Source organism: Bradyrhizobium sp. BR 10289 (assembly GCF_019455385.1).
GTDB lineage: Bacteria > Pseudomonadota > Alphaproteobacteria > Rhizobiales > Xanthobacteraceae > Bradyrhizobium.
On sequence record NZ_JACOFR010000008.1, the window covers coordinates 1 to 53,970 of the forward strand.

A 53,970-nucleotide genomic window follows, 5' to 3' on the forward strand; every position below is an offset into this window, starting at 1 on the left:
GCTCTTGTGCCACGGGGGCCGTCCACATATGGGTCCCGGCTCTGCGCAGCAACGCTGCGCGCTGCGTCGCGTCCGGGACACGAGAGAAAACGCGTGCCGCTCCTCGGCACGCCATCCTTGCCAAGGTGGCGCTCGCAATGACTTGTCCGTGAGAGCGATCCCCCTCCCCAACCCTCTTGCATGCCCTTCCGCTCCCGTAACAAAACTGTCACATAGCAAAACTAAACGATTGCCGGGGGCCGCGGTCGGCGGCCAAGCCGTTCACGCCAAAGCCGGCTCACCGCTAGGAGATCTTGATGCGCCGTTCACTGGTGTTGCTGTCAGCCGGGCTGACTGTGTTGTCCACCGGACTTGCGTCCGCCGAGAACAACACGCCCCGCAACCTGATCCTGTTCATTCCGGACGGCCTGCGCGCGCTGAAGGTGACGCCGGAGACGGCCCCCGCGATGGCCGAGGTCCGCGACAAGGGCGTCAACTTCAAGAACCCGCATTCGCTGTTCCCGACCTTCACCATGGCCAACGGCTCGGCGATGTCGACCGGCCATTATCTCGGCGACACCGGCGTGTTCTCCAACACGATCTGGACCAACTACACCTCGGTCCCCGCCGGCGACACCGTGGTCCCCTTCATCGAGAACGACGCCGTGCTCGGCGACATCGACGAGCATTTTAAGGGCGACTATCTCAACGAGGAGACCATTCTCAAGATGGCCCGCGACAAGGGCTACAGTACCGCTGCGCTGGGCAAGCATGGTCCGACCTATCAGTTCGACCACACCGACAAGCCCGAAAAGCCCGGCCTGCATTCGGTCGTGTTCGACGACGCCACCGGCACCAAGAACGGCGTGGCGTTGTCCGAGGAGGTGAAGGCGGCGCTGACCAAGGCCGGCCTGCCCCTCGCCACGCCACCGCGCGGCGACAATTCCAAGGCGGGCGACGCCAAGACGCCGGGCACCATTGTCGCGAACGTCGCGCAGCAGGCCTATTTCGCCGACGTCGCCACCAAGGTGGTGCTGCCGATGTTCAAGGCGCGCAACAAGCCGTTCGTGCTGGTGTTCTGGTCGCGCGACCCTGACGGCACCCAGCACAACCAGGGCGACAGCCTCAACCAGATCAAGCCGGGCATCAACGGCCCGAGCACGATGGCGAGCATCAAGAACGCCGACAACAACCTCGCCCAGATCCGCAAGGCGCTGGACGAGCTCGGCCTTGCCGCCAACACCAACATCATGATCCAGGCCGACCACGGCTTCTCGACCATCTCCAAGGAGAGCAAGACCAGCCCCTCGGCGAAGCTCAGCTATGACGACACGCCGGCGGACTTCCTGCCCATGGGCTTCCTCGCGATCGACCTCGCCAAGGCGCTCGACCTGCCGCTGTTCGACCCCAACGACAAGAACGCCAAGGTCGAAGGCAACAAGCACCCCAAGGCCGGCAACGGTGTGCTCGGCGCGAATCCGGAGAAGCCCGATCTCGTCATTGCCACCAATGGCGGCTCGGACCTGATCTATTTGCCGAACAAGGACAAGAAGCTGGCCGCCAAGACCGTCAAGGCGCTGCTTGACCAGGACTACGTCTCCGGCCTGTTCGTCGACGACCAGCTCGGCCGCTTCCCCGGCACCCTGCCCCTGTCGAGCATCAATCTGCGCGGCAAGTCGGCAACGCCGACGCCGGCGATCGTGGTCAACTTCCGCTCCTATGCCAGCGATTGCGGCGAAGCGCCGACCAACTGCTCGGTGCAGGTGGCCGACACTGTGTTGCGCCAGGGCCAGGGCATGCATGGCAGCTTCAGCCGCGGCGACACCATGAACTTCATGGCCGCGATCGGTCCGGACTTCAAAACCGGCTATGTCAGCGAGATCCCGGTCAGCAACGCCGATGTCGGCATGACGGCCGCCCAGTTGCTCGGCCTGCGCGGTTCGCAGAACGGCGGCCTGGTCGGCCGCGTGATGTCGGAGGCGCTGCCCAACGGCATCGTGCCGAAGGCGTACAAGATGGTGGAGCGCTCGAAGAAGAAGTCCGAGAACGGCCTCGAGACCGTGCTCAACGTCCAGCGCGTCGGCAGCCAGCGCTATTTCGATGCCGCCGGCTTCCCCGGCCGCACGCTTGGCCTCGAAGTCGAGACCGAAAAACAAAAAACGGCGGGGAAGTAACCCCGCCGCTTCGGCTCGCGCCCCGCAAGGGCGCGACAATATCTCGATCAATTACATGCCGATGTCGAACACGTTCGGCAATTGGCCCGCCAGGGGCAGCGCGGTGGCGCCGAGGAAGGTCGCCACCATCGCCATCAGGCGGCGGTTGTTCTGGCGCTTGCCGCGCATCTGGCCGGCAATCCATTCCAGCATCTCGCTGTTGACTTTGGAGGCATAGGACGGCGCCCAGCTCTCGATGTCGGTGTCGGCCGAGAGCGCAACGCTGCGCGGCGGAACCTTGAGGCCCGAGGCGCTCGCAGCGTAGTGCGCGACGGCCTTGGCCAGGAGGTCATCGAACCGGCCGCCATCGGTACGCTCGGTCGCGGCTTCGTTGATCTCGAACAGGACTTCGGCCTCCGCGCGGCTGACCGGCTGGTCGTTGACGGCGGTGGCCGTGAGGATACGGGTGCACCAGGCGGTGTCATCGGCATCGAGCGAGCGGGAAAAATGGACGCGGCCCTTGGTGGTCGGGCCTTCGCCCGTAATCACGCCGTCGCGCACGATGGTCAGTGCATGGGCCGAGGTATCGCGGCAGGACGGTTCGAGGGACGGCGACTCAACAGACTTAGGCGCAGCGGCGGACATAGTTCACTTCCAGATTTCTTCTGATCGACCAGCATTTCCATGCGGGCGTAAAGGGGTGGTTAACGATTCGATACGGGGATCGTGACTTTTCTCAATGGTTGCCAATTGGTCGCTGTCAGGACCATTTCGGTTCCATCGAACGTTGGGCGAGCGTGATGCGGGTCATAAACGGCTTTATCGGGGCAATCGAGACCGTGAAGCCCCGGTGGAGATGTTTCGCCGCAGGTGCCCGCGCAACAAAAACGTGCTGTTAAATCAGCCCTTCAGAGGAAGAATTCACATTTTACTTCAAGCGGTTCAGTCGGCGTTCACTTAACGCCGGCAAGCCCTTATAATGGTTCCGACGGCTCGACACTATTTCTCAAGCAAATTCAATGAGATGAGGTCAAACCATGACACTTCCGATCGGCGCCACAGCCCCCGACTTCGAAGCCGAGACCACCGAAGGAAAGATCAAGTTCCACGACTGGATCGGCAACAGCTGGGCACTGTTATTTTCGCACCCCAAGGACTTCACGCCGGTTTGTACGACCGAACTTGGCGCGCTCGCCCGGTTGAAGCCGGAATTCGACAAGCGCGGCGTCAAGCTGATCGGCCTCTCGGTCGATCCGATCGACCGCCACGCCAAATGGGCCGAGGACATCAAGGAAACGCAAGGCGCGGCTCCGAACTATCCGTTGATCGGCGACACCGATTTCAACGTCTCCAAGCTTTACGAGATGCTGCCGGCCTCGACCTCGGGCGATCCCCTCGTCCGCACCGCCGCCGACAACCAGACCGTCCGCAACGTCTTCATCATCGGACCGGACAAGAAGATCAAGCTGGTGCTGGTCTATCCCATGACCACGGGCCGCAACTTCCAGGAAATCCTGCGCGTGATCGATTCGCTCCAGCTCACCGCCAAGCATCGCGTTGCGACGCCGGCCGACTGGTCGCAGGGCGAGGACGTGATCATCGCGGGCTCGGTCTCCAATGACGAGGCCAAGACGATCTATCCGCAGGGCTGGAAGGAACCGAAGCCCTACATCCGCATCGTGCCACAGCCGAAGTGACTTTCGGCGCTCCCATCAGCGCCGGCCAATCATCCATCCCGGGGAGCCAATCCCCGGGAAAACTGACCCGCAGATGAAACTCTGCTCCCGTGTCACGTATATGGGGCATCCGCTCAACGAGACACGTTCCTGAGCATGCCAAGCGCGCCACCCGTCATCGTCTGGTTTCGCGATGACCTCCGCCTGTCCGACCATCGCGCCCTTCATGCTGCCGCGAAGACCGGCGCGCCGGTGATCTGCCTTTACGTGCTTGATGACGCGGCCGGGCGTGCGCCGGGCGGCGCAGCGCGCTGGTGGTTGGCACACTCTCTGCGGGCGCACGAGGCCGAGATCGCCGCGCGTGGCGGGTCGCTGATCCTGCGCAAGGGGCCGGCGGCCCGGGTGATCGCTGATGTCGCGCGCGAAAGCGGCGCCACCGCCGTCTACTGGAACACGATCGATCAGGCGCCGCATCAGGCGGTGGAGAGGCAGCTCGGGGCCGCGCTGGCAAAGCTCGGCGTCGACACGCAAAGCTTCCCCGGCGACCTGCTGGTCCCGCCCTCCGCGATCCGCAACAAGGAAGGCCGCGGCCTGCGCGTGTTCACCCCGTTCTGGCGGCGGGTGCTGTCGCTTGGCGATCCGCCAAAGCCCCTGCCCGCCCCGAAGGAGCTGCGCGCGGCCCCGAAGCTCACGAGCGACAGGCTGGAGAGCTGGAAGCTCGAGCCGACCAAGCCTGATTGGGCCGGCGGCCTGCGCGAGCGCTGGACACCCGGCGAAGCCGCGGCCCGCACGCGCCTGCGCGACTTCCTCAGGCTCACCGTGCGCAGCTATGTCGGCGATCGCGACCGTCCGGACCGCGAAGGCACATCATACCTGTCACCGCATCTGCGGTTCGGCGAGCTCAGCCCGCGCCAGGTCTGGCACGCCGCGCGCTTTGCCGCGGAGGAGAACCCCGCCATCGGCCCCGGTATCGAAAAGTTCCTCAGCGAGCTCGGCTGGCGCGAGTTCTGCCGCCATCTGCTCCACGACCACCCCGGCCTCGCCACCGAAAACCTGCAAACCAGTTTCGACGACTTCCCCTGGAAGGCTGACAAGAAGACGCTCGCCGCCTGGCAGCGCGGGGCGACCGGCTATCCCATCGTCGATGCCGGCCTGCGCGAACTCTGGCACACTGGCGTGATGCACAACCGGGTTCGGATGGTGGTGGCGTCCTTCCTGGTCAAGCACCTCTTGATCGACTGGCGCTGCGGCGAGAGCTGGTTCTGGGACACGCTGGTCGACGCCGATGCCGGCAGCAATCCCGCCAACTGGCAGTGGGTCGCCGGCTGCGGCGCCGATGCCGCGCCCTACTTCCGCGTGTTCAATCCGATTCTCCAGGGCGAGAAGTTCGATCCCGATGGAACCTATGTCCGGCGCTGGGTGCCGGAGCTGAAAGACCTGCCGGCCAAGCTGATCCACCAGCCATGGCAGGCAACGCCGGTCGAGCTTGCGAGTGCGGGCATCACCCTCGGCAAGACCTATCCGCAACCGATCGTCGATCATGCCAGGGGACGCGAGCGCGCGCTCGCCGCTTACGCAAAAATCCGAAAAGGTTGAGCGCTGCTTTGACACATTTATGAAACCCGCTATCGTCATCACTCCATACAAACCGTGGGGGACGATATGGACGACGAGAAGCCGGTCACCGAGCAGGTGATGGAGACGATGACGACCGCCGTGGAAGCGACCAAGGATGCCGCAGTCGCCGCCGTCAAGACGGTGAAGAAAGCCGCCAAGAAGGTCGCGAAGAAAGTCGCACCGAAGAAGGCCAAGAAATCTTCCAAGAAGGCTGCCAAGACGTCGTCGAAGAAAGCGGCCAAGAAGAGCGTCAAGAAGAGCGCAAAGAAGGCCGTGAAGAAAACCGCGAAGAAGGCCGCCAAGACAAAAAAGAAGGCCAAGAAGTCGAACCGCTGATCGCAGCGCGCGAGCCAGGTCTCCGGGTGCAGGCGCGCCCGGAGACGGCTCCTGCAAGCCCTACCCCTGCTTTTTGGCCGCACGCCGGCCGGGGTGATGCACCCCGTGCGGATCGCGAAATTCGCTGCGATGACCGCGCCGGTCCTCCTTGTTGAAGCGCCGCCGCTTCGCCGGCGAGCCGAACGCCCTGATCACCTTCCTGCCGTTGACCTTCTTGATGACGTAACCGCCCTCGGTCATCGAGAACGGCTCCGTCAGCGTTCCCTTATGGTCGAACTTGGTGCCGCGGGGATGCTTGAACGGTTCGAACCAGGACGGATAGACGAAGTTCGACATCTCGAAGCCGGCGACGCGGAAGGAGTCTTCCTCCACGGCGTCGCAGACCTCGTAGGCGTATTGGGTGTTCCTGTTCTTGTCGGCCCAGAGGTTGGCCATGGGATCGAGCACCATCTCGAACAGCTCGTGCGAGGCCGCGACGCTGATGGGCTCATCGCCGAGCGCCTTGACGAAGATCTTCGAGATCGGCTGGCCCCGATGGGTCAGCTCGTGTCGCCCGAGCATGTTCTCGTGCAGGGCGTCGTCGAAATAGACCAGCTGCCAGTCCGTCCGCTTCGGCCTGTTCGTGACATAGAGGTCGACCGGATAGCCCCACACCGGCATGAAATGCTGGTCGTAGCATTTCTGGAGTGCCGCGGTGAGCCTGCTCATCATGCGGCCGCTGATCGTCTCCTGCGCGTAGTTGATGCAGGCAATCCGGACCGGCTTCAGGGACCTGCCGAGCAGTGCACGTCTCGCTTTCTTCATGGAAATCACCGTTGCGAAAAGGAAGCTGAAATGCGGCCAGCCTAACACGAGCGCGCGCGCACGTCAGGGATGTATTCCGACGCACCAGGACGCCTTCCTAGAAGCGCCGGTTGACCACGAACACCGCCGCCGCGCACATCGCCATGCCGGCGATCGCCAGCGCATCGAGCCTTTCGTCGAACAGGAGATAGGCCATCAGAGCGGTCACGGCCGGCACGAGGTAGAACAGGCTCGCCACCGAGGTCGCCGCGGCGTGGCGGATCAGCCAGTAGAGCAGCCCGATCGATCCGATCGAGAGCGCCACCGCGAGCCAGGCGAGCGCGAGCACGAACTCCCGCGTCCAGTGCACCACGCGGTCCTCGAACAGGAACGCGCCGATCGCGAAGAAGATAGTGACGGCCACATATTGCACGAAATTGCCGGCGCGCCAGTCGATGTGGCTGCAGTAGCGGCGCTGGTAGAGCGTGCCGAGCGTGATCGAGACCAGCGAAACCACGGAGGCGAGCCAGCCCAGCCCGGCCTCGCCGGTCATGGGGCGGCCGTGCAGGATCAGTACCACGCCGCCAAGGCCGAGCACGAGGCCCGCCCATTGCACCGGGGTCACCTTCTCGCCGAGCCAGCGGTTGGCGATGGTGGAGGTCAGGATCGGCTGCAGGCCCGGAATCAGCGCGGACAGCCCGGCGGGAATCGAATGCGCGATCGCGATCGCGGTGCCGCCGAGATAGAAGCCGTGGACGAGGATGCCGGCGACCGCGCTGTGCACGATGCCGATGCGGTCAGGCCATTTCGGCCGCGCGATGGCAGCGATGATCGCCATCAGGCCGACCACGATCGCCATGCGGATGGCGAGATAGGTCAAGGGATCGGCGTTGTGGATGATGTATTTGGTGCCGATGAACCCGGTGCTCCACAGCAGCACGAACAGGATCGGCGCGGCGCGGGCGGTCAGGGCTTCTTGATTATGGCTCATTGCCGCCCTCATTGCCCGAGGACGACCGGTGCGGCAATGCGAATTTCGGCAGGCTTGGCGATGCTGCGCTGCGACGAACTCAGCTCAGGCGCTCACCATTCTTCCGGACAGGGATCGATGATCTTCCAGAGATCAACGCCGTTCCTGATCTTCTTCATGTCGGTGGTGAGCCCGCCATTGCGGCGGATCCAGTCCTTCACCGTATCGGGATAGTAGGACATCAGGTCGGATGTCCCCTCCGCGCTGGTGACCTTGATGCCGAATGTAAAGGCCTTGTCGTAATAGGCCTGGTGGAAGCCGAGGCTTGCCTTCGGCGTCACGCAGATCTTGTTCATCGGCACGATGCCGAGGACGAGGGTGCAGGCGGAGTTGCAGATGCCGTCGATGATGACCCGCTCGCCCTTCTCGCGGACGCGCTTGTACTTGGCCTTGTACTCCTCGACATAGCCGCCATGGTCGCGGGTGATGTGCAGATCGGCGTGCGCCGACGTGGTGGCGGCGAGGCAGAGCAACAGCAGGCTCAGAAGCGTGATGCGCATGGCGAGGCGACGGTGAAACCTTGCAGGAATGGGCCGGCCTCGAAGAGCACCCCAAGCGGCCGGCAGGAATCTTTAAGCGAATTCTTCTTGGTCATACTTGTGTGGGGAATTCGTTAAGCATCCCGAAAAGGCCAAAAATGGGCAGGCCCGGCGGCGACGACCGGCAATTCTGTCACACCCACCTGGAAATCTACGGGATTGGCCCGGTTTTCGGGCCGCCGGACGGGTACCGGCAGCCCGAAACGGCTATAAAGGCGGAGCTATTCGTGCGGGTTCCGGAGAATCGAGATGAGCAAGTTGAAGCTTGTAGCCGCAGTTGCTGCCCTGTCGGCCGCAATCCTGTCCCCCAGCCTTGCCGAGGCCCGGGGACATCACCGTTACCACCGCTCCTACGCGAACCCGCTGCCCTACCCGATCAGCTACGTCCACAATTACGGCCCGGGCAGCACCCCCGGCACCTTTGCGTTCTACGACGGCCCGTCGACCAACCATTGCTACCAGAGTGCCGCCGCCTATGTCGGCCAGGACCGCCGCCGGCATCCCTGCTACTGAGGGCGCCGGCGCGTCCGCTGCGGCTCGTCGCTATCTCGCCGCGCCCGACCGCAGCAATTGCTTCTCGATCTCGTAGACCGGCATCTTGACGAGGTCTTTGCCGACCTCGTTCTGGAGTGCCTTGCGCACGCCGTCGGAATAATCGGCGCGGATCATGCCGAGCGCGCGCGGCGAGGCCACCATGGTCAGCGCCGAGGTCTCGCCCGCGCTGACGGCCGCATCAAGCCGGCCCGCGAGGCTCCGCAGGAAAGCTCGTTCGGCCTCATCGTGCCAATCGGTCTGCTCGACCGAACTGCGCGCACCGCCTGCGGCGGCGTGCAGCCGGCCCGGCGCATCGGTCCCTTGTGCGCTGGTTGCGGGATTGGGTTGCTCGTGCACCTCCCGGGTGTGGAGGTTCGGAAACATCTCGTCACCGAGGTTTTCCAGGATGAGCGCCTTGCGCCCGTCGCACACCACCAGCCAGTCACCCTTGTCCAGTCTCATCTTGTCCATTGCACAGCTCCAAGCATCTTGTGGGCCTGAACTTCGAATTGCTCGAAATGCGGGCCACGGCGACAAGACTAGGGACGAAGCGGCGCAGGCGAATTGCGCGGGATCAAGGATGGTGGCGATCTCGTGTGGGGCAGCAGCAACGCAAGCGCAGCATTGGTCATGCGCGCGAACCTGGGATAGTCTGGCGGCGTTAAGGATCAGGACTGCGGCGGCAGGCTGGCTGACGACTTGTTCATCAGCATTACATTTCGGTTCCGCCACAATTTGATCAGAACAACTTCGATATCCTGTATTGCGTAAGCGGAGGAAGACATCATGAAGCTTAAGATTGGCCTCGTCGCCGCATCCCTGTTCGGTGCCATCATGGCATCGCCGGCGGCGTCCGCCATGCCCATCGCGCCCGCACCTGTCGCCCCTGAGCTCTCCAACGTCGAGCAGGTCCGCATGGTCTGCAACGCCTGGGGACAGTGCTGGTGGCGCCCGAACTACTATGGATATTATGGGCCACGGCCGTATTACGGCCCCCGCTATTATGGACCGCCGCGTTATTACGGCCGCCCGTATGGGTATTACGGCTATCGCCGTTGGTGATATCGGAAGGGGCCCTCCGGGGCCCCTTCCCTTTTGCGAGATCCGGCGGCGGTGCGTTCTTCCAATCTGGACCGGCTCCAAAACTGATCTAGATCAAGGACGACGACCGCGATCCGGTCAATGCAGTCCTGATGGCGGATTTTATTGTTTTCCGATGCCCCCGGACGGGCATGAATGTGCAGACACATCTGGAAAAGCAGCAGAGAGCGGAAGGGCGCAGGTTCGAGTCCTTCGAGTGCCCCGCCTGCACGTACGTTCATTTCATCGACCTCGCCTCCGGCCAGCCCATAAGCCGAGACCGTTGAACGTGACATCGATCTGCTGCGCAGCGTGGCATGATGTCCGCAATACTACGGCCAGAAATCCAGTTTACTGAATCGTCCTATTTCGCCATTGATGGCGATGTACCGACGTTCATTTCATTGTCACATTTCAGCATCCGGCCAGACGCATGTTCTTCGACGCTCTCGCCCCCTCTTCTGCTCTCCAGTTGGTCCGATTCACCGATGTCGACGCGTTTCGACCGGCCGAACAGCTGGAGGATGCCCGAAGCATTCCACTCGACGTCGCCAATTTCGCAGCCGCGCGCGCGGTCGTGAATCTGCCGGGATGCCGGATCATCGTGGCGAGGTCGTTTGCACGGATCCTCGATACGGCCTATCGCGCACCGGGCGGCATGGTGATCCTGCCGATGACGGACGATCTGCGGGCCTCCTCGAGCGGGATCGATCTCGACTCGCGCATCTTCATAGCCTTGCGCGGCAATCATCACTGCCATTTCGTCGAGCACCAAACCAACTACCATGCGCTGATCATGTTCTCACCCGCATTGAAGGATCGCGGCTGGTTTGATCGCGCCGATGCATTGTGGGTTCGCATCGCAGACCCGGCAGCGCACCTTCACGCCCGACAGCTCGTGCTCGATATCTTGCGGACCGCGTCCGTCAACCCCTACATGTTCGAAACGCGAGAGGTCGCCGCGCACCTTCAGGAAGGCCTGCTGCTCGCCTTCGACGACCTGTTTCAGATTGACCCGATGTCGGAGCGCAGCGCCCTGAATGCGAGCGCGCGATCCGCCAAGCTCGTGCAGCAGATCGACGACTATGTCGCAGCCTATCCGACCTCACCAATCTATACCGCCGAGCTCGCCAATGAATTTGGCGTCTCGGTCAGGACGCTCAGCGGCGCAGTAGCCAAGGTGCGCGGCATGAGCCTGCATCAATATATCCGCCTGAAACGGCTGTGGGCGACGCGCACGCAGCTCCTCAGAAGCGGTGGCGCGTCGGTTGCGACCTGCGCACGCGCGCAGGGTTTTCATCATCTCGGCGAGTTCGCTGCGGCTTACCGCGCGACCTTCCACGAGGCGCCCTCGGACACGCTGGCACGGGCGCGGCAGACCGGTCCTCGGGCGGGCTGACCCAAAGCCACATCAGCGGCTGCCGTCACCTCATGGAACATATCTGGAACACCGGCGGGGACTGGCGCGCTCGGAAGGATTCGAACCTCCGACCCTCGGAATCGAAATCCGATGCTCTATCCAGCTGAGCTACGAGCGCCCCGGCCCGGCGAACGGGCTGTCACCGAACGCCACCTGACGGTGCTTGAGTGCCATCACCGGCCGACGTTCGGGTGCGTTCGAATTAGCAGACAGGCTGGGCAATAAAAAGCCCTTCCCGTCTCGATCTAGGCGGGGCAGAGATCCTGTCACCAGGTCGTGTTGAACAGGCCAAAATGCGGTTGCTGGGCCACCATCATCGGCCGGCCATATTGCGGGCCGCCGTACTGCGGTCCGTACTGACCGTACTGCGGCGCCGGATGCGCTCTCGCAACCTTACGCTTGGGCTGGGCCTGGACCGGAGCGGCCTGCGGAAGCTGCGCCTGAGCCTGCTGGACTTGAGCCTGGGGCTTCGCCTCGCCCTTCCTGGCTGAGGCAGTGTCGACCTTCAAATTGGGCGTAAACTGGGCGAACGTCTCGCGCACCCGCGCCTTGGCCGACATCTCGGCAAGGGCCGGCGACGCGGCGTCATGCGCCGGAGGCTGCGGCGCTGCGGCAGAAGCGGTCTTCAGCACTGGCGCGGCGATCGTTGGCTGGCTGGTGTCGAGCACGACCCGCTCAGGCAGATGCCGGTCGGACCGGATCCGGATGATCGGCTGATCGTTACTAGCGGTCGCAGCCGAAGGCGCGACGGGCGATGCCGGCACGACATAGTTGACCGCGAACAGCAGTGTGAGCAGCGCTCCACCGACAAAGACGAAATACCGAAAGATAGGCATTGGCCGCGCTCCGCCCCCCGCATCCCCGCGTGGGCTCTTCGCCTCAACAGGCGATACTCTGATTGGTTCCTGCACCCAGCCATTGGTTCAAATGGCAACGTCAAGTTTTTCGGCCAAGACCCCGGCACGGTCACTTTTCTGCTACCCGGACATGCCGCCGTCTACGCACGCCGGGCCGCGACCAGCGAACATTTCGCCTGATCCGCATTGACGTTGATGAAGCCGACAGGAACGCGCGCGAAGGTCTTGCGGCTCTTCATCGTGACCGTCTCGGCCAACACCCGACTGCGGTCGGTGAGATGACTGCCATCGCGTCGTGCGAATGCGCAAACGATCTCGACATCCTTTACGGCATAGTCGTTGTCATTTCGCAGCGTGAGCGTCACCAGCGCCTTCGAGCCGAGACCGCCGCGGCGCCAGGTCTGCGACGAAATCCTGAGGCGATCGAGCTCGGCGAGCATCGTCTGGGCTTGGGTGAGCTGCGGAGACGCGGCTCCCGCATCGCCGGGGGCAGCAGGTTCGACCGCTGCCAGCTCCGGCTTCACCGGCTCAGCGCCGTTGCCTTTGAAGAGGGGCAGCAGCATCGAGATGCCGCACCCGACGATGATCGCTGCCAGCAACCACAGCAGGCCGCGGCTAAACGAGACGCTTGCGATCGTCACAGCCCGCGCGAGGCGCTCGCCAATCCCTGCGAAGCGTCCCAACCCTGTCAGGTCAAGCTTGGCGTTCACGGCTGCATCACCAATGGTGGACCACGCCACTGCTTACTTTAATCCGGCAGACGAACTAAGGTTCCCGCGCTTCATGCGAGTCGGCAAGGGCAGTGGCGATCGCTGCCTGAGGCCGCTAACATGCGCCGCAACATCAAGCCCCGTTGGGAGAACAAGAAATGCCAGTCGCCGTCACTTGGGATCACGTCCATCTGCGCAGCCCCGATCCGGAGGCCACGGCAATCTGGCTGCAGGACATCCTCGGCGGCGAGGTCGTGCGCGCGCCGGGACGGATCGACGTCAATCTCGGCGGTGCTAAAATCTTCATCGCGCCAGTCGAGGGCGACAGCGCGGTCAACCCGCCGCCGCCGCATCCGCATCAGGGCCTCGACCATTTCGGTCTCACCGTAAAGGACATCGACGCTGTCGCCGCCGAGATCAAGGCCAAGGGCGTAACCTTCACGCGCGAGCCAACGACGATCCGCCCCGGCGTTCGCATCTGCTTCATCCGCGGCCCCGAGGGCATCTCGATCGAGCTGCTCGAGCGTGACAAGAAATACACCTGACGCGGCGCGAGCCGCATCGGGCGGTGATGGGACGCCGTGCGTGTTGCCGCCCGGCTAAGTCATGCTACCGGGCATAAAGCAGCGGATGGTGACTCCCATGTAGCCGTAGATCGGCCAGACCATGGTGCGTCCCACCCGGTTTGGCTCCGAGATCACGGCCTCCTCGGGCACGTCGACCCAGACCAGCTCCTGCTGCTGGCCGTCGAGTACAAAGCCCAAGCGCGGGACGCGGACACGATAATGCCCGTCCTTGCTCTCCCAATCGGTGTCCGAGAGCGCCGAGCCATCGGCGTCGGAGCAGCAGGGTCCCTTGCCGCTTCGCAGGCCATCGAACCAGGCCTTCAAATCGGCATTGGTGTTGACGAACTGGCCGCGATCGCGCGCGTGCCCGAAGGGGGCGGCGAGCGCAATCAGGGCAATGGCGCAAGCCAGCCTCGCCACGCTTCGCCAGCGTGTCGTGTGGCCTGTCCTCCATTTTTCGCTTTTGCAATTCGTGGAACGCACACTGTACAGACGCGGCTCATCGCCGCCGGAATCGATCCAGTTGCTCACGTTTGTCTTGCTCCAGCACCCCGCGGCTAGTGCAACTATGGTTATGCATGTTGCGGGCCAACTCTGATTCGCAACCGTCGGCCTCGCCCCATGATGAGACAGTCATAAGTGCGTCACAGACAAGCCGGGACAATTACGGTTTGACGAGTTGCCAACCGGCAAACTGCCACGTTGCGCCAGCGGATGCGCTTTGGCATAAAAGCAGGACCGGTTACGCCATTGGGCGATGGCGGCCGGCCTCGGGACGTTATGAAGAACGGCCTCTACTCGATTCACGTCAACCTGCTCGATGGTCGAACAGGCAAGGGCAGCGGCGTGATTCTTTTCCGCGACGGCAAGATCCTCGGTGGCGATGCCTACCTCTATTACACCGGCAGCTACGTCGTGAAGGACGACCATACCTTCAAGGGCGAGGTACTGGTGCAACGGCACACCACGCCGCGTGGCGATGACAATCCACTGTTCGGCGGTCCGGCCCCGGTCGGCATCGGCGTCAGCGGCACCTACACGGACACCCGCGCGGAGATGACGGGAACTGCGCTCGTCGGCAAGGCCAGCCTGATTTTCGGCGCGACGCTGCACAAGCTCGCAGAGGCAGATTAGGCCGCGCGGCTCTGCTGACATCCCGAGCAATAGCTCATATGCAGTGAGAATGCCTGGATCGTGGACATATCGCCCATGGGCACGCGACTCGGCGATTGAGCTGGGCCACCTCGCGGCGACGCAGGCTGCCGCGCTCGCGTATCATGTTCACCCTCCCCGGATGTTCAAGTCGCCGCCGTGACCGAGGGGTGGCGCATATACTTGACCACATTCGGAGAGTTATGCGCCACCCTCGGCGATATCGTCGTCATCCCCGCGGGCGAACCACATGCCTCGTATGGTGGCCCCAGCTCGATCGTCACCCATCTGTACGTGCCCAGCGGTCATGCAGCGGTGAGAGAGATCTCTAGGCCGCTCCGCATGCGCCACTCGCTGGCCACCTCGCCTGACGAGATACTCGATGCGATCGGCTCGCACGCCTCATGGCCGAGAGATCCCGTGTTGCCAGCCCGGCGTGCGGCGCTGACGAAGTTGGTTTCGTACGACGACCTCGACATCCGCGCGTTAGCGGCACGACAAGGCCGATCGACCGACGGCTTCATACGGCGGTTCAAGCGGGAGGTTGGAATGACCCCTGCCGCCTATCGTCTTGCGCTGCGACTAGCCTCGGCACGTTCGCTGTTGAAGCGCGGCGACACCGTCGCCGACGTGGCTTATGCCGGCTCGTTCTCCGATCAGAGTCACCTTGGTCGCCTGTTTCGGCGCGCTTACGGCACAACACCGGCCGCCTATCGTTCAGCTTTCGCGGATTGAGGCGGTCGATTTCATTCCAGACGTGGATCGGCCCGGACGTTAAGCTGGCTCCGCCTCTCCATTCATCGCGAGCCTCGCATGAACCTTCTGGCATCCTTCGTGGTCCTGCTTGCGGGCCTAAGCCTCGCCCTTCAGCAAGTGTTGAATGCTGGCCTTGGTAATGCCTTGCAATCAGCGAGGTGGGCGGCGTTCGTGAGTTATCTTGGCGGAACAATCGCATTGCTGCTGGTTCTGGTCGCGTTGCGCGAACCGATTCCCGCTACCGCGTTGACCGGGCGAACTCCCCTGATCGCATGGACCGGGGGAATTTTCGGCGCGGTCTTCATCGTGACCAGCATCTTCATGGTGCCGCGCCTCGGCGTGGCGACGGTGTTGACGTTGATCGTCTTGGGTCAGTTGCTCGGTTCGTTGGCGTTCGACCACATCGGTATGCTCGGCCTGCCGCAGCATCCGATCACGTTGACACGCGCGTTGGGCGCCGGCTGTCTCGTCCTCGGTGCAGCTCTCGTTCGTGGGTAAAGTCGGCCCGCAGCGCCCACTTGCTGCGCGTCAATGGGGCCGCTGGCTGCTCACTCCGCCGCCTGCTCCAGCGGCGCCGTGCGCGGCAGGATGATCTGGATGCGCGTCCCCTCGCCCGGCTCGGAATCGAGATCGAGCCGTCCCCCCAATCGATTGGTGACGATGCTGTAGACGATGTGTAGCCCAAGGCCCGTGCCGCCCTGGTCGCGTCTTGTCGTGAAAAACGGATCGAAGGCCCGGCGGCGGACGTCGAGCGACATGCCGCAGCCATTGTCGGAGAAGAGGATCTCGACATTGTCCTTGCCGGACTCGCGCACCTGGATGTCGATGATCCCGGGCCGGCCGTCCGGGAAGGCGTGCGCCACCGAGTTGAGGAACAGATTTGTCAGCACCTGGCCGTACGGTCCGGGATAGCTGTTCATGGTGAGGTTGGGCTGGCACTCGACGTTGAGCGTCAGATTGTGCTTGCGCAGGCCCGGCCGCAGACTCATCACGACCTGCTCGGTAAGGTCGCCGAGGTCGAAATTGCGCTGGTCCGAATAGTTGCGATCGGCGGCGACCTGCTTGAACGACTGGATCAGCTCGGCGGCGCGATTGAGATTGGAGACGAGCTGCGAAGACGCATCGCGGCTGGTGTTGAGGAAATCGTTGAGCGTGGAGCGCCGCAGCTCGCCGCGCTCGACCTCGGCGGTGAACATCGCGGTCTTGCGCTCCAGGGCGGAAGCGACCGTGAGGCTGATGCCGACGGGATTGTTGACCTCGTGCGCAACGCCGGCGACGAGCCGCCCCAGCGCGGCGAGCTTCTCGGCCTCGATCAGCGAGGCCTGGGTCTCGCGCAGATTGCGCAGCGCGGTCTCGGCGGCTTCCTTGGCCTTGCGCATCTCCTGCTCGCCGCGCTTGCGCTCGCCGATGTCGAGCGCCACAGTGACGATCCGCTCGATCTCGCCCTCGGCATCGAGCAGCGGCAGCTTGTTGACCAGCCATTGCCGCATGTTTCCAGAGGCGTCCTTGTATTCCTCCTCGTAGAAGCCGAGGCCCTTGCGGATGCTGAGCACGCGCTTGTCGTTCTCGTCCGTCTTGGCCGCACCGTAGCGCGACATCAGGTCGGCCGTGGTACGGCCGAGTGCATCGCCGGGCTCGATGCCGAAAATGCCGGCCATGTAGCGGTTCATCAGCACGTAGCGCAGGTTGCGGTCCTTGACGTTGATGACAGCGGGCACGGTGTCGATGACCTGCTGGAGCAGGCGCCTGCCTTCGGCGATGGCGTCTTCCGCCCGCTTCTGGTCGGTGATGTCACGAAGCGTGCCCTCGTAGCGGACGATCTTGCCCTGCTCGTCCCGCACCCCCGTCGCACTGTCGGAGAGCCACAGGATGTCGCCGCTGCGCTGGCGCACCTGGTACTCGAACTCGCGCACCATGCCGTCGCGGTGCATCAGCCGCTGATACTCCACACGCGCCTCCGGATGGACGTAGATGGTGTGGGCGATGTCGTTGATGCTGTCGATCAGGTGCTGCGGGCTGTCATAGCCCATCATCCGCGCTAGTGCCGGATTGGCGTTGAGGAGGTCGCCCGCGGGCGTCGTCACATAGATGCCGTCGACCGAGCCCTCGAACAGCTTTCGGTAGCTCTCTTCGGCGAGGCGCTGCTCCGTGAGCGCGCGCACCGCCGCCTCGCGCGCGGTGTCGGCCTCCTCCAGCGCGCGGCGGAAAACCTCGGCGGCGCGCGCGATGTCGCCAATCTCGTTGTCGAGGTCGGCGGACGGGATCGAGGTGTCCTTCTCGCCGGCCGCGAGCGCGCGGATCGACCTTGCGATCTTGGCCAGCGGCCGAACCGTCCGCCGCACCACGAAGGCGGCCGCGAGCATGCCGATCAGCACGCCGATGGTCCCGAACACGATGCTCTGCCAGCGCGCTTCCGTCAGCGTCCGGGCGAAATCGCGCGACAGCACGTGGCCGCGCCTGGCGCTCACTTCGCGCAGCAATTCGGTGACGCGGCCGATCAGCCGACCCTCGGTGCCCAGCACTTCGCGGTCGATGTCGGCGATCTGCCGCTCGCGGACGGCGACCGCGATGATCGCCTCGGCGTAGTCGTTCACGGCAGCCCTGAGCCTGGCGTCCGTGATGTCCATCGTGCGCATGTTCTGCGCGGCCTGCTCGGCCGCGGACGGATTGCGTGCAAGCAGGCCGAGCGCGATCCGGCTCTGCGCCTCCGACAGGCGGGAGGCGAGCTCACGGTCCGCGGTGGCCCCGACGGCCGCGTCGAACTGGTCGCGCAGCGGCGGCAGGCCGGCAAGCAGCTGGGCGCGACGGTCAATCAGGGTCGAGATCCGCTCGAGGCCGTTGCGATAGGTCGCAAGGCGCTCGGTTACGCCGTCGATCATGTCCTGCTGCTCGGGCGCAAGCTCGATGCGGGTCTTCTTCAGGATGTCGCTGAGGGTCGAGGCCGCCTCGCCCACCTGCTTGAACTGGATGCCGGCGCCGGGATCGGTGACGAAGTCGCGTGCCGCGAGCCGCAGTTCGTTCATGCGGCGATCGATGTCCTCGGCGAGGTCGCCGACGCTCTGGAGCCGCTGCAATTCGGCGAAGGTGGTGTCGATGTGCCGGATCGCGATTACGCTCGCGGTCGAGGTGACGATGATCACCGCCAGCACCAGCAGGAAGCCTCCGAACGTCAACTGGCCGATGGACAGCGAAAAGATTCGCTTTTTCTCGGGGGGCGGCGTCAATTCGGCGGACATTGGTGCGTTGAGAGACCGGGCTACGACTGGAAGCCCAATATACGACGTAATGCACGCCCGGGGGAACATGCCTCCCGCTGCCGAATATCCTTAATATCGCAGGCACTCGGCCTGCCCTCCCCGCCGGATTATGACGTTTTGACGCTCGCCTGCCGCCGGGCCGGGATCGTCATGGCGGCCACGCCGAGGACGACGCAAGCCAGGCCGATCCAGGCGGTGCGGCTCAGGGTCTCGCCGAGGAAGGCGACGCTGATGGCGACCCCGATGGGGACGCGCAAATAGGCCTGCGCGGTGGTTCCGACCGAGCCAAGGGTTTGGATCAGGCGGAAGTAGATCGCGAAGGCTGCCGCGGTCGAAAACGTCGCCAGGGCCAGCAGCGCCAGGACGGAAGCGAGCGATGGCGACAGCGTCCAGGGCTGCTCGAACAGCAGCGAGGCCGGGATCAGCGCGGCCGCCCCGGCCAGCAGCGAGCCGGCCGCGGGCGCCATCGGGTCGAGGCCTTTGAAGCTGCGGCCGAAGATCGCAGCGCAGGCGTAGCAGATGGTGGCGGCGACGATGGCGGCTTCCGCGACGAGGCCGCTACCGATGTCATGAAAGGCATCGACGCCGACGATCAGCAGGATGCCGGCCATGCCTGCGACCACGCCGAACAGTTTTCGCGGGGTCGTCGCCTCATGGCGAGTGACGATCGCTGTCAGCAGGAAGGTGAAGATGGGACCTGCCGAATTGAGGATGGTGGCGAGGGCCGCGTCGACATGGCGCTCGCCCCAGGCGATCAGCGTCCACGGGATGACGCTGTTGAGCACGGCCTGGAACGCGAAGCGCCGCCAGGTCACGGCGTCCGTGGGCATGCTGATGCCCCGCGCCCACATCACGACGAGCAGCAGCAGGCCCGCGATCGCGGTGCGCGCGGCGATCAGCGTTATCGGCGGGATGGTGGCGACGCCGAGCTTGATGAAGGCGTAGGAGCCGCCCCAGAGCGTTGCGAGCGCGACCAGCAGCGCCAGTTCGACGGCGATGCTGTTGTCCTGCCTGATATCCATCCGATGCGTCCCGTCCTTCACGATGGACGGAACCTAGCGCGTTCGCGCGCGCCAATAGTTCGCTGCGTATCGAAGTGTTCTAGCCGACCGCGCCGACCTCGAACACCTCGCCGTCATAGCCGGCCTCGCGGGGAATGCGGAGCTGACGGCCGGTTGCGGTCTTAGTCATCACAGGCATCACCGTGACGATGGACATGCCCTTGGCATCGTCGAGTGCGGACTTCACGCTGGGCTGCTTGGCGAGCCGGATCAGATTGCGCGTGGTCGGGAACGGCAGCTTGAAGCGGCCGCTCTCGCCGCCCTCCACCGCTTCGCGCGCCGACAGCCAGATCGAGTCGGTGGACTCGCGGCCATCATGCGCACCGAGCTGGTCGGCCGGTGCGGCCGCAAGGAAGAACCAGGTGTCGAACCGCTTCGGCATGCCCTCCGGTGTGATCCAGTGCGCGTAAGGCACCAGCGTGTCGAGTGCGAGCTGGAGGCCGTTGTCGTCGAGGATTTTCAGGAAGCTGATCTTGTGGTCGTTGAGCGCAACACGATGCTTGTCGGCGATCTCGCCGGCGCGCTTGGCATCGATTGGCGTGCCGGAATCTCTCGACCGCGCCAGCAAAATCCCGCTTTCCTCAAAGGTCTCGCGAATCGCGGCAATCCGAAAGCCGCGGTCCGCTTCGCTCAAGGCTTCGCCGCCCGAATAGAGATCGGCGCGGGCGACGATCTCCTTGTCGCCCGCATCGACGCTGCCGCCCGGAAACACCAGCGCGCCCGAGTTGAACTCGATCTGATGATGGCGGACCATCATGAAGATTTCGACTTCCTTCGCGCCATCGCGCAACAGGAGGATCGTCGAGGCCGGGCGTGATGCTGATGTCTCGGCCATTCAACTAGCCTGCGGCGCTGGATTGCGGGCCGAGATTGGCGCGCTTGTCGAAGCGGGCAACGCGCGACAGCAAATAGTCGACCTCGGCCTTCGCCGTCGCCGTCATGGTTGCGCCCGGCTTGCGCTGGGCGCTGGAGGCAATGATGCCGCGCTTCTGTAGCACGTATTTTCGCACCGTCAGGCCGACGCCGGGCTGCTGCTCGTAGCGGATCAGCGGCAGATGCGCATCGAAGATGTCATGCGCGGCATCGCGCTTGCCGGCCTTGGAGAGGTTCACGACGTCGATCAGCAGTTCGGGGAAGGCATAGCCGGTCATGGCGCCGTCGGCACCTCGCTCCATCTCGAAGTCGAGGAACGTGCCGCCATTGCCGCAGAGGATCGAGAGCGGGCGGAGCGAACCGTCCTTCTGAAAGCCGCGCAGGGTCGAGATCTTCTCGAGGCCCGGCCAATCCTCGTGCTTGAGCATGACGCAGTTCGGATTGTCCATGACGATCTTGCGGATCACCGCGGGGGTGAACACCACCGTGAGCGTCAGCGGATAGTCCTGGAGCACCCAGGGAATATCCGGGCCGATCGCTTCAGCGGCCTGCTTGAAATAGCCGACGATCTGGTCGTCGGTGCGAAGCGAGGGCGGCGGGGCGATCATCACGCCGGCCGCGCCGGCGTCCATCGAGGCCTTCGCCAGCGAGCGCATGGTCGCAAAGCCCGGCGCGGAGACGCCGACGATCACCTGCATCTTCTTGGCGCGCTTGACGTAGCGCACCGCCACCTGCTCGGCCTCGGCGGCATCGAGCTTGGGGGCTTCACCGAGGATGCCGAGCACGGTGACGCCGTCGCAGCCAACCTCCTCGTAGAAATCGGTCAGGCGATCGATCGAGCGCTCGTCGATCCTTCCGTCATCGTGGAACGGCGTCGGCGCGATTGCGAAGGTGCCCTTGGCGTCGGCAGTCAGTTTCATCAGTCTCTCTTTCCAGGTCATTCCGGGGCGTGCGAAGCACGAGCCCGGAATCCATTTGTCTGCTACGCGTGCTGTACCATGGATCCCGGGTTCACGCTTCGCGTGCCCCGGGATGACGGCAAGCTAAAACCGCCGCGCCCCCATCTTGATCTGCTCCTCGGAGAAAAAGATCTCCTTGGCGTGATCGACGATGTCCTGGGCGTTCCAGCCCGAGTGCGGCGGTTTCCAGCCTTCCATTTCCATCATCCGCATTTCGCGCACGCCGCGGGGCCCGGACACGCCCAGCACCTTGCCGGTCTGGTCGCCCGACAAGTCGCTGACCATGTATAGCACGGCCGGCGCGATGCCGTCCGGGCCCAGAGCCGCGCCGGGGTTCTCCTTATAGCGGGGCAGGTCTGCGGTCATGCGGGTCAGGGCGCCCGGGGCCAGCGTCCAGATCCGGATGTTGTATTTCCGGCCCTCGATCGCCAGCACGTTGGACAGGCCCCAGATGCCGCCCTTGGCAGCTCCATAGTTGGTCTGGCCGAAATTGCCGATCAAGCCCGATGTCGAGGAGGTGTTGACGATGACCCCGCCGCCGTTTTCCCGCATCCAGCGAAACACCGGCAAGGTGCAACAAAAGGTGCCCTTCAGGTGCACCTTGATGACCTTGTCCCAATCAGCCTCCGAGGCCTTGTGAAAGGTCTGGTCGCGCAAAATGCCGGCATTGTTGACAAGGATGTCGGCGCGGCCGAAATGCTTGATGGCGTCGTCGAACACCGACTGGCCGCCTTCCATGGTGGAGATATCGGCCCCATTGGCGACCGCCTTGCCGCCCTCGGCCTTGATCGCGTCCACCACCATTTGCGCCATCGACGTGTCGGCGCCGGAGCCGTCGCGAGGCCCGCCGAGATCGTTGACGACGACCGCCGCCCCTTCCCGCGCGAACAGTTTCGCGTAGGCCTCGCCGAGCCCGCCGCCCGCGCCGGTGATCAGCGCGACTTTGCCGTCGAGTAGTCCCATGGTGGCTTCTCCCTGGTTGTTTTTGTTCTCTCTTGTCCCGGACGCGATGCAGCGTGAAACGCTGCGTCGCAGAGCCGGGACCCAGTTCTTGCTTTGCCTGGGCTCTCTGGGCCCCGGCTCTGCAGCGCACCGCTAAGGAGCGCTGCGCTGCGTCCGGGGCACGAGAGCGCCCTAACCCAGCACCGTCTTGCCGTTCTTGATCACCGTCACCCCGCGCGACTTCACCTTGGCTTCGAACGAGATCGTGTTGCCGTCCTTCCAGAGGTCCATGGTCACGGTCTCGCCGGGATAGACCGGGGACGAGAATCGCGCGACGTGCTGGCGAAAGGCGGACACGTCGTAGTCGGCGTAGGTCTGGAGCACGCCGCGGCAGGTGATGCCGTAGGTGCACATGCCGTGCAGGATCGGGCGCGGGAAGCCGGCTTTCTTCGCAAACTCGGGATCGCTGTGCAGCGGGTTGCGGTCGCCGCAGAGGCGGTAGACCAGCGCCTGGTCGGGGCGCGTGGTGATGTCGATGGTCCTGTCGGGCGAACGCGAGGGGATCTTGTGCGGATCGGGCTGGGTCAGGCTCGGCCCGCCAAAGCCGCCATCGCCGCGGGCGAAGCGCGAGGCGACGAGCGTTGCGAGCTTCTCACCCTTCTCGTTCTTCAGCACGGTCTGGTGTACGATGACGACGCCCTTGTCCTTGCCTTTGTCGTAGACCTCGAGCACGGACGAATCGGCAGTGATGTTGGCGGCGACCGGCAACGGCTGATGGAAGGTGATGTCGCGCTCGCCGTCGACGACCATGACGCGGTTGAGGTTCATCTCGCCGGGCCCCGCGCCCCACGCCGCGACGGATGCGAAGGTCGGCACCACCTTCAGCGGCCGCGGCGTGAACGTGCCCTCGTTGACGAAGGCGAGCTCGTTCTCGTCCATGGGATCGGCGCCGAGGCCAATGCCGTAGGCGTAGAGCATGACCTCGCGATCAGTGTAGGCGTATTTCTGGCCGAGGTTTTTGAGGGCTTTGAGTTCTTCGTATCTGGCGGACATTTTTGTTTCCTCCCGGCATTCGTCTCAGCGAGCAGCGGCGCCTATCGTGCCACCCTCTCCCACAAGGGGAGAGGGTTACATCTCGCTTCGCCTCAGGCCACCGTGAAGAACGGCAGCGGCGCCCCATCCGTCGGCTTGAACACCACTTTCACCTTCTGGCCAATCTTCAGCTTCTCTAGATCGCAGTCGACGAAATTGGTCTGCACCGACGGCCCCTCCTTCAGCGTGACGTAGCCGATCGCGTAGGGACCGGTCGGCGACTTCCGCATCAGGCTGTAGGTGTAGATCGTGCCCTCGCCTGACGCCTCCTCCCACACCGTCTTGTCGGAGTAGCAGAACGGGCAGATCGAGCGCGGGAAGTAGTGCGCTTCGCCGCAGGCGGTGCAGCGCTTGATCATGAACTTGCCCTCTTTCGCGGCGTCCCAGAACGCCGCGGTCTCGGGATTGGTCACCGGGGCCGGGTACTTCTTCACTTCACTCATCACACGCGCTCCAGAATGGCGGTCGAGGCGGCGTGGCGAACACCCAAGAGGCCGCCGGTGCCGTGGGCGATGGCGAGATCGCAATTCTTGACCTGCACCTTCGGATGCGCCTCGCCGCGCAGCTGGCGCACGGCCTCGAGGATCTTGGTCATGCCGCCGCGGTTGACCGGATGGTTGCTGCAGAGGCCGCCGCCATCGGTATTGAACGGCAGCTTGCCGACGCCCGAGATCAGATTGCCGTCGGCGACGAACTTGCCGCCCTCGCCCTTCTTGCAGAAGCCGAGGTCCTCGAGCTGCATCAAGACGGTGATGGTGAAGCTGTCATAGATCGAGGCGTATTTGATGTCCTGCGGCGTGATGCCGGCCTCCTCGAAGGCACGCGGGCCCGACCAGATGCCGGCCGAGTATGTGAGATCGAGATCCTTGCCGCCGCGCGGGCCCTTCATCGCCTCGCCATGGCCGATCAGCCTGACCAGCGGCTTCTTCAGGCTCTTCGCGATCTCAGGCGTCGTCACGATCAGCGCGCCGCCACCGTCGGAGACGACGCAGCAATCCATGCGGTGCAGCGGATCGGAGATCATCGGCGAGTTCAGCACGTCCTCGACGGTGACGACGTCCTTGAGCATCGCATGCGGATTGTATTGCGCGTGATGCGAAGCCGCGACCTTGATCCAGGCGAGTTGCTCGCTGGTGGTGCCATAGTCGTGCATGTGGCGCATGGCACACATGCCATAGGCATTGTGGGTGGTGGCGCCGTATGCGGATTCGAAATCGGCTTCCGCGCCGGCCGCGCGCGGCGGCATCGCGCCGGTGCGCGGCTTGCCGGCGAGCGTGATCAGCGCGATCGAACACTTGCCCGCCGCGATCGCTTCCGCGGCATGGCCGAGATGGATGATGTAGGAACAGCCGCCGGTCTCGGTGGAATCGACGTGGCGGAGCTTCTTGGTGTTGAGGCCGAGATAATCGACCATCGGCCAGGCGCCGCCGGGCGCATCGCCTGCGCAGAAATAGCCGTCGACATCGTCCTTGCTGATCCCGGCATCCTCGATCGCCCCCTTGGCGACCTCGGCGTGCAGCTGGGCGGTGGATTTGTCCGGCGCATGCCGGGTCGGGTGCTCGTAGATCCCGGCAATGTAGGCCTTGCCCTTGATGGTCAAAACAGAGGTCTCCGCTCGCGTTTCTTATGGCCCCGTTTTTCTGAACCGCAGATGCCCGGTTGGCAAGCGCGGAAATATTCCGTCGGGCGAGAGGGCGATGGGTTGACGCAAGTGGGGCGATGCTCTCGTGTCCCGGACGCGCTGCAGCGTGCAACGCTGCTGCGCAGAGCCCTAGGCCACCGCATGCTCGTTGCGAGATGGGCCCCGGCTCAGCAGCGCTCCGCTAAGAGGCGCTGCGCTGCGTCCGGGGCACGAGACCTTACCTCGCAGACGCAGCTTCGCATTCTCGCGGCGCATTTTGCCCGAGCTTTGCGTCCGTCTTGCCCCCTCAAAACAGAGGGCGCAGGGAAGACCGAGTGCCGGCTTGGCACCCGCGATCCACTGTGCGGGAATTGCGCTACAAATAGCTGCACAGCGGCATACAGGTGCGGCCAAACATCCGGCCTTCCCTGCGCAGTGGCCTTACGGCTTATGTCGCGCTCTCCCCGGGGAGCGTTGCACTATTGCCCCCGTCGCCCTGCGAGTGACCGCAGGACTTGACGCCAGCCTGCGGGCGTCAGGACCACACGATTTTGCCGTACGCAAGACCACGCCCGTCGTGCACGAGACAATCGCCCCGCGCGACGCAGCCCGCGTCCACCGCCGCTCACCCCGCGTTTCGTGACGATCGCGATACGCCCCTCTGAGAGGGATGAGGTGACAGATGGATACGACAATTCCGAATTTCGGTAAAGTGGAATATTTTTGCGAGTGCCGATTGACCCACCGCATGGGTGTTTTGCCCGACAGGCAACGCAACGGATGGTGCCGTAGGGTGGGCAAAGCGATTTGTCCGCCATAGCTCGAAGAGCGACGTCGGAAGCGTGCCCACGTCTTCTTCGTCATCATTGGCAAGTCGTGGGCACGGCGCGCTGCGCCTTTGCCCACCCTATGAGAGCGCCCTACTCCGCTGCGATCTGCCTCGGTGCTGGTGGCGGGTTAGCGAGGTCCGCGGCGAGCTGGGCGTAGCGGACCTTGGCGTCGGCCACCGCCTTCTCCTTCACCGGGCCGTAGCCGCGGATGCGGTCGGGGAGCGAGAGCAGTTCGACCGCGGTGTCGATGGTCACCGGCGACAACAGGCCGAGCACGGTGGCGACGTCCTTCTCGTAGCCAATGATCAGGTCGCGCTCGAGCTTGCGGTCCGCGCTGCGACCAAAAATGTCGAGCGCCGTGCCGCGCAGGAACTTGAACTTCGCCAGCACGCGGAACGCGGAGAGCATCCAGGGTCCGAAGGCGCGCTTCTTCGGGCGGCCGAGAGCGTCGAGACCGCCACCGAGGATCGGCGGTGCCAGATTGAAGTTGAACTTGAAGTCGCCCTCGAACTGGTCGCGGAGCTGCTTTTCGAAGGCGCCGTCGCTGAACAGCCGCGCGACTTCGTACTCGTCCTTGTAGGCGAGCAGTTTTGCGTAGTTGATCGCGACCGCACGCGGCAGCGCCTCGCCGTAGCCGCCCTGCTTGGCGGCATCGCGAACCTGATCGACCAGCTTGCGATAACGTTTTGCCAACCGGCCGTTCTGGTAGGCGGTCAGATGCTTGGCGCGGTGCTCGATGATTTCGTCGAGCGTCATGGCCTCCAGCGTCTTGGGCGCGACCGCCTCATCCGTTCCCTTCAGCATCTCGGCGAGGCGCTGGGGATCGGCGACTGCGAGACGGCCAAGGCGGAAAGCTTCCTTGTTCATCTTGATCGAGACGCCGTTGACCTCGATCGCCTGCTCGATCGCTTCCGCCGACAGCGGGAACAGCCCCTTCTGATAGGCATAGCCCATCATCATCATGTTGGTGGCGATGCTGTCGCCGAGCAGCTGCTCGGCCGGCTTGGTGAAGTCGAAGAACACGGAGTCCTTGTGCAGCGCCGTCTCCAGCACCGCGTTGAGCTTGCGGGTCTGGAAGTTGAAGTCGCGGTTGAGGACGAAGTCGGCGGTCGGAATGACGTGGCTGTTGATGATGCCGCGGGTGCGGCTGGTGTCGCACAGCGAGATGGTGTCCTTGGCGACCGCGACCACCTCGTCGGCGGCCAGCACGACGTCGGCGGTGCCGGTGACGATGCGCGAGCAGGTCACCTCGGCCGGATGGTCCGATAGCCGCACGTGGCTGAGCACAGCGCCGCCCTTCTGTGCGAGGCCGGACATGTCGAGGATCATCGAGGCCTTGCCCTCGATATGGGCGGCCATGCCGAGCAGCGCGCCGATGGTGAGCACGCCGGTGCCGCCGACACCGCCGACCGCGATGTTGTAGGGTTTTTCAAGTGTCGGCCGCGATGCCGGCTCGGGGATCGCACCGATATCGCCGAGATCGGCCGGTGCACGGTGACGCGGCTTGCCGCCGTCCACCGTGACGAAGGACGGGCAGAAGCCCTTCAAGCAGGAATAGTCCTTGTTGCAGGCCGACTGGTTGATCGCGCGCTTGCGGCCGAACTCGGTCTCCAGCGGCTCGACCGAGATGCAGTTCGACTGCACCGAGCAGTCGCCGCAGCCTTCGCAGACGGCCGGGTTGATCATGACGCGGCGCGCCGGATCCTCCATCAGGCCGCGCTTGCGGCGGCGGCGCTTTTCGGCGGCGCAGGTCTGGACGAAGACGATGGCCGACGTGCCCTTGTACTCCCTGCACATCTTCATGACGTCCTGCAGATCGTCACGATGGTGCAGCTTCACGCCGGGCGCGATGGTGCTGGCCGGATAGGAGTCCGGGTTCTCCGAGACCAGATAGATCTCGCGGATGCCTTCGGCGTGGAGCTGGAAGGTGATCTGCTGCGGCGAGAGATCGCCGTCGTGGCGCTGACCGCCGGTCATGGCGACCGCGTCGTTGTAGAGGATCTTGTAGGTGATGTTGGTCTTGGAGGCGACCGCCTGGCGGATGGCGAGAAGGCCCGAGTGGAAATAGGTGCCGTCACCGAGATTGGCGAAGATGTGGTTCTCGTTGGTGAAGGGCGCGATGCCGACCCACGGCACACCCTCGCCGCCCATATGCGTGAAGGTTTCGGTGGAGCGGTCCATCCACAGCGCCATGAAGTGACAGCCGATGCCTGCCATGGCGCGGCTGCCTTCGGGGACCTTTGTCGAGGTGTTGTGGGGGCAGCCGGAGCAGAAATAGGGGGTGCGGGAAACAGGCGCCGTGGGGATCATCTGGGACGCCTGCCGGCCGTTGAACCAGTCGGCCTTGGCGCGGAGCATCTCGGCGATCTCGGGGTTGAGATCGAGCTTGAGAAGTCGCTCGGTGAGCGAAGTCGCAAGCGAGGCGACGCTGAGCTCGGCGGCGAAGGTCAGGAAACGCTTGTCATGCTCGTCCATCTTGCCGACGATGCGCGGGCGCACGTCGTCGCGCCAGTTGAACAGCACCTGCTTGACCTGATTCTCGACGATCTCGCGACGCTCCTCGACGATGAAGATCTCTTCGAGGCCGACGGCGAATTCATGCACGCCTTCCGGCTCCAGCGGCCAGGGCATGCCGATCTTGTAGAGGCGAAGGCCGATCTTGGCGGCGACCTCTTCGGTGACGCCGAGCTCGCGTAGCGCCTGGCGGACGTCCTCATAGCTCTTGCCCGAGGCCATGATGCCGAAGCGCGCGTTCGGCGAATCCATGGTGACGCGGTTGACCTTGTTGGCACGCGCAAAGGCGATCGCGGCAAAGCCCTTGTAGTCCTGCAGCCGCCGGTCCTGCTCGAAACGGTCGTCGGGCCAGCGCAGATTGAGCCCGCCGGGCGGCAGCTCGAAATCCGGGGGGATAATGAAGGGCTTCATCTCGTCGCTGAGGTCGATCTCGGCGGTGGTCTCCACCGTCTCGGTGATCACCTTCATGCCGACCCAGCAGCCGGAGTAGCGTGACATCGCGATGCCGAGCAGGCCCATCTCGATCATCTCGTGGATGCTCGAGGGATAGAGATAGGGCATCAGCGCCGACATGAAGGCGTGGTCGGACTGATGCGGCACGGTGGAAGACTTGGCGCCGTGGTCGTCGCCGGCAAGGCACAGCACGCCGCCGTTCTTGGCCGAGCCGGCGGCATTGCCGTGGCGAAAGACGTCGCCGCAGCGGTCGACGCCGGGGCCCTTGCCGTACCAGATGCCGACGACGCCATCGTATTTGGCGCCGGGCGAGAGGTTGAGCTGCTGCGAACCCCAGACCGCGGTCGCCGCGAGGTCCTCGTTCACGCCGGGCTGGAACTTGATGTTGTACTGCTCGAGATGTTTTCGCGCGGCGAACAGCTGCTGGTCATAGCCGCCGAGCGGCGAGCCGCGATAGCCGGAGATGAAGCCTGCGGTGTTCAGCCCCGCGGCGCGGTCGCGGCGAATCTGGGCCATGGGCAGGCGAACCAGCGCCTGGATGCCGGTCGTGAAAATATGGCCGGTGCTTTGCGTGTATTTTTGATCGAGACTGATCGGACCCTGGTTGATGCCCATTCTTGTCCTCTTCCGCCTTTTTAAGCGCCTGGCTGCTTAAGCCGTTGCCTGCCCATTGTTTTTAGCTAGGGCGCGCCGACCACCTGCGCCACTCTATGTCGGATGTTTCACGCTCCGCATCACAAATCTGGACCAAAGCCGGCGCCGGGTAAAAATCGCAATTTCGTGGCCTGTTGCACACCGGGTATTTTCAATTTGTGTCACCATACCCCCGCTGTCGCGCAATGAATGGACGTCATCTCCCATGCGGGACGGCGTCGATGGGTCGCAGGAAAGGCTTTCGATGCGGACGATTCTGGCCGGTCTCGCGTTGTGCAGTGCGATTGCGAGCACGGCTACAAGTCTAGCCCTCGCCGCCGAGCCCTCGCCGGAGCTGATCGCCTACGGCAAGACCCTGGTCGAGGCCGGCGACTGCGCGGGCTGCCACACCGCCGACCCGGCGAAGCCCTTTGCCGGCGGCAAGCGCATCGACACGCCGTTCGGCGCGATCTATGCGCCCAACCTGACGCCCGACCGCGACACGGGGATCGGCGCCTGGACGGATGCCGATTTCACCCGTGCATTGCGCACCGGCATTGCGCCCGACGGCTCGAACTATTACCCGGCCTTCCCCTACCCTTACTTCACGAAGATGACCAAGGACGATACGCTGGCGATCCGGGCCTATCTCGGCACGCTCGCGCCGGTCGTGAGCCGCAACAAGCCGCCCGAGCTGCGCTGGCCGTTCGGTTATCGCCGCCTGATGCGGGTCTGGAACGCCTTGTTCTTCAAACCCGGCCTGTTCGAGCCGGACCAGAGCCAGAGCGCGGCGTGGAACAGGGGCGGCTATCTCGTCACCGGGCTTGGCCATTGCGGCGCCTGCCATACGCCGAAGAACTATTTTGGCGCCGATAAAACCGCGCAGGCGTTCTCGGGCGGCGAGGTCGGCGGCTGGTATGCGCCGCGGCTCGACGGCGCCGCACGCACCGGGCTGAAATCATGGAGCGTCGAGGACATCACTGAATATCTGCAGAGCGGGCGCAACGCCAAGAGCCATGCCGGCGGGCTGATGGCGGAGGTGGTCGTCAACTCGACGGCGAAGATGAGCGATGCCGATGTGCGTGCGATCGCGATCTATTTGAAGAGCCTGCCGCCGTCGCGGCGCGAGACGATCGTGACGCCGCCTGACGAGGCCGAGATGAAGGCCGGCCAGGCCGTCTATGCGAAGCTTTGCATCGCCTGCCATGAGGCCGACGGCTCGGGCGCGCCGCGGATCTATCCGCCATTGCCGGGCAATGCGCTGCTGCAATCGGTCAACCCGTCCTCGACCTTGCGCATCATCCTCGACGGCGCCCACACCGTGACGACGCCGCGCGCGCCGAACACAGGCGAGATGCCGGGCTATGCCAAGCAACTCTCCGACGACGAGATCGCGGCGGTGAGCAACTACATCCGCAATTCCTGGGGCAATGCGGCGCCGCTGGTGACAGCGGCGCAGGTGGCGAAGGCGCGCGGGCAGTAAACATAGTGGTCGTCATGCCCGGGCTTGTCCCGGGCATCCACGTTCGTCGGGCCGCGCGAAAGGTCGTGGATGGCCGGGACAAGCCCGGCCATGACGCCGTGGAGAGAGCGCAGGCTCCAAACTCCGACGGAGCCCTACTTCTCCTCGTCGCCGGTGAACACGAATTTCGGCATCTCCCATTTGTAGCGCACCGCCAGCAGGCGGAAGCCGAGGCCGAGCACGAAGGTCAGGACGGTCCAGAGCTCGGCGTTGAGATTGAGGCCGAAGGCCGTTGCATAAAATAGCCCGGTCACGACCGAGACGCTGGCGTAGAGCTCGGAACGAAACAGCAGCGGCACGTCATTGCAGAGCACGTCGCGCAGCACGCCGCCGGCGCAGCCCGTCACCATGCCCGAGACGATCACGATCGGCAGCGATGCATCCATCTGCCAGGCGACGTCGCAGCCGATCATGGTGAAGACGACGAGGCCGATGGCATCCAGCACGATAAAGGCGAGGTGCAGCCGGTGCACGAGCCCCGCGATCACGATCGTCAGCAGTGCCGCGCCGCCCGGCAGCGCGAGATAGATCGGGTTCGCGACCCAGACCAGCGGATAGTGTCCGAGAAACAGGTCGCGCAATGTGCCGCCGCCAAGCGCGGTGATGCAGGCGAGAAGGCACACGCCGACATAGTCCATGCTGCGCCGCCCGGCGGCCAGTGCCGCCGTCATGCCCTCCGCCGTGAGGGCAACGTAGGCGAGATAGTGCAGCACCGTGTCGGTCGGCGGCAGGCTCCACATCAGCTGATTCCCCGGCTTGTTCCCTTGTCGCGGCCATGGAACTCACGTCCAGCTCCGGAACGAACAGGTTCCCGATTCCCTCCGCCGGAGCAACATGCGACGAAAGCACTGGAGCGGGCGGAACAGAATCTCGCAGCTGAGGGTTGTCTCCCTGCAATCAACGAGGAGACCCAATCGATGGCTGACGAGCGTTTTCCCAACGATCCGTATCGCCCGAACCTCAGCGACGACGAGTATCTGCGCATGGCACGTCGCCAGGATGCGAATCTCCAGGCCGACCCTGAGCTCGGCGAAGGCCCCGCCTCCAGCGGCAAGGTCGCGCTGTTCGCCGTGGCCGTCGCCCTGGTGCTGGGCGCCGTATTCTATGGCCTGAACAACTCCAGCACCGGCAACCAGGCCAGCAACGCGCCGGCAACGCAGACCGCCCAGCAGGCGCCTGCGACCAATCCGGCGGCACCTCCCGGTATGCGTGACGTGACGCCGCGCAACAACACCGAGCCGGGCATGACCACGGGCGCCGCGCCGAGCAAGCCGGCACCCGACATGCAGACGCCGTCTGACGGCGCCAAGTAACCCGCACGAGCTAGCAGTCACAGTGTAGCTGTCATCGCCCGCGCAGGCGGGCGATCCAGTACTCCGAGGCGGTCATGATTGATCGAGAGGCTGCGGTGTACTGGATTCCCCGCCTTCGCGGGGAATGACACCGAGAGGATGAGAGAGCGGCGGGACACAACATCCCGCCGCTCTTCGTTTAACTGAACATCTTGTTGAGCTCGCCGCCGGAATAGCCGTTGCCGAGCTCGGTGAACGTCCCTTTCTCCGCCATCTCCTGTGCCGCGCGCATGAACCCGCCCCAGGCGGCGCGGGCGAGCGAGCCGCCGACGCTGATGCGGCGCACGCCGAGATCTTCGGCTTCCTTCAATGACAGTCCGGAGCCGCCGATCAACAGGTTGAACGGCTTTGGTGCGACGGCCTTCACCACCGCAGAGATGTCCTCGCGCGTTTTGAGGCCCGGCGCATAGAGACAGTCGGCGCCGGCATCGGCGTAGGCGGTGAGCCGGTCGATGACGAGCTTGAGGTCGGTGACGCCCCATAAGTAAGCTTCGCAGCGGCCAACCAGCAGCGTGTTGCTGTCGCCGATCGCCTTGCGCGAGGCCTTGATGCGCTCGACCGCGAGCGCACGCTCATAGATCGGGTTGTTCTTGTCGCCGGTGGAATCCTCGATCGAGAGGCCGGCGACGCCGGTGCGCACGCAGCGCTCGACATTGTCGGCGACCTTGTCGGGCTCAACTGCGAAGCCGCCCTCGAAATCGGCGTTGACGGGGATCTCGACGGCCGAGCTCAATGCTGCCAGATGCTGACATACGTCCTCGACGGTGACGTGGTTGTCGGCCTTGCCGATGGTCCAGGCAAAGCCGGCGCTCGACGAGGCCAGCGCCTTGAAACCGAGATGCTGCAAGGCTTTCGCGCCCCCGACGTCGACCGGATTGGGCAGGATGAAGCAGCCGCTCTCGTGCATCGTCTTGAACGCCGCGCGCTTGTCAGCGGTTGTCACATGCATGTTTCTCTCCCTTGTTGGCCGCGCAGACATAGGCAGATGCGGCCGCCGGCGCTAGTGCACGTCGTGCACCGCGCGGCTGTCCTTCGGCGCCTGCTCGCGATCGGTCATGCTGTAGTCCCTGACGACGCTGGCGATGCGCAAATGATAATCGGCGAAGATCTTGGCCCTGCCCTTGGCCTGGGTGCGGCGATGCTCCATGGTGTTGCGCCAGGCCTGGACGGCGGCCTCGTCGCGCCAGAACGACACCGACAGGATCTTGCCTTTCTCGGTCAGGCTTTCGAACCGCTCGACCGAGATGAAGCCGTCGATGGTCTGCAGGATCGGCTTCAGCTCGGCCGCGAGATCGAAATAGTCCTGGCGATGTTCCGGCTTGGGCCAGACTTCGAAAATCACGGCGATCATGGACGTCTCCTTCACGTTGGTGGCTTACAATACCACCTTGCGCAAAAACGTGCGCTCTTCGGCGAGGATGAATTTGTTTTCCTCGGCAAAGTTGAAGTTCGCCATGCCCTCCGCATCCTGCCGCAGCCGCCCGCGATAGGCTTCGTAGGCAGCGAGGCTCTCGAAGCTGATCAGCGCGAAGGCGATGTTGTTGGTACCCTCGTGCGGCATGAAATAGCCGATCAGGTCGCCGCCGCATTTCGGAATGATGGTGAGCCAGCGCTTCGAGTAGTCCTCGAACTGCGCGCGCTTGAAGGGATCGAGTTGGTAGCGGATGAAGACGGTGACGGACATGATGGGACTCCCGATTCTCCTTGCGAGACGCACGAGCGACACCGTCGCCGCGGAAGCACTGGATTGCTTCGCTTCGCTCGCAATGACGTGTTTGCAGCAGCACGCTACACCCTTGCCCGACCACAATGCTTCGGCTACCATCGAAGCATGAAATCAGGTCCTGATATCGCCATGGTCGCCTCGCTGGTCGGCGATCCCGCCCGCGCCAACATGCTCACGGCGCTGATGAACGGCCGCGCGCTCACTGCGAGCGAGCTGGCGCAGGAAGCCGGCATCACGCCGCAGACCGCGAGCTCGCATCTTTCCAAGCTCGAGGCTGGCGGGCTGGTCGAGCCGGAGAAGCAAGGCCGCCATCGCTACTACCGCCTCACCGACGACGACGTCGCCGGCGTGCTCGAGGGACTTGCCGGCCTTGCCGCCCGCACCGGCCACATGCGCGTACGCACCGGGCCGAAGGATCCGGCGCTGCGGCGCGCGCGGATCTGCTATGACCATCTCGCCGGCGATCTCGGCGTGCAGATGCTCGACACCATGCGCGAGCGCAATCTTGTCCGGCAGAAGAAGCAGGACATCGAGCTGACGAGCGAAGGCGAGCGCTTCCTCGCAAAGCACTTGCAGATCTCGGCCGAGATGCTGGCCCATCCGCGCCGACCGGTGTGCAAGGCCTGCCTCGACTGGAGCGAGCGGCGCCATCACCTTGCCGGCACCCTGGGCGCAGCCATGATGCAGCGATTTGCCGAGCTGAAATGGGCCGCGCGCGACGCCACACCGGGCAGCCGCGTGGTGAACTTCACCCGCACCGGCGAGAGGCAGTTTGCGGCGCTGTTCGGGAACGGGAAGGACTGACCGCGCCAGTGGCGTGACGGCACAAATTCGCGTGTGATCGGGCGATATCGTCATGGCCGGGCTTGACCCGGCCATCCACGTCTTTATTGCGGCAGGCACGTGGATGCCCGGGACAAGCCCGGGCATGACGAAAACTGCATCCTCCAGAGTTTTCTTATGAACCGCCTCCTGTCCGCCGCGCTTGCGGCCGCCCTCCTCGCTTCTCCACTCACCGCCCGCGCCGCGGAGACCGCCCCGCGCGAGCCCTATGGCATCGCGCTCGAAGGCTTTGCCTATCCCTATCCCGTGCATCTGCTTCCTGTCGTGAACGACGGCGAGCAGCTCGGGATGGCCTATATGGACGTCGCGCCTGCGCAGCCGAACGGCCGCACCGTGGTGCTGCTGCACGGGCGCAATTTTCCGTCGAGCTATTGGGCGCCCGTCATCAAGATGCTGAGCGAAGCCGGCTTCCGCGTCGTCGTGCCGGACCAGATCGGCTTCGGCAAATCGTCCAAGCCGAAAGGCGAGCTGCATTTCGACAATCTGGCGCGCAACACCATTGCGCTGCTCGACCACCTCAAGATCGACAAGGCCGAGGTCGTCGCGCATTCACTCGGCGGCATGCTGGGCGTGCGCATCTCCCGCGCCTATCCGGACCGCGTCGCCCACCTCGTTCTGACGGCGCCGATCGGCCTCGAAGATTACCGCCTCTACGTGCCGCCGACGCCGACCGAGAAGATCATCGAGAGCGAGGACAAGCTCACCGCCGACGGTTATCGCAAGCAGCTTCAGACCAATTACGCGATCAAGCTGCCGCCGGAAGCCATCACGCCGTTCATCGACGCCCGCTTCAACATCAAAAACAGCCCCGATTATCCGCGCTGGCTGCGCGCCTTCGTCTCGTCCGGCCAGATGATCTATCGCGAGCCGGTCGCGCACGAGATCGCGCTGATCACGGAGCCGACGCTGTTCATCATGGGCGCCGACGACCACAACGCACCGGGCCGGCCCCTCGCGCCGGAGGCGCTGCGCGCCAAGATGGGGCAGAACGCCGAGCTGGCGAAGCAGCTCGCCGCGAAGATGCCGAATGCGCGGGCCGAGGTGATCCCCGACACCGGGCATCTCGTCTTCCTGGAAGCGCCGGAGAAATACAAGGAGCTGGTGCTGGGCTTTCTCGGTCGCTAGCGACGCTGACGTGTCGCTTCAGGCAGGATGTGGGCAGCGTTCACGCCGCATTCAGGTCATGATTGGCAGATTTGGATCGTGACGTGTCGACATGTCGCAAAATTTAACATGTCGAATCGTGTCTTTTGATTCATTGTGCGCCGCAAGGCGCTGCCCCCAGGATCCTGCCCAAGAATCTGCCCCCAAGGACGAGAAGGAAGATCAAATGAAGTACCTGTTCGCCGCTGTCATGCTCGCCAGCGCGGTCGTCGGTTTCAGCGAAGCGGCCAGCGCCGCCGGCGGCTGCGGCCCCGGCTGGTATCGCGGCCCCTATGGCGGCTGCCGTCCGATGGCCGGTCGTCCGCCGGTCGTCGTGGTGGCGCCGGCTCCTGCGCCTGTCGTCGTGGTGCGTCCGCGCGTGTGCCCCTATGGCTTCCGTTGGTGGGGTGGCCGCTGCCGCCCGATCTGATCTGATCTGACCTCTTCGCACTGCAAATGGCCGCGCGGCATTAGCCTGCGCGGCCATTTTCTTTTGAGGATCCCATATCGCACCGGCTGACCCGGAATCAAAACGGGGACCGCAACGGCGGCCCCCGTTCGAGCTTGGCTTGTGCGAAGCTTACCAGTGGCGGCGATGCCAACGCCGCCGGCGCCAGCCCCAATGACGGTGACGCCAGCCCCAGTGACGGCCGTGCCAGTGGACCTGCTCGGGCTTGAGCTGCGCGGCCTCGTCGGGGGTGGTGACGGCGGGATGAGCGTCGGGATTGGCTTCCGGCATGCGCGCCGGACCGCCGAGCGTCTGCGGCGACAGCGGCGCGGCCTGCGCGGTCGCTGCGAAGGCTGCGGCGCCCGCGGTCATCCCCAATGCAAGTTTCAAAAAGTTCCGACGCTCCATGAGTGTTCTCTCCGCTATTGCTCAAGTGATGCAGGGCGAGTGTCGCGGTGGCGATATGAACTGCGGCTGAATCGCGCGTTCAGCTTCATTGCAACGATGACAGGAGGCTACTCCCCGAACGTCTGCGCCAGCACCAGCGTCTCGCGCGAGCGCTTCACGTCGGGCCAGTCGCGTTCGAAATCGGCAACGAGCTTGGTCAACGCCTCGCCCTTCAGCATCGCGGCGAGTTTTGCTTCGTCATCGAACTGATACATCGCCTGATGCAGCGAAGGATCGTCCAGGCTCCAGAACCGCCAGGCTTTGCTCGCGCCGAACGCCTTTACGGCATCGGGCACGTGTTCCGTCTCGTACCATCTGTCGAAGGCGGCGCGCTTGCTCGCGTCGGTGACGATAGCACGGACGACGAAGTAGGCAGCGGGCATTGGGTTTCCTCCTGTTGTTTGGCCGCAGCATAGAAGATTATAGTGGAGCCAACAAAAAGCCCGCGCGACGGACAATCCCGTCGCGCTCACAAGGGAAGGAACCGCCATGCGCAGGATCATTACCGGCCTCGTTGCGATCGCATGCCTGTGGCCGGCCGCCTCGTTCGCCGAGATCGTCCGCTTCGACATCACCGAGCGTGTGCCCGCCTTTGCGGGACGAAGCTTCGGCGCCGTCGGTACCTATGAGCGCATCACCGCGCGGGCGACCTTTGCGCTGAACCCGGCCGACGATCGCAACGCCGTCATCACCGATCTTGCGCTCGCGCCGCGCAATGCGAACGGCAAGGTGGAAGCCACCGCCGACATCGTAATCCTCAGGCCCAGCGATCCCACCCACGGCAACGGCACGCTCCTGCTGGAGGTGCCCAATCGCGGCAGGAAACTCGCGCCGCAACTGTTCGACGATTCCGCCCCGCCTGGCGCCAACAATGCCGAGAAGGCCGAGGATGCCGGCATCGGCTTCCTGCACCGCCAGGGCTTTACGATGGTCTGGGTCGGCTGGCAGGGCGACATCGCCTCAAAACCGGGCCAGATGGCGCTTGCCTCGCCGGCGCTGAACAACGTCACCGGCCCTGCGCGCGAAGAATTCGTGTTCGACAACACGACCAATCCGGCGCGCGCGACACTGACCTGGCCAGCGGCTGAAGCTGCCAACCTCACCGTGACCGTGCGCGCGGCCTGGGCCGATCCGCGGCAGACGCCGTCAGGGCTCGCGGCGAAGCTGATCGACCCCAACACGGTGGAGATCACCCGTCCAGACGGCTTTGACGCCGGCGCGCTCTACGAGATCACCTACACTGCGCGTGATCCGGTGCCGCTCGGCATGGGCTATGCAGCCGTCCGCGATGTCGTCAGCTTCCTCCGTCACGACGAGACGCAGGCCAATCCGCTGCTCGATGGCCTGCACCCCTCCGTCAGCCGGGCGATCGGCTTTGGCGTCTCGCAATCCGGCCGCTTCCTGCGCGACTTCCTCTATCTCGGCTTCAACGAGGACCTCCAGGGCCGCACCGTGTTCGAGGGCCTGATGCCGCATGTGGCGGGCACGCGGCGGATGGCGACCAATGTCCGCTTTGGCCAGCCCGGCCGCAACCCGCGCCATATCCAGGATCCGGCGTGGCAGGCCGATCTGTTCCCGTTCACCTATGCGAGCCTCAGCGATCCCTATTCCGGCAAAACCGATGGCCTGCTCCGCCGCTGCGCGCTCTCGGCCACCTGCCCGAAGGTGATGCAGACCGACACCGAGCACGAATGGTGGGCCTCGCACGCCTCACTGCTCGTCACCGATCTCGCCGGCAACCACCTCGACCTCCCCGACAATGTCCGCGCCTACATGATCACAGGCACGCCGCATTTTGCCGACCCCACCGACGTGATGAAGAAGGGTTTGCCGGCGATGTCACTGCCGCAGAATCCGATGCACGCGGGCATGCCGATGCGCGCGCTGCTCACCGACCTCAACGCCTGGATCAGCGACGGTACAAAACCGCCCGCAAGCCGCGTCCCCATGCGCGCCCACGGCACACTTGTGCCTGCGCAGGGCGCGGTGCCGACGGATATCCCCGCCCTGCCCTATGCCGGCATTCACACCCTCGCCGCCTTCTCCGATCAGAGCGTGGTGCCGCCCAAGGAGATCGGGCGCTATCCGGTGTTCGTGCCGAAGGCGGACAATGACGGCATGGCCATCGCGGGCGTACGCCAGCTTGCGCTGGCGGTGCCACGCGCGACCTACACCGCCTGGAATCCGCGCGCGCAGGGTTTTGGCCCGACGGCGCTTTATCCCCTGCAGGGCGCAGTTGTGCCGTTCGCACCGACCGAAGCCGCACGAAAGGAAGTGCATGATCCGCGCTTGTCGATCGCGGAGCGATATGCCGATGACGGGGCGTATGTCGCCGCAGTGAAGCGCGAGGCAGCGCGACAGGTCGCGGAGCGGTTGCTGCTGCCGGAGGATGCGGAACGCGCGATCGAAGCGGCAAGGCGGCGCACGTTGGAAAAGCTCGGGCCCACCTGACACGCGCTGGCCGGCGCATCACATCAGCTTGAGCGACGCGTCGGCCTTGCGGTTCCTGTGTACGCGGCGTAGCTTGCCACCGCAGGTAGCGCCTTCGAAGGGGCTCGGCCTAGCGGGAGAGAGCGATGGTGGACCAGGTCTCATCTCAGGTCTCGTCTCAAGTGTCCTGGACTCTGTCCGGTGACTATTTCGAGAACTGCAGTTGCAACGTCGTGTGTCCGTGCTTGGTGTCGGCGGGTCCCCCGCTGACCGCGCGGCCGACCGAAGGTTTTTGCAACGTGCCGCTGGTCTTCCACATCGAGAGCGGCCGCTACGGCGACATCGCGCTCGACGGCCTCAACGTTTTCGTCGTGCTCCATTCGCCCGGAATCATGGCCGATGGCAACTGGTCGCAGGCGACCTATGTCGACGAGCGTGCGGACGATCGGCAAACGGAGGCGCTGGCCGCGATCTTCGGCGGCACAGCCGGAGGACCCATGGCCGCGTTTGGCCCGCTGATCAGCAAGACCCTCGGGGTGAAGAAGGCGCCGATCACCTTCCGGATCGAGGGCAAGACGCGATCGGCGGAGATCCCGGGCATCTTGCACATGTCCGTCGATCCGCTGCCGACCATGCATCCGAGCGGAGAAATGTGGGCGAACATCGGCCATCCCGTCAGCCCCGACAGGATGGTGATGGCGGTCGGCGCCGCCGGCAACACCTACAGCGACCACGGCATGCGCTGGGACAATTCGGGCAGGAACGGTCTCTATGCCCCGATCCAGTGGTCGAACCAGGCCTGACGCGGCCGCTCATGTGACGGGCGGCGACGCGCATCGCACATGACCGACAACGCCATCGAAACCGTGCTGCGGCGCGACCGCTGGATCGTCGGCGGCGCGATCGCGATCATCGTCGCGCTGGCATGGGCCTATGTGGTCTGGCTCGCCGACGACATGAACATGGGCGGCATGGACATGACCGGTTACCGCATGATCCCAGCCGGGATCGGAATCATGCTGCCGGCCGACGAGCCGTGGCGGGCGATCGAGTTCGCCTGGGTGTTCCTGATGTGGACGGTGATGATGATCGGCATGATGACGCCGTCGGCCGCGCCCATGATCCTGATGTACGCCCGCGTCGGCCGGCAATGGCAGGCGCACGGTCGGCCGTTTGCGGCGACCGGCTGGTTTGCGGCCGGCTATCTCCTCGCCTGGACCGGGTTTTCGCTTGTCGCGACCTGTCTGCAATGGCTGGTCGAACGGGCGGCGCTGCTGGACTCGCGGATGACGCTCGCGAGCAATTTGATCGGCGCGCTGGTGCTGATCGCGGCCGGCATCTATCAGTGGACGCCGTTCAAGGACATCTGCCTCGTCCAGTGCCAGTCGCCGCTGATGTTCCTGATGCGCCACGGCGGCTTTCGCGACAATGCGCGCGGTAGCCTCATGCTGGGGTTTCGGCACGGCGGCTATTGCGTCGGCTGCTGCTGGCTGCTGATGGCGCTGCTGTTCATCGGTGGCGTGATGAACGTGCTCTGGATCGCGCTGCTGGCCCTGCTCGTCCTCCTCGAGAAGCTGACGCCAGTGGGACGATGGGTCGCGCGGGCGGCCGGCCTCGCATCCGGCGTCGCGGGCGCTTCGCTACTGGTGTCGTCGCTGCCGTGACCGCTGCGGCGACAAAAGCCGATGACCGTTGTCGGAACGCCCGCCCCTCATCCGTCCTAGGCCTGAGACAGCACGGAGACGCCGCATGCCCGACCTTACCTTGACCACCTATGACTGGGTTCCCCCGCCACCGCGCGGCTATGTGCGCGACCTCAGGGTGCGATGGGCGCTTGAAGAGGCTGCCTTGCCCTATCGCGTCGCCAGCACGCCGTTCGACGACCGCGGGCCTGCGCATCTGGCGCACCAGCCGTTCGGCCAGGTGCCGTGGCTGACCGACGGCGACACCTCGATCTTCGAAAGCGGCGCGATCCTGCTGCATCTCGGCGGCCTCAGCACGAAGCTGATGCCATCAGATCCGCGCGGCCGCAACGAGGCGACTGAATGGGTGTTCGCGGCGCTAAATTCGGTGGAGATGGCGAGCCTGCCCTGGGGAATGTCGCAGTTCATGGGCCATCCCACCGATACGGCGGCGTGGAAATTCGTCGACGACTTCCTCAAGCTGCGCCTCAAGCGTCTCGAGCCGGTGCTGGCCGACCGCGAATGGCTGGCGGGGTCTTTCTCCGTCGCCGACATCCTGATGTCGGACGTGCTGCGCGTCGTCGATGGTTTTGACGGGCTTGCGGAGAGTCCCGCCTGCCGCGCCTACGTTGCACGGGCCACGGGTCGCCCGGCTTTTGCAAAGGCCCACGCCGACCAGATCGCGCATTTCGCCGCGGCGGATAAGACGCGCGCGTGACCCGCCGCACACAATTAACCTGGTGTTAGCCATGTGCCCACCAGCGCCGGAACGAAGCAATTTGCTTCAAATTATTCCGACGGGAGGTGTCACATGGCCCGCATCGATTATCTCAAAGAGCAAGTTGCCCGCGCCGAGCGTCTGGCAAAGACGATCCTCGACCAGGAAACGGTCGAGCGACTGCAAACCTTCGCCGCCGAATGCCGCGCGGAGCTGGTGGTCCTGACATTACGTGCTGCCGCGTGAAGCAGCACCTCACACCAGCTTCATCGGTGTGTCGGCGACCACGCGCAGATCGATCGTTCCAATCAAAGCAGCGCGCCGTGCTTCCGCAGTGCTGATCGCCTCGTCCGTCTGCCGCAACGTGCTGATGTTCGAACCGAGCGAGACGATGCCGCCGAGCACCAGCGCGATCGAGCCGAGTGCGGCGGTCTGACCAAGTCCAAATATCCCGAGGATGGTGACCAACAGCAGCGCTGCCCCGCCGCCGATCGCGATTTTTGAGGCCAGGATATACTTCCGGCAGCGCTCAGCGACCTCGGCTAGCCGCTCGATCCGGTCTTCAATGTCGGAGATTTCGTCGGTAGGATCGTCTTCGGTCATGGGATCGCGATGCCAGATCCAAGTGTAGGGCGGATTACGCTTCGCTAATCCGCCCTACATTCTCTCTACAACGGCAAATTGTCGTGCTTCTTCGCCGGCATTTCCACCTTCTTGTCCTTCAGCATCGCCAGCGCCCGCGCGATCCGCTTGCGGGTCGAGTGCGGCATGATAACGTCGTCGATGTAGCCGCGCTCGGCGGCGATGAACGGTGACAGGAAACGGTCTTCGTATTCCTTCGTTCGCGCGGCGATCTTGTCGGGGTCGCCGATGTCGCTGCGGAAGATGATCTCGACCGCGCCCTTGGCGCCCATCACGGCGATCTGGGCGGTCGGCCAGGCGTAGTTCATGTCGGCGCCGATTTCCTTGGAGGCCATGACGTCGAAGGCGCCGCCATAGGCCTTGCGGGTGATGATGGTGACCAGCGGCACGGTGCATTGCGAATAGGCGAACAGCAGTTTTGCGCCGTGCTTGATCAGGCCGCCATATTCCTGCGCGGTTCCGGGCAGGAAGCCCGGCACATCGACGAAGGTGACGATCGGGATGTTGAAGGCATCGCAGAAGCGGACGAAGCGCGCGGCCTTGCGCGAGGCGTCACTGTCGAGCACACCGGCCAGCACCATCGGCTGGTTGGCGACGAAGCCGACGGTGCGCCCCGCGATGCGGCCGAAGCCGGTGACGATGTTCTTGGCGAACATGTCGGCGATCTCGAAGAAATCGCCCTCGTCCACGACCTTCAGGATCAGCTCCTTCATGTCGTAGGGCTTGTTCGGATTGTCGGGGATCAGCGTGTCCAAAGACATGTCGACGCGGCCGATGTCGTCGAAGCTCGGCCATTCCGGCACGCCGTCGGTGTTGTTGGACGGCAGGAAGTCGATCAGGCGCCGCATCTGCAGGAGCGTCTCGACGTCGTTCTCGAAGGCGCCGTCGGCGATCGAGGAGCGCGTGGCGTGCACCGAGGCACCGCCGAGCTCCTCGGCGGTGACGACCTCGTTGGTGACTGTCTTCACGACGTCAGGACCGGTGACGAACATGTAGCTGGTGTTCTTCACCATGAAGATGAAGTCGGTCATGGCGGGCGAATAGACGTCGCCGCCGGCGCAGGGGCCCATGATGACGGAGATCTGCGGGATCACGCCCGAGGCGAGCACGTTGCGGCGGAACACGTAGGAATAGCCGGCGAGCGCGGCGACTCCTTCCTGGATGCGGGCGCCGCCCGCGTCATAGAGGCCGATGATGGGCGCCCTCGCCTTCATCGCCATGTCCTGCAGCTTCGTGATCTTCAGTGCGTGCGTTTCCGACAGCGAGCCGCCGAACACCGTGAAGTCCTTGGCAAAGACGAACGTCTTGCGGCCGTTCACGGTGCCCCAGCCGGTGACGACGCCGTCGCCGGGGATCTTGTTCTTCTCCATGCCGAACTCGGTGGAGCGATGCTCGACGAACATGTCGAACTCCTCGAACGATCCCTTGTCGAGCAGAAGCTCGATGCGCTCGCGGGCGGTCAGCTTGCCGCGGGCGTGCTGCGCCTCGATGCGCTTCTCCCCGCCGCCGAGCTTTGCGCCGGCACGACGATCTTCAAGGGCGTCCAGGATGTTCTTCATTTGCTCCCGCCAGTTCTCAAGCCAAATGCGATTGGCGGGGGTTCTAACACGGCATTTTGCGGGCCGGGAAGCCGCTTTCGGCGCCGCAGGGCTGCCTTGACGCAGCGTGAAAGCGCAAGGAATTACAAAGTTTTGCCCGGGAGGCGACGATGGACGAGCGAGCGACCGAAACAGGGGCTGCCACAGGCGGTGTCAACATCCTGCTCCGCCTGGAGGGCCTGACCCTGTTCGCGGGCATGGTGATGCTCTACTGGGCCTGGGACGGCTCCTGGCTGGTGTTCGCCCTCCTGTTCTTCGTGCCCGACCTGAGCTTCCTGGCCTATCTCGCCGACGCCAAATTCGGCGCGCTGGTCTATAACGCCGCGCACAGCTACATGGCACCGGTCGCACTGCTAACGCTGGGTTTCGGCCTCGCCTCGCCGCTCACTTTGTCCATCGCCTTGATCTGGCTCGCCCATATCGGCATCGACCGGGCGCTCGGCTACGGCCTGAAATATTCGGCCGGCTTCGGCTTCACTCATCTCGGACGTATCGGGCGGCAGAGGGACGCCTGATCCCGGTTGACCGGGCCGGCCGATTCAGGCTTGCTTCAAGCCCAGCGATCAGGCGCCGAATGTTGCGTGAGCCCAGTCGGTACGGCGGCGGTCATCTTGCCCTGGCTCCAGCGTCACCCTCATGGCCGCGACGGTCGTCCCACTGCCGCCGAACTCCTCGTCCGAGACCACCGACTTCCTGCGGCGCATGGCCAGCATGGTGTCGGAGCGGAACGGCGAGATGCTGCTGCGCGCAGCAAGCCTCATCGAGTCCCTGGCGCAGCGGGCGATGTCGGCCGAGCGGCTCTATCACGAGACGCAGGAGGAGAGCACGCGCCACGTCGAGCTGCGCGAGGCCGCCGAGCTCGCTTCCGATGCCATGGTCAGTCAGATCGAGACGTTGCGGGCGCAGCTGGCCGAGGTGACCGCGGCCGCCGCGGCCGAGCGCGCGGCGTTCGATGCCGAACGAGGCAAGCTGTTCGGCCTGATGCAGCACGCGGAGAGCCATATCGGCAAGCTTACCAGCGAGCTCGATGCCTTGCGCGCCTCCGTCGACAGTTTCAACGAGACCGTGGTTTCCGTGCCGATCGAAGTGCTGCGGCTGGCGCGCACCCAGTTCGATGTCCTCGCCGCCGGCTTTGCCCGCGAGGGTGACGTGATCTCGCAGGCCATGAGCGAGATCGGCGGCTTTGCCATCGACCGGGCGCTGACGGCAAAGAAGACGGCCGACAAGGCCTGAGACGCGGCGTCGGCGCCCCACATTCCGTCATTGCGAGCGCAGCGAAGCAATCCAAGCTGCCTGTATGAAAGACTCTGGATTGCTCGATCGCAAAAGCTCCTCGCAACGACGCGGTGAGAGCAGCGCTCGCAAGCACGATGACGAGCGCTTTACGGCTCGCCCGGCTTGAACGGCTCCTGCTTGTCGGGCGGCACCGTCTCCTCGGCCATTGCCAGCAGCATCGCCACCATCACGTAATTGCCCGAGACGGCAGTCAGGTCGACGATCTGCTGATCATTGAACACCTTCTTCGCCCGCGCATAGGTTTCGTCAGAAACCTTCTTCGTCGTGGTGAGCTCGGTGACGAAGTCGTAGACAACCGCTTCGTCCTCGGCCATTTTCAACGGCCGCTTGTTGGCCTTCAGCTCGGCGATGATATCGGGCGACAGTCCAGCCTTCGCCGCCAGCGGCGCATGTGCGAACCATTCCACCTGCGAGCGCCACTGCCGCCCGATGATCAGGATCGCGAACTCGTTGAGCCTGGTCGGGACCGAGGTCTCCCAGCGCAGATAATAGAACAGGTCGAACAGGCGCTGGCCGAGCACGGGACTACGGATCATGGGATTGTAGGGACCGCCGATGCCGACGCTCGACACCTTCATGATCTGCTCGCCGAGCGGCTTCTGCTTGGCGTCCAGCTGATCCATGGTGAGTTGGGGAAACCGCGGCTCCTTGCTGGTCGCAGGTGCAGCAAACATCGTGGCGGCGAGCCAGCCGCCGGTGGCAGCCAATGTGAGCGATGACAGCCAGAGTGGCGTTGAGTTCATTGTGATCCTCCCGACCTTTGTTTTTGCTTGGCCGGAAGAATGCTAAAGGAGCCGCAACGCGCGCGCCAGTCAGACCGCGCCGATCTCGGCAAGGCAGGCTTGCGTCAGTGGCATGCGCTCGCCAACGAGCCGCGGCTCGGTGCAGTCCATGTTGAGCGCGAACACCGTGTGGGCCTCGCCCTTCTCGGCCCAGCCGACCATCCACCCCAGCGACGGCTCGCCGCGCTCTGCCCCGAGCAGTCCGGACTTGGCGCGAATGATGCTGTCGCCGACCTTGGTCACCGGCAGGATGTCTGCGACGAGATCCTGGCTACGCTTGCTGACCGGCAGCGCGCGGCGGCGCAGCCGGTCGACGAAATCGATCTGCTCGACCGGATCGATGCGCAAGGCACCAGTGAGCCAGAACTGGTCGATGCCACCGCCGATGTCGCGGTTGCCGTAGTCGAACAGGTCGACGTATTTCTGCATGCGCTCCTGCCCGATCCGCCGGGCGATCTCCTGATAGACCGGCACCGCACTCACCGCGATCGCACTGCGGAGCGTATGGTCCTTGTTCCAGGCCTCGATCGGACGCTTCACGCCGTCCCAGGCGAACAGGTCCTTGTCGGGGTCGGCGACGACGCCGGTCTCCAGCGCAATCAGCGAGTTCGGGATCTTGAAGGTCGAGGCCGGCAGCTTGGCTTCGCCCGAGCGCTCCTTGTCGCTGGCGACGATCAGATAGTCCTCGACCTTGTAGCCGACGAAGGTGCCCGAGGTGCCGAGATCGGTGAAGCGCTTTGCGAGGCTGCCACGGAACTCGTTGCGCGGCGGCGCGACATGGGCGAGCGCACGCTGCGGCAGGATCGTAGCTGAGGCGAGAAGGCCGAGGGTGGAACGGCGGGTGAGCAAGCGCGGCGTCCTGAATTGAGAAAGGCGGCGAGACCATGCGGCCACTATCATGGTCAAACGATGACAGCGTTCAGCGCCGCCCCGACAGCCGCAGCACGAACACCAGCACCTCGGCGACCGCCTTGTAGAGCTCGGGCGGGATCTCCTCGCCGAGCTCGACCTTGGAGAGCGCACCGGCCAGAATCTCGTTCTCCTCGATCGGGATGTCGTTGGCCCTCGCGATCTCGACGATCTTTTCACCGATCGAGCCCTTGCCCTTGGCGACGACGACGGGCGCGCCCGAGCCCTTCTCGTAATGCAGCGCGATTGCAAGCTTGGATGGATCGCTCATGTGGCGCGATCCAGGAAATGGCCGGCGCGGGCCGGCGCCGGCTGTGGCGGCGTGCCGTCGCGCACCAGGATGTCGCCGGGCTTGAGCTCGGCGCGGGTCAGCGCCTGATTGAGCTCACCGATCCCGGCTCGGAGCTGCTGCGCGGTCGCCGGCCGCTCCGCCCACATGCGCACGAAGGTCTTTTCGCCGTTCAGCGTGATCAGCGCGTGCACGGGGCCGGCCGGCTCGACATTGAGCGTGAAGCGCGCGCGCCAGGCGCGCTGGGCGGGATCGGCGGACTCATGGCCGCCATCGCGCGAGATCTCGAACTGCGCCATCGCGGTGCCCTGCGGGGTTGCGAAGGGGATCTCGAAATTCCACTGCGGCACGGTCGGATCGATGCGATGACCGGTGGCATCGGTACGGTCCGGGAGCGAAGCGACCTGCAGCAGCGTCTGCCGCGCGATCGCGGCATCGGTGTCGTCGAGCAGGCGATGCACGGTCGCCGCGAGCGGCGCATCGGGCGCGAGCGATGGCGCTGCGACAGCCTGCGGCGCCGGCAGCGCACCGCGGAACGGCGGCGGCGTTGTGCGCGCGGCAGCCTCGAAGAGGTGGCCGTCGGGCACGGCCTTGTTGGAGCCGGGCACATTGCCGGTCAGCCGCGGGAGGTCTTGCGCGACCTCTTGCAGCAGGCGCGCGGCAAGACCTGCGGACACCGTTCGCGGCACCGCTGCCTGCGAGGCATTGCCTGCGTTATCGGCCAGCACTGCGGCGAGCGCCGCGCCGCGTGGCAATTGCGCGGGTTGGGCGATCTCCGCATCGGTCGGCGGCAGCACCGCCTGTGCGGCGTCGCCTGCCACCTGAAGTGCGGACGCTGCGGTCTGGGGCGGGGCAGCAGTGCTCGTCGGCAGCGCAACGCCTTCCGCGGGTGCCGGCGGCAAACGGGTTTCGAGTGTGACCAGTGTCTGGCGCAATACCAGCAGCGCCGCTTTGAGATCCGGCACATTGCCGGCGGACGGCGTCGGGCCAGCGGCGAGCGAGGCCTCGAGGAACAGGCCGGACTTCTGAAAGGCGGATTCGATGTCGCCACCGTCGAGAGCCGTGTTGAGCGGCGTCTGCTGCGCCAGCACGTCCAGCACCGCCTGCTTCAGGCCATCAGGCAGATCGCTGCCGGTGACGACAGCTGCAAGATTAGCGAACAGCGGCGCCTGGCTGCCCTGTTTTGTGACCGCCTCGGCGGAGGCCGTGGTGACGGCGGCCTGCTCCAACGGCGTCAGTGTGTTGCGCGCCGTAGTCGCCGACGGCGCCAGCGACGGACTATCGACGCGCGAGGCCGCAGACGGCGTCAGCGTGATCTGGTCGGCGGTCGCCGCCCCCGCCCCGTTCACGACGGCGAGCCGGATGGTACCGTCGTTCTGCGACACCGCGAGCTGGAGGTTCTGCCCCGGCGTCAGGGGCACCTCCGACATCACGTCCATCGAGAGGTTGGCGATCGCGATCCGCACCAGATTGTCGGCCATGACGCTGACGACCCTGGCGTCGACCACGCTGCCGGCCTGGAGCACGAGATCGGGCGTCGCCGCATCAGCCAGGGGGCTGGCGGCGCTGACCGGAAGGATCGAGCTTATCGGCGTCGGCATCTCAAGGGGCCCGGGGAACGCTGGTCCCACCCTAAGGCCGCCCTCGTAAACCTCTCGTTAAGGACCTTTGGCTCAGGAGGGCTTCACGGCCGCCAAAACCGTCACGGCGGCCTGAAAATCCTTCAGGCGGGCGGCGCGGCGGGCGGCCGCCTCCTCGTCGACGCCCCATTTCTCGGCGTTCCAGTCCTCGTCGACATGGGCGGCGGCCCAGACCTGGCCAGCATCGCGCACGCCATGGGCCAGCGCCAGCGCCAGCAGCGCAGAACCGGTCAGGGTCGTGACCATATGGAGCGCGGCGACCGACCAGGCGTCACCGGGCAGCGCGCTGCGGGCAGCCGCAATGGCCTCGTCCGGCTGCTTCACATGCATGACGCCCTCGGAGAGGATGAAATGCGCGCCCAGCGTCTCCGCGGCCCAGAACAGCACGGGGTCCCAATGCGCGGCCTCGCGGGCGACCAGCCCCTCAGGATGGCCGGCGCGATAGAACAGCAGATCGGACTCGAAATATTTGGCGAGATCGTCGCTGACGAGCTCGACACGGTCGATCACCCCCTCCACCACGCTATTGGCGATCCGGGTCAGCGGCATGGTCACGGGATCGATCGTCTCGCCCTGCGCCGCCCATTCGCCGGCCACGGCATCAGCAAGCGCGCGGGAGGGGATCACGACCTGACGGCTCGAGGGGGTGCGGATCGGCTTGCCGTCGAGCGTAATGGCGAAACCGCCCTCGGCCTCCGCAACGCCCGCCTCCTTGTAGAAGCGCTTGCGCAGGGGCGTGCGCGAAGCCTGCCGGATCGCGGCTTGCGGATCGGGCGGGGTCTGCCCCGCGGCTTCTTCAAACAATTCGCGCATATGAGTTTTCGGCCCCGGTGGCTGGATGTTAGGCTTTTAAGATAAGTCCGGTGGCCGATAAAGCGAGCAGCGAGCATGAGGGAACTTGCGGGCATTGCGGCCGTGTTCGCCGGGCTTTGGCTGGCCGCGGCGGAGGCCGGCTTTCGCACTCCGGAATCGCTGGTCCGAAACGTCTATGCCTTTTACGGCCAGGGCGCGCCGGAACTGTCCAAAGGCCTGCCGCGCGATGCCGCGACCGCCCGGCAATTCTTCGATCTGCCCCTGCGAAAAGCCTGGAGCACGCCGCGGCCAGAGCCCTATGATTTCCTGGTGCAGAGCCCGAGCTGGAAGCTCGGCCCCGTCACCATCGCGGTCGTGCGCCGACAATACGACAAGACCTATGTCGCAGCGAATTTCGACAACCATGGCCGCCGGGTGGTGCTGAACTTCGTCCTGGTCAACGGGCCCGAGGGCTGGCTGATCACTGATGTCGAGAGCCCGCATGATTCTTTGCGGATGTTTCTGGAGCAGTTTCGGAATTAGCCCCGCCGTCGTGCCCCGGCTCGACAGCGGAGAACGCGACTACTCCTCCGGCGCGTTCTCGATCGGGTCGAAGCGGCTCGCGTCCAGCCCGAGCAGATTCCACGACTGCTGCATGTGCGGCGGCAGCGGCGCGGTGGCGTCGATCACGCCGCCGCGGGGATGCGGAATGACGATGCGGCGCGCAAGCAGATGCAGCCGGTTCTGCAGGCCGCCCGGCAATTGCCAGTTCTCGATGTTGAAATATTTGGGATCGCCGACGATGGGGTGGCCGATATGCGCCATATGCGCGCGCAGCTGATGGGTGCGGCCCGTCACCGGCTTCAGCGACACCCAGGTCAGCTTGTTACCGGCGGTCTCGACCACCGCATAATAGGTCACCGCGTGGCTGGCGCCCTCGTCGCCATGCTGGGCGATGCGCATGATGGTGTCGTCCTCGCTCTCTTCCTTCGCGAGGAAGGTCGAGATGCGGCCCTGCTTCGGCTTCGGCAGGCCCGGCACCAGCGCCCAATAGACCTTGCGCGCCGAGCGCGAGCGGAACGCGCCGGTCAGATGCGAGGCGGCAAAGCGCGTCTTGGCGATCAACAGACAGCCCGAGGTCTCGCGATCGATGCGGTGCACGAGGCGCGGCTTCTGGCCCTTGGAATCGCGCATCACCTCCAGCATCTGGTCGATGTGCCGCGTCATGCCCGAGCCGCCCTGCACGGCGAGGCCGGCCGGCTTGTTCAGCACGAGAACGTCGTCGTCCTCATAGATCGTCATCTCCTTCAGCGCCTTGAGCGTCTTCTGCGCGGCGTCCGAGAGCTCTCCGACAACTTTTGGCGCATCGAGCTTCAGCGGCGGAATGCGGACGCTCTGGCCCTCCTCCAGGCGGTCCTTGCTGTCGACGCGCTTGCCGTCGACGCGCAGCTCGCCTTTGCGGACGACGCGCTGGATGTGGGAGAACGACAGGCCGGGAAAGCGCGCTTCGAGGAAGCGATCGACGCGCATGTTGTTCTCGTCGGCCGTCACCGTGACGGTCTGCACCTTGGTCGGCAGCAGCGCCTCGACCGGCTTTTCGGGCGCGGCCCTTTCGAACTCAGTCCTCTCCAACCTGTCCTTGGGCGGACGCCGCTCCGCGCGCTCGCCTGCAAAGCGCGGCGGCTTGCTGCCGGGCTTGCCGCTCGGACGGGGGCCGGTTTTCTTCACGCCGCGCGCCTGATGCGGACGCGCCTCCTTGCGCTCGTCGCGCTCCCGAGGCTTCGGGTTCATTCTCTTGATGCGGCGGCTCATGCGGTTTTTCCAAGCTTTCGTCTCATTATACCAGCTCAACCCGCAACGTACGTCCGACCGCGCTTGCGGCGCGCTGGAGGGTGTCCAGTGTCACCGAAGGTGTAGCAGGATCAAGGAGACGATCGAGCTGACGGCGACTGGTCTTCATGCGTTCGGCCATCGCCGTCTTCGTGATTCCCTGCGTCTTCATTGCTTCCGTCAGTTGCTCCGCAATGAGCTCCTTAATGGCACGCTCCTCACAGACGCCAAGTATGCCTTGCTCGGCAAGAAATTCGTCGAACGTTTCCTCGCTCACGCGCGCTTTTTTCTTCGCCATCACATCACCTCTCGTCTGCACTTCAGCGCAAGGTCGATATCCTGCTTTGGCGCCTTCTGCGTCTTCTTGATGAAGCCGTGAAGCAGGATCATCTGGCCGCTCGCCAGACAGAAGATCACCCGCGCAATCCGGTTGCTGTCGAGATCACTCCGAACCTCCCACAATCCGCCCCCCAGCGGAGCACAATGCGGGCGTCCTATTGGCCAACCGAATTCGACTTTCTGGATATCCTTCCCGACTGTTCGTCGATCCCCGGGAGGCAATTCCAATATCCACTCGCGAACAGGATTTCGACCTGTCGAGCTGACATAGAATCTCGCTGGACGCTTCTTCGTTCGATCGATCATTCGGCCTGCATCCACGTGCCATTTTTGACACACAAATGCAAGCTCTTTCCCCAATGCGTGACAGCCTACGTCCCGCCGCGCTCCTTCCGCAGCTTGGCCCAGTAATCCAGCCGCTTCCTGATCTCCCGCTCGAAGCCGCGCTCGGGCGGGTCGTAGAAGGTCTGGCGGCCGAGGGCTTCCGGAAAGTAGTCCTGGCCGGAGAAGGCGTCGGGAGCGTCGTGGTCGTATTCGTATCCCGTGCCGTAGCCTTCCGACTTCATCAGCTTGGTCGGGGAGTTGAGGATGTGCTTGGGCGGCAGCAGCGAGCCGGCCTGTTTGGCGACCTGCATCGCGGTACCGAACGCCGTATAGACCGCGTTCGATTTCGGCGCGGTGGCGAGATAGACCACGGCCTGCGCGATGGCGAGCTCACCCTCGGGATGGCCGAGGAAGTCGAAGGCGTCTTTCGCCGCATTGGCGACGACGAGCGCCTGGGGGTCGGCGAGGCCGATGTCCTCCACCGCCATGCGCACGACACGGCGGGCCAGAAACAGCGGGTCCTCGCCGGCGTCCAGCATGCGGCAGAGATAATACAGTGCCGCGTCGGGATCGGAACCGCGGACCGACTTATGCAGCGCCGAGATCAGGTTGTAATGGCCGTCGGCCGACTTGTCGTAGATCGGCGCGCGGCGCTGCAGGATGTCCTGCAACTGCGCGGCATTGAAAATCTCGTCCGCCCGCGCCGAGCGCCAGACCTCTTCGGCGAGTGTCAGCGAGGCGCGGCCATCGCCATCGGCCATGCGTACCAGCACCGCCCTCGCCTCCGCATCGAGCGGCAGCTTCTTGCCTTCAATCTCTTCGGCATGCGCGAACAGTTTTTCGATCGCGGCGGCATCGAGCGAGCGAAACACCAGCACGCGTGCGCGGGACAGAAGCGCCGCATTGAGCTCGAAGGACGGATTCTCGGTGGTGGCGCCGACCATCACCACCGTGCCGTCTTCCATCACGGGCAGAAACGAATCCTGCTGGGCGCGGTTGAACCTGTGCACCTCGTCGACGAACAGCAGGGTACCCTTGCCCATCTCGCGGCGGGCGCGCGCGGCGTCGAACGCCTTCTTCAGATCGGCAACGCCGGAGAACACCGCGGAGATCTGCTCGAAGTGCAGATCGGTCGCGTCCGCCAGCAGCCGCGCCACCGTGGTCTTGCCGGTGCCGGGCGGACCCCAGAACACCAGCGAGCCCAGCGTACGCGTCTCCAGCATACGCGTCAGCGCGCCGTCGGGTCCGAGGATGTGGTCCTGGCCGACCACCTCCGACAGCACGCGCGGCCGCAGCCGGTCGGGCAGCGGATGCGGAGCGTCGTGGTCGAGCCCCGCCGCGGCAAAGAGCGTTGGCGTCTGCTGTGGTCGCTTCGGACTCATCCGCCCAGCGTAACGTTGATCTGCTGGCCGCCACGCACCAGCGTGATGCGCCAGAGCCTCTGGCTTGCGCCGGCCGCCTTCTCGAGATCACCGGTCCTGGCGATCTTCTGGTTGTTGACCGCAAGAATGATGTCGCCCTTCTGGAAGCCGACATTCGCAGCCGCGCTATCGCCGCCGAGATCGGTGATCACAACGCCCTCGGTATCGGCATCCAGATGCAGCTCGTCGGCAAGCGCGGGCGTGATGGTCGAAACCTTCGCCCCCTGGAAGGGCGAGCGCGCGGTGAGGACGAGCTCGTTGCGGCCTGTATCGGGCGCGGTCTCCAGCGCCACCGTCAGCTTCACCGGCTTGCCGCCGCGCTGCACGTCGATCTGCGCGCTGCCGCCGAGCGGACGGGTGGCGAAGCGGTAGTC

The 53,970-nt window shown here is 64.8% G+C and carries 59 protein-coding genes and 1 tRNA gene (1 of these 60 only partly in view); 24 read left to right on the forward strand and 36 right to left on the reverse strand.

Annotation, left to right across the window (positions count from 1 at the left end):
• Positions 1–296: 296 nt before the first annotated feature.
• Complete coding sequence (locus tag HYH08_RS15370; RefSeq protein WP_220010662.1) at positions 297–2,153, forward strand: alkaline phosphatase family protein; 1,857 nt, start codon at positions 297–299, stop codon at positions 2,151–2,153.
• Between the two features lie 51 nt (positions 2,154–2,204).
• Here HYH08_RS15370 and HYH08_RS15375 read toward each other — a convergent pair whose 3' ends face one another.
• Positions 2,205–2,777, reverse strand: a complete 573-nt coding sequence (locus HYH08_RS15375) for a hypothetical protein (protein ID WP_220010663.1) — start codon at positions 2,775–2,777, stop codon at positions 2,205–2,207.
• A 392-nt stretch (positions 2,778–3,169) separates the two neighbouring features.
• Between HYH08_RS15375 and HYH08_RS15380 the strand changes: the two genes are divergently transcribed.
• From HYH08_RS15380 to HYH08_RS15390, 3 genes are all read left to right on the forward strand, one after another.
• Positions 3,170–3,829, forward strand: a complete 660-nt coding sequence (locus HYH08_RS15380) for a peroxiredoxin (protein WP_220010664.1) — start codon at positions 3,170–3,172, stop codon at positions 3,827–3,829.
• A 135-nt stretch (positions 3,830–3,964) separates the two neighbouring features.
• Positions 3,965–5,404 carry a cryptochrome/photolyase family protein gene (locus HYH08_RS15385; protein WP_220010665.1) on the forward strand — a complete coding sequence of 480 codons (1,440 nt, stop codon included), beginning with the start codon at positions 3,965–3,967 and terminating at the stop codon, positions 5,402–5,404.
• A gap of 66 nt (positions 5,405–5,470) precedes the next feature.
• Positions 5,471–5,761: a hypothetical protein gene (locus HYH08_RS15390; RefSeq protein ID WP_228747858.1), complete on the forward strand. Its 291-nt coding sequence runs from the start codon at positions 5,471–5,473 to the stop codon at positions 5,759–5,761.
• 60 nt (positions 5,762–5,821) lie between these two features.
• Here HYH08_RS15390 and HYH08_RS15395 read toward each other — a convergent pair whose 3' ends face one another.
• The 3 genes from HYH08_RS15395 to HYH08_RS15405 all read right to left on the reverse strand — a co-directional run bounded on the left by HYH08_RS15395 (position 5,822) and on the right by HYH08_RS15405 (position 8,074).
• The gene (locus tag HYH08_RS15395; RefSeq protein ID WP_220010667.1) at positions 5,822–6,565 is read right to left on the reverse strand and encodes a hypothetical protein; all 744 of its coding nucleotides are present in this window, start codon (positions 6,563–6,565) and stop codon (positions 5,822–5,824) included.
• A gap of 97 nt (positions 6,566–6,662) precedes the next feature.
• Positions 6,663–7,535 (reverse strand): DMT family transporter, encoded by an 873-nt coding sequence (locus tag HYH08_RS15400; protein ID WP_220010668.1) that lies wholly within the window; start codon positions 7,533–7,535, stop codon positions 6,663–6,665.
• A 92-nt stretch (positions 7,536–7,627) separates the two neighbouring features.
• Entirely contained in the window at positions 7,628–8,074 is a 447-nt protein-coding gene (locus HYH08_RS15405; protein WP_220010669.1) for a hypothetical protein, read from the reverse strand.
• Positions 8,075–8,362: 288 nt separating this feature from the next.
• Between HYH08_RS15405 and HYH08_RS15410 the strand changes: the two genes are divergently transcribed.
• Positions 8,363–8,626, forward strand: coding sequence for a hypothetical protein (locus tag HYH08_RS15410; protein ID WP_220010670.1), 264 nt, complete (start codon positions 8,363–8,365; stop codon positions 8,624–8,626).
• 30 nt (positions 8,627–8,656) lie between these two features.
• Here HYH08_RS15410 and HYH08_RS15415 read toward each other — a convergent pair whose 3' ends face one another.
• Entirely contained in the window at positions 8,657–9,118 is a 462-nt protein-coding gene (locus HYH08_RS15415; RefSeq protein ID WP_220010671.1) for a host attachment protein, read from the reverse strand.
• 315 nt (positions 9,119–9,433) lie between these two features.
• Between HYH08_RS15415 and HYH08_RS15420 the strand changes: the two genes are divergently transcribed.
• Positions 9,434–9,709, forward strand: coding sequence for a hypothetical protein (locus HYH08_RS15420; protein ID WP_220010672.1), 276 nt, complete (start codon positions 9,434–9,436; stop codon positions 9,707–9,709).
• A gap of 451 nt (positions 9,710–10,160) precedes the next feature.
• Positions 10,161–11,126, forward strand: coding sequence for an AraC family transcriptional regulator (locus tag HYH08_RS15425; RefSeq protein WP_220010673.1), 966 nt, complete (start codon positions 10,161–10,163; stop codon positions 11,124–11,126).
• A gap of 62 nt (positions 11,127–11,188) precedes the next feature.
• Here the strand turns inward: HYH08_RS15425 and HYH08_RS15430 are convergent.
• The 3 genes from HYH08_RS15430 to HYH08_RS15440 form a co-directional block, all read right to left on the reverse strand.
• Positions 11,189–11,265 (reverse strand) — tRNA-Arg (locus tag HYH08_RS15430).
• A 148-nt stretch (positions 11,266–11,413) separates the two neighbouring features.
• Positions 11,414–11,983, reverse strand: a complete 570-nt coding sequence (locus tag HYH08_RS15435) for a hypothetical protein (protein WP_220010674.1) — start codon at positions 11,981–11,983, stop codon at positions 11,414–11,416.
• 161 nt (positions 11,984–12,144) lie between these two features.
• Entirely contained in the window at positions 12,145–12,714 is a 570-nt protein-coding gene (locus HYH08_RS15440) for a hypothetical protein (protein WP_220010675.1), read from the reverse strand.
• A gap of 158 nt (positions 12,715–12,872) precedes the next feature.
• Between HYH08_RS15440 and HYH08_RS15445 the strand changes: the two genes are divergently transcribed.
• A complete protein-coding gene (locus HYH08_RS15445; RefSeq protein ID WP_220010676.1) occupies positions 12,873–13,259 on the forward strand; it encodes a VOC family protein in 387 nt (128 codons plus the stop codon).
• Between the two features lie 54 nt (positions 13,260–13,313).
• On the opposite strand, the gene HYH08_RS15450 is transcribed toward HYH08_RS15445, so the two are convergent.
• On the reverse strand, positions 13,314–13,811 hold the full coding sequence (locus HYH08_RS15450) for a hypothetical protein (protein ID WP_220010677.1): 498 nt from the start codon (positions 13,809–13,811) through the stop codon (positions 13,314–13,316).
• A 249-nt stretch (positions 13,812–14,060) separates the two neighbouring features.
• On the opposite strand from HYH08_RS15450, the gene HYH08_RS15455 reads away from it, so the two are divergent.
• The 3 genes from HYH08_RS15455 to HYH08_RS15465 all read left to right on the forward strand — a co-directional run bounded on the left by HYH08_RS15455 (position 14,061) and on the right by HYH08_RS15465 (position 15,686).
• The gene (locus tag HYH08_RS15455; RefSeq protein WP_220010678.1) at positions 14,061–14,414 is read left to right on the forward strand and encodes a GrlR family regulatory protein; all 354 of its coding nucleotides are present in this window, start codon (positions 14,061–14,063) and stop codon (positions 14,412–14,414) included.
• A gap of 201 nt (positions 14,415–14,615) precedes the next feature.
• Positions 14,616–15,167 (forward strand): helix-turn-helix domain-containing protein, encoded by a 552-nt coding sequence (locus tag HYH08_RS15460; RefSeq protein WP_220010679.1) that lies wholly within the window; start codon positions 14,616–14,618, stop codon positions 15,165–15,167.
• A 78-nt stretch (positions 15,168–15,245) separates the two neighbouring features.
• Positions 15,246–15,686, forward strand: coding sequence for a DMT family transporter (locus HYH08_RS15465; protein ID WP_220010680.1), 441 nt, complete (start codon positions 15,246–15,248; stop codon positions 15,684–15,686).
• A gap of 50 nt (positions 15,687–15,736) precedes the next feature.
• Here the strand turns inward: HYH08_RS15465 and HYH08_RS15470 are convergent, their stop codons facing one another.
• The 9 genes from HYH08_RS15470 to HYH08_RS15510 all read right to left on the reverse strand — a co-directional run bounded on the left by HYH08_RS15470 (position 15,737) and on the right by HYH08_RS15510 (position 29,405).
• Complete coding sequence (locus HYH08_RS15470; protein WP_220010681.1) at positions 15,737–18,424, reverse strand: PAS domain S-box protein; 2,688 nt, start codon at positions 18,422–18,424, stop codon at positions 15,737–15,739.
• Positions 18,425–18,552: 128 nt separating this feature from the next.
• Entirely contained in the window at positions 18,553–19,467 is a 915-nt protein-coding gene (locus HYH08_RS15475; RefSeq protein WP_220010682.1) for a DMT family transporter, read from the reverse strand.
• A 79-nt stretch (positions 19,468–19,546) separates the two neighbouring features.
• Positions 19,547–20,341, reverse strand: a complete 795-nt coding sequence (locus tag HYH08_RS15480) for an NUDIX hydrolase (protein ID WP_220010683.1) — start codon at positions 20,339–20,341, stop codon at positions 19,547–19,549.
• Positions 20,342–20,345: 4 nt separating this feature from the next.
• Complete coding sequence (locus HYH08_RS15485) at positions 20,346–21,299, reverse strand: dihydrodipicolinate synthase family protein (RefSeq protein ID WP_220010684.1); 954 nt, start codon at positions 21,297–21,299, stop codon at positions 20,346–20,348.
• Between the two features lie 123 nt (positions 21,300–21,422).
• On the reverse strand, positions 21,423–22,301 hold the full coding sequence (locus tag HYH08_RS15490; protein ID WP_220010685.1) for an SDR family oxidoreductase: 879 nt from the start codon (positions 22,299–22,301) through the stop codon (positions 21,423–21,425).
• A gap of 171 nt (positions 22,302–22,472) precedes the next feature.
• Entirely contained in the window at positions 22,473–23,333 is an 861-nt protein-coding gene (locus HYH08_RS15495) for a MaoC family dehydratase (RefSeq protein WP_220010686.1), read from the reverse strand.
• Between the two features lie 92 nt (positions 23,334–23,425).
• Positions 23,426–23,815 (reverse strand): Zn-ribbon domain-containing OB-fold protein, encoded by a 390-nt coding sequence (locus HYH08_RS15500; protein WP_220010687.1) that lies wholly within the window; start codon positions 23,813–23,815, stop codon positions 23,426–23,428.
• Positions 23,815–24,972 carry a thiolase family protein gene (locus HYH08_RS15505; RefSeq protein ID WP_220010688.1) on the reverse strand — a complete coding sequence of 386 codons (1,158 nt, stop codon included), beginning with the start codon at positions 24,970–24,972 and terminating at the stop codon, positions 23,815–23,817. The genes HYH08_RS15500 and HYH08_RS15505 overlap by 1 nt, the downstream gene beginning before the upstream one ends.
• Before the next feature lie 941 nt (positions 24,973–25,913).
• On the reverse strand, positions 25,914–29,405 hold the full coding sequence (locus HYH08_RS15510) for an indolepyruvate ferredoxin oxidoreductase family protein (RefSeq protein ID WP_220010689.1): 3,492 nt from the start codon (positions 29,403–29,405) through the stop codon (positions 25,914–25,916).
• Between the two features lie 283 nt (positions 29,406–29,688).
• Between HYH08_RS15510 and HYH08_RS15515 the strand changes: the two genes are divergently transcribed.
• Positions 29,689–30,906 (forward strand): c-type cytochrome, encoded by a 1,218-nt coding sequence (locus HYH08_RS15515; RefSeq protein WP_220010690.1) that lies wholly within the window; start codon positions 29,689–29,691, stop codon positions 30,904–30,906.
• A 134-nt stretch (positions 30,907–31,040) separates the two neighbouring features.
• Here HYH08_RS15515 and HYH08_RS15520 read toward each other — a convergent pair whose 3' ends face one another.
• A complete protein-coding gene (locus HYH08_RS15520; protein ID WP_220010691.1) occupies positions 31,041–31,685 on the reverse strand; it encodes a trimeric intracellular cation channel family protein in 645 nt (214 codons plus the stop codon).
• 177 nt (positions 31,686–31,862) lie between these two features.
• On the opposite strand from HYH08_RS15520, the gene HYH08_RS15525 reads away from it, so the two are divergent.
• On the forward strand, positions 31,863–32,258 hold the full coding sequence (locus HYH08_RS15525; RefSeq protein ID WP_220010692.1) for a hypothetical protein: 396 nt from the start codon (positions 31,863–31,865) through the stop codon (positions 32,256–32,258).
• 178 nt (positions 32,259–32,436) lie between these two features.
• Here HYH08_RS15525 and HYH08_RS15530 read toward each other — a convergent pair whose 3' ends face one another.
• From HYH08_RS15530 to HYH08_RS15540, 3 genes are read right to left on the reverse strand one after another with little or no spacing between them, the layout of a single operon-like run.
• Positions 32,437–33,246, reverse strand: a complete 810-nt coding sequence (locus HYH08_RS15530; RefSeq protein WP_220010693.1) for an isocitrate lyase/PEP mutase family protein — start codon at positions 33,244–33,246, stop codon at positions 32,437–32,439.
• 51 nt (positions 33,247–33,297) lie between these two features.
• Entirely contained in the window at positions 33,298–33,648 is a 351-nt protein-coding gene (locus tag HYH08_RS15535) for an antibiotic biosynthesis monooxygenase family protein (RefSeq protein WP_220010694.1), read from the reverse strand.
• Between the two features lie 24 nt (positions 33,649–33,672).
• Positions 33,673–33,981, reverse strand: coding sequence for an NIPSNAP family protein (locus HYH08_RS15540; RefSeq protein ID WP_220010695.1), 309 nt, complete (start codon positions 33,979–33,981; stop codon positions 33,673–33,675).
• A gap of 147 nt (positions 33,982–34,128) precedes the next feature.
• Between HYH08_RS15540 and HYH08_RS15545 the strand changes: the two genes are divergently transcribed.
• The 3 genes from HYH08_RS15545 (at position 34,129) to HYH08_RS15555 (ending at position 36,439) form a co-directional block, all read left to right on the forward strand.
• On the forward strand, positions 34,129–34,827 hold the full coding sequence (locus tag HYH08_RS15545; RefSeq protein ID WP_220010696.1) for a winged helix-turn-helix domain-containing protein: 699 nt from the start codon (positions 34,129–34,131) through the stop codon (positions 34,825–34,827).
• A 156-nt stretch (positions 34,828–34,983) separates the two neighbouring features.
• Positions 34,984–35,991: an alpha/beta fold hydrolase gene (locus tag HYH08_RS15550; RefSeq protein ID WP_220010697.1), complete on the forward strand. Its 1,008-nt coding sequence runs from the start codon at positions 34,984–34,986 to the stop codon at positions 35,989–35,991.
• 205 nt (positions 35,992–36,196) lie between these two features.
• The gene (locus HYH08_RS15555; RefSeq protein ID WP_220010698.1) at positions 36,197–36,439 is read left to right on the forward strand and encodes a GCG_CRPN prefix-to-repeats domain-containing protein; all 243 of its coding nucleotides are present in this window, start codon (positions 36,197–36,199) and stop codon (positions 36,437–36,439) included.
• 150 nt (positions 36,440–36,589) lie between these two features.
• Here the strand turns inward: HYH08_RS15555 and HYH08_RS15560 are convergent, their stop codons facing one another.
• The gene (locus HYH08_RS15560) at positions 36,590–36,865 is read right to left on the reverse strand and encodes a twin-arginine translocation signal domain-containing protein (RefSeq protein WP_220010699.1); all 276 of its coding nucleotides are present in this window, start codon (positions 36,863–36,865) and stop codon (positions 36,590–36,592) included.
• 107 nt (positions 36,866–36,972) lie between these two features.
• Positions 36,973–37,287 carry a hypothetical protein gene (locus HYH08_RS15565; protein ID WP_220010700.1) on the reverse strand — a complete coding sequence of 105 codons (315 nt, stop codon included), beginning with the start codon at positions 37,285–37,287 and terminating at the stop codon, positions 36,973–36,975.
• 106 nt (positions 37,288–37,393) lie between these two features.
• Here HYH08_RS15565 and HYH08_RS15570 point away from each other — a divergent pair, with 106 nt between their 5' ends.
• The 5 genes from HYH08_RS15570 (at position 37,394) to HYH08_RS15590 (ending at position 41,980) form a co-directional block, all read left to right on the forward strand.
• Positions 37,394–39,355, forward strand: coding sequence for an alpha/beta hydrolase domain-containing protein (locus HYH08_RS15570; RefSeq protein WP_220010701.1), 1,962 nt, complete (start codon positions 37,394–37,396; stop codon positions 39,353–39,355).
• 125 nt (positions 39,356–39,480) lie between these two features.
• The gene (locus HYH08_RS15575; protein ID WP_220010702.1) at positions 39,481–40,137 is read left to right on the forward strand and encodes a DUF1326 domain-containing protein; all 657 of its coding nucleotides are present in this window, start codon (positions 39,481–39,483) and stop codon (positions 40,135–40,137) included.
• Positions 40,138–40,176: 39 nt separating this feature from the next.
• Positions 40,177–40,998, forward strand: a complete 822-nt coding sequence (locus tag HYH08_RS15580) for a DUF2182 domain-containing protein (RefSeq protein WP_220010703.1) — start codon at positions 40,177–40,179, stop codon at positions 40,996–40,998.
• Between the two features lie 85 nt (positions 40,999–41,083).
• On the forward strand, positions 41,084–41,734 hold the full coding sequence (locus HYH08_RS15585) for a glutathione S-transferase family protein (RefSeq protein ID WP_220010704.1): 651 nt from the start codon (positions 41,084–41,086) through the stop codon (positions 41,732–41,734).
• 93 nt (positions 41,735–41,827) lie between these two features.
• Positions 41,828–41,980: a hypothetical protein gene (locus HYH08_RS15590; protein WP_220010705.1), complete on the forward strand. Its 153-nt coding sequence runs from the start codon at positions 41,828–41,830 to the stop codon at positions 41,978–41,980.
• 9 nt (positions 41,981–41,989) lie between these two features.
• On the opposite strand, the gene HYH08_RS15595 is transcribed toward HYH08_RS15590, so the two are convergent.
• Both HYH08_RS15595 and HYH08_RS15600 read right to left on the reverse strand, forming a co-directional pair.
• Positions 41,990–42,337 carry a hypothetical protein gene (locus HYH08_RS15595; protein ID WP_220010706.1) on the reverse strand — a complete coding sequence of 116 codons (348 nt, stop codon included), beginning with the start codon at positions 42,335–42,337 and terminating at the stop codon, positions 41,990–41,992.
• A 65-nt stretch (positions 42,338–42,402) separates the two neighbouring features.
• On the reverse strand, positions 42,403–43,935 hold the full coding sequence (locus tag HYH08_RS15600) for an acyl-CoA carboxylase subunit beta (protein ID WP_220010707.1): 1,533 nt from the start codon (positions 43,933–43,935) through the stop codon (positions 42,403–42,405).
• A 149-nt stretch (positions 43,936–44,084) separates the two neighbouring features.
• Here HYH08_RS15600 and HYH08_RS15605 point away from each other — a divergent pair, with 149 nt between their 5' ends.
• Complete coding sequence (locus HYH08_RS15605) at positions 44,085–44,489, forward strand: DUF4260 domain-containing protein (protein WP_220010708.1); 405 nt, start codon at positions 44,085–44,087, stop codon at positions 44,487–44,489.
• 121 nt (positions 44,490–44,610) lie between these two features.
• Positions 44,611–45,207 (forward strand): hypothetical protein, encoded by a 597-nt coding sequence (locus HYH08_RS15610; RefSeq protein ID WP_220010709.1) that lies wholly within the window; start codon positions 44,611–44,613, stop codon positions 45,205–45,207.
• Positions 45,208–45,356: 149 nt separating this feature from the next.
• On the opposite strand, the gene HYH08_RS15615 is transcribed toward HYH08_RS15610, so the two are convergent.
• The 5 genes from HYH08_RS15615 to HYH08_RS15635 all read right to left on the reverse strand — a co-directional run bounded on the left by HYH08_RS15615 (position 45,357) and on the right by HYH08_RS15635 (position 49,703).
• The gene (locus HYH08_RS15615) at positions 45,357–46,013 is read right to left on the reverse strand and encodes a carboxymuconolactone decarboxylase family protein (protein ID WP_220010710.1); all 657 of its coding nucleotides are present in this window, start codon (positions 46,011–46,013) and stop codon (positions 45,357–45,359) included.
• A 69-nt stretch (positions 46,014–46,082) separates the two neighbouring features.
• The gene (locus HYH08_RS15620; protein WP_220010711.1) at positions 46,083–46,901 is read right to left on the reverse strand and encodes a penicillin-binding transpeptidase domain-containing protein; all 819 of its coding nucleotides are present in this window, start codon (positions 46,899–46,901) and stop codon (positions 46,083–46,085) included.
• Between the two features lie 70 nt (positions 46,902–46,971).
• On the reverse strand, positions 46,972–47,232 hold the full coding sequence (locus tag HYH08_RS15625; RefSeq protein WP_220010712.1) for an EscU/YscU/HrcU family type III secretion system export apparatus switch protein: 261 nt from the start codon (positions 47,230–47,232) through the stop codon (positions 46,972–46,974).
• Positions 47,229–48,851 carry a flagellar hook-length control protein FliK gene (fliK, locus tag HYH08_RS15630; RefSeq protein WP_220010713.1) on the reverse strand — a complete coding sequence of 541 codons (1,623 nt, stop codon included), beginning with the start codon at positions 48,849–48,851 and terminating at the stop codon, positions 47,229–47,231. The genes HYH08_RS15625 and fliK overlap by 4 nt, the downstream gene beginning before the upstream one ends.
• A gap of 72 nt (positions 48,852–48,923) precedes the next feature.
• Entirely contained in the window at positions 48,924–49,703 is a 780-nt protein-coding gene (locus tag HYH08_RS15635; protein WP_220010714.1) for an ATP12 family chaperone protein, read from the reverse strand.
• Positions 49,704–49,778: 75 nt separating this feature from the next.
• Between HYH08_RS15635 and HYH08_RS15640 the strand changes: the two genes are divergently transcribed.
• Positions 49,779–50,225: a hypothetical protein gene (locus HYH08_RS15640; RefSeq protein WP_220010715.1), complete on the forward strand. Its 447-nt coding sequence runs from the start codon at positions 49,779–49,781 to the stop codon at positions 50,223–50,225.
• A 39-nt stretch (positions 50,226–50,264) separates the two neighbouring features.
• Here the strand turns inward: HYH08_RS15640 and HYH08_RS15645 are convergent, their stop codons facing one another.
• From HYH08_RS15645 to HYH08_RS15665, 5 genes are all read right to left on the reverse strand, one after another.
• Entirely contained in the window at positions 50,265–51,494 is a 1,230-nt protein-coding gene (locus tag HYH08_RS15645) for an RluA family pseudouridine synthase (RefSeq protein WP_220010716.1), read from the reverse strand.
• Positions 51,495–51,519: 25 nt separating this feature from the next.
• Positions 51,520–51,810: a helix-turn-helix domain-containing protein gene (locus HYH08_RS15650; RefSeq protein WP_220010717.1), complete on the reverse strand. Its 291-nt coding sequence runs from the start codon at positions 51,808–51,810 to the stop codon at positions 51,520–51,522.
• The gene (locus HYH08_RS15655; RefSeq protein ID WP_220010718.1) at positions 51,810–52,157 is read right to left on the reverse strand and encodes a type II toxin-antitoxin system RelE/ParE family toxin; all 348 of its coding nucleotides are present in this window, start codon (positions 52,155–52,157) and stop codon (positions 51,810–51,812) included. Before HYH08_RS15655 ends, HYH08_RS15650 begins: the two co-directional genes overlap by 1 nt.
• A gap of 65 nt (positions 52,158–52,222) precedes the next feature.
• Positions 52,223–53,557 (reverse strand): replication-associated recombination protein A, encoded by a 1,335-nt coding sequence (locus HYH08_RS15660; RefSeq protein ID WP_220010719.1) that lies wholly within the window; start codon positions 53,555–53,557, stop codon positions 52,223–52,225.
• Positions 53,554–53,970: the final stretch of a DegQ family serine endoprotease gene (locus HYH08_RS15665; protein ID WP_220010720.1), read on the reverse strand. Its footprint extends 990 nt past the window's final position; the window shows 417 of its 1,407 coding nt (coding positions 991–1,407); its start codon lies beyond the right edge, outside the window; its stop codon occupies positions 53,554–53,556. The genes HYH08_RS15660 and HYH08_RS15665 overlap by 4 nt, the downstream gene beginning before the upstream one ends.

What these genes read in the sequence shown, in the direction of transcription:
- HYH08_RS15415 (WP_220010671.1), bottom strand. Translation starts at nt 9,118, where the DNA reads ATGGACAAGATGAGACTGGACAAGGGTGACTGGCTGGTGGTGTGCGAC.
- HYH08_RS15625 (WP_220010712.1), bottom strand. Translation starts at nt 47,232, where the DNA reads ATGAGCGATCCATCCAAGCTTGCAATCGCGCTGCATTACGAGAAGGGC.
- HYH08_RS15610 (WP_220010709.1), top strand. Translation starts at nt 44,611, where the DNA reads ATGGCCGCGACGGTCGTCCCACTGCCGCCGAACTCCTCGTCCGAGACC.
- HYH08_RS15405 (WP_220010669.1), bottom strand. Translation starts at nt 8,074, where the DNA reads ATGCGCATCACGCTTCTGAGCCTGCTGTTGCTCTGCCTCGCCGCCACC.
- HYH08_RS15605 (WP_220010708.1), top strand. Translation starts at nt 44,085, where the DNA reads ATGGACGAGCGAGCGACCGAAACAGGGGCTGCCACAGGCGGTGTCAAC.
- HYH08_RS15555 (WP_220010698.1), top strand. Translation starts at nt 36,197, where the DNA reads ATGAAGTACCTGTTCGCCGCTGTCATGCTCGCCAGCGCGGTCGTCGGT.
- HYH08_RS15385 (WP_220010665.1), top strand. Translation starts at nt 3,965, where the DNA reads ATGCCAAGCGCGCCACCCGTCATCGTCTGGTTTCGCGATGACCTCCGC.
- HYH08_RS15425 (WP_220010673.1), top strand. Translation starts at nt 10,161, where the DNA reads ATGTTCTTCGACGCTCTCGCCCCCTCTTCTGCTCTCCAGTTGGTCCGA.
- HYH08_RS15550 (WP_220010697.1), top strand. Translation starts at nt 34,984, where the DNA reads ATGAACCGCCTCCTGTCCGCCGCGCTTGCGGCCGCCCTCCTCGCTTCT.
- HYH08_RS15580 (WP_220010703.1), top strand. Translation starts at nt 40,177, where the DNA reads ATGACCGACAACGCCATCGAAACCGTGCTGCGGCGCGACCGCTGGATC.
- HYH08_RS15495 (WP_220010686.1), bottom strand. Translation starts at nt 23,333, where the DNA reads ATGTCCGCCAGATACGAAGAACTCAAAGCCCTCAAAAACCTCGGCCAG.
- HYH08_RS15645 (WP_220010716.1), bottom strand. Translation starts at nt 51,494, where the DNA reads ATGAGCCGCCGCATCAAGAGAATGAACCCGAAGCCTCGGGAGCGCGAC.
- HYH08_RS15390 (WP_228747858.1), top strand. Translation starts at nt 5,471, where the DNA reads ATGGACGACGAGAAGCCGGTCACCGAGCAGGTGATGGAGACGATGACG.
- HYH08_RS15635 (WP_220010714.1), bottom strand. Translation starts at nt 49,703, where the DNA reads ATGCGCGAATTGTTTGAAGAAGCCGCGGGGCAGACCCCGCCCGATCCG.
- HYH08_RS15470 (WP_220010681.1), bottom strand. Translation starts at nt 18,424, where the DNA reads ATGTCCGCCGAATTGACGCCGCCCCCCGAGAAAAAGCGAATCTTTTCG.
- HYH08_RS15615 (WP_220010710.1), bottom strand. Translation starts at nt 46,013, where the DNA reads ATGAACTCAACGCCACTCTGGCTGTCATCGCTCACATTGGCTGCCACC.
- HYH08_RS15590 (WP_220010705.1), top strand. Translation starts at nt 41,828, where the DNA reads ATGGCCCGCATCGATTATCTCAAAGAGCAAGTTGCCCGCGCCGAGCGT.
- HYH08_RS15475 (WP_220010682.1), bottom strand. Translation starts at nt 19,467, where the DNA reads ATGGATATCAGGCAGGACAACAGCATCGCCGTCGAACTGGCGCTGCTG.
- HYH08_RS15375 (WP_220010663.1), bottom strand. Translation starts at nt 2,777, where the DNA reads ATGTCCGCCGCTGCGCCTAAGTCTGTTGAGTCGCCGTCCCTCGAACCG.
- HYH08_RS15380 (WP_220010664.1), top strand. Translation starts at nt 3,170, where the DNA reads ATGACACTTCCGATCGGCGCCACAGCCCCCGACTTCGAAGCCGAGACC.
- HYH08_RS15490 (WP_220010685.1), bottom strand. Translation starts at nt 22,301, where the DNA reads ATGGGACTACTCGACGGCAAAGTCGCGCTGATCACCGGCGCGGGCGGC.
- HYH08_RS15540 (WP_220010695.1), bottom strand. Translation starts at nt 33,981, where the DNA reads ATGTCCGTCACCGTCTTCATCCGCTACCAACTCGATCCCTTCAAGCGC.
- fliK (WP_220010713.1), bottom strand. Translation starts at nt 48,851, where the DNA reads ATGCCGACGCCGATAAGCTCGATCCTTCCGGTCAGCGCCGCCAGCCCC.
- HYH08_RS15520 (WP_220010691.1), bottom strand. Translation starts at nt 31,685, where the DNA reads ATGTGGAGCCTGCCGCCGACCGACACGGTGCTGCACTATCTCGCCTAC.
- HYH08_RS15435 (WP_220010674.1), bottom strand. Translation starts at nt 11,983, where the DNA reads ATGCCTATCTTTCGGTATTTCGTCTTTGTCGGTGGAGCGCTGCTCACA.
- HYH08_RS15585 (WP_220010704.1), top strand. Translation starts at nt 41,084, where the DNA reads ATGCCCGACCTTACCTTGACCACCTATGACTGGGTTCCCCCGCCACCG.
- HYH08_RS15570 (WP_220010701.1), top strand. Translation starts at nt 37,394, where the DNA reads ATGCGCAGGATCATTACCGGCCTCGTTGCGATCGCATGCCTGTGGCCG.
- HYH08_RS15445 (WP_220010676.1), top strand. Translation starts at nt 12,873, where the DNA reads ATGCCAGTCGCCGTCACTTGGGATCACGTCCATCTGCGCAGCCCCGAT.
- HYH08_RS15535 (WP_220010694.1), bottom strand. Translation starts at nt 33,648, where the DNA reads ATGATCGCCGTGATTTTCGAAGTCTGGCCCAAGCCGGAACATCGCCAG.
- HYH08_RS15640 (WP_220010715.1), top strand. Translation starts at nt 49,779, where the DNA reads ATGAGGGAACTTGCGGGCATTGCGGCCGTGTTCGCCGGGCTTTGGCTG.
- HYH08_RS15650 (WP_220010717.1), bottom strand. Translation starts at nt 51,810, where the DNA reads ATGGCGAAGAAAAAAGCGCGCGTGAGCGAGGAAACGTTCGACGAATTT.
- HYH08_RS15400 (WP_220010668.1), bottom strand. Translation starts at nt 7,535, where the DNA reads ATGAGCCATAATCAAGAAGCCCTGACCGCCCGCGCCGCGCCGATCCTG.
- HYH08_RS15600 (WP_220010707.1), bottom strand. Translation starts at nt 43,935, where the DNA reads ATGAAGAACATCCTGGACGCCCTTGAAGATCGTCGTGCCGGCGCAAAG.
- HYH08_RS15545 (WP_220010696.1), top strand. Translation starts at nt 34,129, where the DNA reads ATGAAATCAGGTCCTGATATCGCCATGGTCGCCTCGCTGGTCGGCGAT.
- HYH08_RS15410 (WP_220010670.1), top strand. Translation starts at nt 8,363, where the DNA reads ATGAGCAAGTTGAAGCTTGTAGCCGCAGTTGCTGCCCTGTCGGCCGCA.
- HYH08_RS15480 (WP_220010683.1), bottom strand. Translation starts at nt 20,341, where the DNA reads ATGGCCGAGACATCAGCATCACGCCCGGCCTCGACGATCCTCCTGTTG.
- HYH08_RS15530 (WP_220010693.1), bottom strand. Translation starts at nt 33,246, where the DNA reads ATGCATGTGACAACCGCTGACAAGCGCGCGGCGTTCAAGACGATGCAC.
- HYH08_RS15560 (WP_220010699.1), bottom strand. Translation starts at nt 36,865, where the DNA reads ATGGAGCGTCGGAACTTTTTGAAACTTGCATTGGGGATGACCGCGGGC.
- HYH08_RS15370 (WP_220010662.1), top strand. Translation starts at nt 297, where the DNA reads ATGCGCCGTTCACTGGTGTTGCTGTCAGCCGGGCTGACTGTGTTGTCC.
- HYH08_RS15515 (WP_220010690.1), top strand. Translation starts at nt 29,689, where the DNA reads ATGCGGACGATTCTGGCCGGTCTCGCGTTGTGCAGTGCGATTGCGAGC.
- HYH08_RS15655 (WP_220010718.1), bottom strand. Translation starts at nt 52,157, where the DNA reads ATGATCGATCGAACGAAGAAGCGTCCAGCGAGATTCTATGTCAGCTCG.
- HYH08_RS15595 (WP_220010706.1), bottom strand. Translation starts at nt 42,337, where the DNA reads ATGACCGAAGACGATCCTACCGACGAAATCTCCGACATTGAAGACCGG.
- HYH08_RS15510 (WP_220010689.1), bottom strand. Translation starts at nt 29,405, where the DNA reads ATGGGCATCAACCAGGGTCCGATCAGTCTCGATCAAAAATACACGCAA.
- HYH08_RS15565 (WP_220010700.1), bottom strand. Translation starts at nt 37,287, where the DNA reads ATGCCCGCTGCCTACTTCGTCGTCCGTGCTATCGTCACCGACGCGAGC.
- HYH08_RS15500 (WP_220010687.1), bottom strand. Translation starts at nt 23,815, where the DNA reads ATGAGTGAAGTGAAGAAGTACCCGGCCCCGGTGACCAATCCCGAGACC.
- HYH08_RS15575 (WP_220010702.1), top strand. Translation starts at nt 39,481, where the DNA reads ATGGTGGACCAGGTCTCATCTCAGGTCTCGTCTCAAGTGTCCTGGACT.
- HYH08_RS15485 (WP_220010684.1), bottom strand. Translation starts at nt 21,299, where the DNA reads ATGAAACTGACTGCCGACGCCAAGGGCACCTTCGCAATCGCGCCGACG.
- HYH08_RS15465 (WP_220010680.1), top strand. Translation starts at nt 15,246, where the DNA reads ATGAACCTTCTGGCATCCTTCGTGGTCCTGCTTGCGGGCCTAAGCCTC.
- HYH08_RS15660 (WP_220010719.1), bottom strand. Translation starts at nt 53,557, where the DNA reads ATGAGTCCGAAGCGACCACAGCAGACGCCAACGCTCTTTGCCGCGGCG.
- HYH08_RS15395 (WP_220010667.1), bottom strand. Translation starts at nt 6,565, where the DNA reads ATGAAGAAAGCGAGACGTGCACTGCTCGGCAGGTCCCTGAAGCCGGTC.
- HYH08_RS15525 (WP_220010692.1), top strand. Translation starts at nt 31,863, where the DNA reads ATGGCTGACGAGCGTTTTCCCAACGATCCGTATCGCCCGAACCTCAGC.
- HYH08_RS15420 (WP_220010672.1), top strand. Translation starts at nt 9,434, where the DNA reads ATGAAGCTTAAGATTGGCCTCGTCGCCGCATCCCTGTTCGGTGCCATC.
- HYH08_RS15455 (WP_220010678.1), top strand. Translation starts at nt 14,061, where the DNA reads ATGAAGAACGGCCTCTACTCGATTCACGTCAACCTGCTCGATGGTCGA.